The organism is Pseudomonas sp. lyk4-TYG-107, assembly GCF_030209055.1.
Classification (GTDB): domain Bacteria; phylum Pseudomonadota; class Gammaproteobacteria; order Pseudomonadales; family Pseudomonadaceae; genus Aquipseudomonas; species Aquipseudomonas putida_A.
Window position 1 is genome coordinate 1 of record NZ_JARVST010000017.1, and the last position, 56627, is coordinate 56627.

The window sequence follows — 56627 nt, forward strand, 5'->3', positions numbered from 1 at the left end:
GCAAACCGGAGGCGATGCCCCCGGATGGACACCGTAGCGAGGGAACACTGAGCCTCAGCGAAGTGCCGTACGCCGGGGGAAGCCTTTTTGGTTACTTTTTCGGCGTTTGGAAAAAGTGACCCGCCGTAAGGGCGGAACCGTAATCAGCAACCCCCGCAGCAACGGATATGCCCACAAAAGCCAAAAAACAGTCGGCCCGAAGGCCGCTGCGACCAGACAAACAAAAACGGCCTCTATATAAGAGGCCGTTCCCGATACAACTCAAAGACGTTATCGCAAGACAAGCCTTATTTGCGGTCTTCCAGCTTGGTGATATCACGCGACTCGTAGCCAGTGTACAACTGGCGCGGACGGCCAATCTTGTACGGGCTGGAGAGCATTTCTTTCCAGTGCGAGATCCAGCCCACAGTACGCGCCAGAGCGAAGATCACGGTGAACATGCTGGTCGGAATGCCGATCGCCTTGAGGATGATCCCCGAGTAGAAGTCGACGTTCGGATACAGCGAGCGCTCGATGAAGTACGGGTCGGTCAGCGCGATCTCTTCCAGGCGCATGGCCAGTTCGAGTTGCGGATCGTTGTTGATGCCCAGTTCCTTCAGTACTTCGTCGCAGGTCTGCTTCATGACAGTCGCGCGCGGATCGCGGTTCTTGTAAACGCGGTGACCGAAGCCCATCAGTTTGAACGGATCGTTCTTGTCCTTGGCCTTGGCGATGAACTTGTCGATGTTGGACACATCGCCAATCTCGTCAAGCATGGTCAGAACGGCTTCGTTCGCACCGCCGTGGGCAGGGCCCCACAGTGCGGCGATACCGGCGGCGATACAGGCGAACGGGTTGGCACCCGAAGAGCCCGCCAGACGCACGGTGGAGGTCGATGCGTTCTGCTCGTGGTCGGCGTGGAGGATGAAGATCCGGTCCATGGCCTTGGCGAGTACCGGGCTGATCGGTTTGATCTCGCACGGGGTGTTGAACATCATGTGCAGGAAGTTTTCCGCGTACGTCAGGTCGTTGCGCGGGTACATCATGGGTTGGCCCATGGAGTACTTGTAAACCATCGCTGCCAGGGTTGGCATCTTGGCAACCAGACGGATCGCGGAGATTTCGCGATGCTGCGGGTTATTGATGTCCAGGGAATCGTGGTAGAAGGCCGAGAGGGCGCCGACTACGCCGCACATGACGGCCATCGGGTGGGCGTCGCGACGGAAGCCGTTGAAGAAGGTTTTCAGCTGCTCGTGAACCATGGTGTGGTTTTTCACGGTGCTGACGAACTGGGCCTTCTGTTCTGCAGTCGGCAATTCGCCGTTGAGCAGCAGGTAGCAGGTTTCCAGGTAGTCCGACTTTTCAGCCAGCTGTTCGATCGGGTAGCCGCGGTGCAACAGAATGCCGTTGTCGCCGTCGATATAGGTGATCTTCGATTCGCACGAGGCGGTCGACATGAAACCCGGGTCGAAAGTGAAGCGGCCCGTGGCCGTCAGGCCCCGAACATCGATTACATCGGGACCAACGGTGCCGGTTAAAATGGGCAGCTCGACGGGGGCTGCGCCCTCGATGATCAACTGCGCTTTTTTGTCAGCCATGTGGCCTCCTATTTATGCTTGAACCATCAGACAGACCCCCCACGCAGGGCCCGCACCACTATAGTGAGATAAATTCGAATGTCAATTTGCCTAAAGTCTTGCTCCAGAAGGCTTTAAGCGCACTTTTTCCTCGAAATTGACTGCCATTTACGCCTTTTATGCGACTTGTGCAATCAGCTATTGGGGGTAGGTGATTGCGTTGTCATTAGTAGCCTAACTGTCTATACTCGGCCACCGACCGCCAAGGGCTTTTGGGCTTGCTTTCATTGGGGGTCGCATCCCTGGGTGGTGGTTACCTGACCAGTGCACTCCCCAACAACTTTGCCCTGATTGTTAGGGGCTCTTCAGTGTGAAAAAAAAGCCGTGAAAAGCCAACGACCTGTAAACCTAGACCTAAGGACCATCAAACTCCCAGTCACTGCTTACACGTCCATTCTTCACCGTATCTCCGGTGTCATCCTCTTCGTGTGCCTTGCCATCATGCTTTACGCATTGGACAAGTCGCTGAGCTCCGAGGAAGGCTTCGGTCAGGTGAAAGCGTGTCTGACCAGTCCGCTAGCCAAGCTAGTGATTTGGGGCATCCTGTCCGCTCTGCTGTATCACCTGGTTGCCGGTGTGCGCCATTTGATCATGGACATGGGCATCGGTGAGACGCTGGAAGGCGGCAAGCTGGGCTCGAAAATCGTTATCGCCGTTTCCGTGGTGGTAATCGTTCTGGCAGGAGTCTGGATATGGTAACTAACGTCACGAACCTCTCGCGTTCGGGCCTCTATGACTGGATGGCGCAACGTGTGTCGGCGGTCGTTCTCGCGGCTTACTTCATTTTTCTGATCGGATACGTCGTGGCCCACCCAGGCCTCGAGTACGCCCAGTGGCATGAACTGTTCGCCCACAACGGGATGCGTATTTTCAGCCTCCTGGCCCTTGTTGCTCTCGGCGCTCACGCCTGGGTCGGCATGTGGACCATCGCGACTGACTACCTGACGCCAATGGCGTTCGGCAAGTCCGCGACGGCTATACGTTTCCTTTTCCAGGCAGTATGCGGCGTTGCGATGTTCGCTTACTTCGTCTGGGGTGTGCAGATTCTCTGGGGTATCTGAGTCATGGCTAACATTCCAACGATTTCTTTCGACGCCATCATTATTGGTGGTGGCGGTGCCGGCATGCGCGCTGCGCTGCAGCTGGCGCAGGGCGGTCACAAGACTGCGGTGATCACCAAGGTTTTCCCGACCCGTTCGCACACTGTATCCGCCCAGGGCGGCATCACCTGCGCGATCGCGTCCGCTGACCCGAACGATGACTGGCGCTGGCACATGTACGATACCGTCAAGGGTTCCGACTACATCGGTGACCAGGACGCTATCGAATACATGTGTCAGGAAGGCCCGGCGGCCGTTTTCGAGCTGGACCACATGGGTCTGCCGTTCTCGCGTACCGAGCAAGGCCGTATCTACCAGCGTCCGTTCGGTGGTCAGTCCAAGGACTACGGTAAAGGTGGTCAGGCTGCCCGTACCTGCGCAGCGTCCGACCGTACCGGTCACGCGCTGCTGCACACCCTTTATCAGGGCAACCTGAAAGCCGGCACCACGTTCCTGAACGAGTACTATGCTGTCGACCTGGTGAAAAACCAGGAAGGCGAGTTCGTCGGCGTGATCGCGATCTGCATCGAAACCGGCGAAACTTCGTACATTCGCGCCAAGGCCACCGTACTGGCTACTGGCGGTGCTGGCCGTATCTACGCCTCCACCACCAACGCCCTGATCAACACCGGTGACGGCGTTGGCATGGCGCTGCGTGCTGGCGTGCCGGTACAAGACATCGAAATGTGGCAGTTCCACCCGACCGGCATCGCCGGCGCCGGTGTACTGGTGACCGAAGGTTGCCGTGGTGAAGGTGGTTACCTGATCAACAAGCACGGCGAGCGTTTCATGGAGCGTTATGCTCCGAACGCGAAGGACCTGGCTGGTCGTGACGTGGTTGCCCGCTCGATGGTTAAAGAAATCATCGCCGGCAACGGTTGCGGTCCGAATGGCGACCACGTAATGCTCAAACTCGACCACTTGGGCGAGGAAGTGCTGCACAGCCGTCTGCCAGGTATCTGCGAACTGTCGAAGACTTTCGCACACGTTGACCCGGTGGTTGCTCCGGTTCCGGTTGTTCCGACCTGCCACTACATGATGGGCGGCGTTGCCACCAACATTCATGGTCAGGCGATCACCCAGAACGCCGAAGGCGTGGATCAGATCATTCCTGGTCTGTTCGCCGTAGGTGAAGTGGCTTGCGTATCGGTACACGGTGCCAACCGTCTGGGCGGCAACTCGCTGCTCGACCTGGTGGTATTCGGCCGCGCTGCCGGCCTGCACCTGGAAAAGGCGCTGACCGACGGCATCGAATACGACGACGCTACCGAAGCCGACATCGAAGCTGCCCTGTCGCGTCTGAACGCGCTGAACGGCCGTACCGATGGCGAAGACGTGGCTACCCTGCGTCGCGAGCTGCAAAGCTGCATGCAGAACTACTTCGGTGTATTCCGCACTGGCGAATACATGCAGAAGGGTATCGCTCAGCTGGCCGATCTGCGCAAGCGCATCGCCAACGTGAAGATCAACGATAAGTCGCAAGCGTTCAACACCGCGCGTATCGAAGCTCTGGAACTGCAAAACCTGCTGGAAGTGGCTGAAGCTACCGCCATCGCGGCCGAAGTACGTAAAGAGTCCCGCGGCGCTCACGCCCGTGAAGACTTCGAAGACCGTGACGACGAAAACTGGCTGTGCCACACCCTGTACTTCCCGGGTGAGAAGCGCGTCGCCAAGCGTGCCGTAAACTTCTCGCCGAAGACTGTTCCGACTTTCGAACCTAAAGTCCGGACTTATTAAGGGTGATCGCCATGTTGCAAGTCAGTGTTTATCGCTACAACCCTGATCAGGACGCTGCGCCGTTCATGCAGGAATTCCAGGTCGATACCGGTGGTAAAGACCTGATGGTGCTGGACGTGCTGGCCCTGATCAAAGAGCAGGACGAGGGTTTCTCCTATCGTCGCTCTTGCCGTGAAGGCGTCTGCGGCTCCGACGGCATGAACATCAACGGCAAGAACGGCCTGGCGTGCATCACGCCGCTGTCCGCTGTTGTAAAAGGCAACAAGTTGATCGTTCGTCCGCTGCCAGGTTTGCCGGTCATCCGTGACCTGGTTGTCGATATGAGCATCTTCTACAAGCAATACGAGAAGGTTAAGCCTTACCTGCAGAACGACACGCCGGCTCCGGCCATCGAGCGTCTGCAGTCCCCTGAAGAGCGTGAAAAGCTCGACGGTCTGTACGAGTGCATCCTGTGCGCCTGCTGCTCGACCTCGTGCCCGTCCTTCTGGTGGAACCCGGACAAGTTCCTGGGTCCAGCTGCCCTGCTGCAAGCGTACCGCTTCCTGGCAGACAGCCGTGACACCAAGACGTCCGAGCGTCTGGCTTCGCTCGATGACCCGTTCAGCGTCTTCCGCTGCCGGGGCATCATGAACTGCGTCAACGTATGTCCGAAAGGCCTGAACCCGACTAAGGCCATCGGTCACATCCGTAACATGCTGCTTTCGAGCGGCGTGTGATTCAGCTGCTGTAACCGTAGAACCGCTGTAACGAAGAGGCTGTGGCGCGGGCTTCAACCCGCGTCATGGCTATAACCAGAGCAGTAGCCACAAGCTGCAGCTCTTATTTTGAAGAAATGAGACAAGCAGGGGCATCCGGGCTGGTACCCGGACTATCAGCGTGATCCTAAGTGGCTTGTTTTGGTCGCTGCATTCGGACTTCTGCAAGTTTGCTCGGTATTGACGCCGATGGTGTTCCCCTAACCGAGGGTGACCAAGCATGCAAGAAAGCGTGATGCAGCGCATGTGGAACAGCGCCTACCTTTCAGGTGGAAACGCTGCCTATGTGGAAGAGCTTTATGAGCTCTACCTGCACGACCCTAACGCTGTGCCAGAAGAGTGGCGCACCTACTTTCAGAAGCTGCCTGCCGACGGCAGCTCTGCCACTGATGTTTCGCACTCCACAATTCGCGATCATTTCGTGCTGCTGGCAAAGAACCAGCGCCGCGCCCAACCGGTTTCCGCCGGGAGCGTGAGCAGTGAGCACGAGAAGAAGCAAGTTGAAGTGCTGCGATTGATCCAGGCCTACCGTATGCGTGGCCACCAGGCAGCCCAGCTTGACCCGCTGGGGCTGTGGCAGCGTCCTGCACCTGCAGACCTGTCGATCAATCATTACGGCTTGACCAATGCCGATCTTGATACGACCTTCCGTGCCGGCGACCTGTTCATCGGCAAAGAGGAAGCGAGCCTACGCGAAATTCACGAAGCGTTGCAGCAGACATATTGCCGCACCATCGGCGCTGAATTTACGCACATCACCGATTCCGAGCAGCGCCAGTGGTTCCAGCAGCGTCTGGAAAGCGTGCGTGGTCGTCCGACGTACTCCGCCGACATCAAGAGCCACCTGCTTGAGCGCGTGACTGCCGGTGAAGGCCTGGAAAAATACCTGGGCACCAAATACCCGGGCACCAAGCGTTTCGGTCTGGAAGGCGGCGAAAGCCTGATCCCGATGCTCGACGAGCTGATCCAGCGTTCCGGTTCCTACGGCACCAAGGAAGTCGTCATCGGCATGGCCCACCGTGGCCGTCTGAACGTGCTGGTCAACACCTTCGGCAAGAACCCGCGCGAGCTGTTCGACGAGTTCGAAGGCAAGAAGAAGGTCGAGCTGGGTTCCGGTGACGTCAAATACCACCAGGGCTTCTCGTCCAACGTGATGACCACCGGCGGTGAAGTTCACCTGGCCATGGCGTTCAACCCGTCCCACCTGGAAATCGTTTCCCCGGTGGTAGAAGGTTCGGTTCGCGCCCGTCAGGATCGTCGTAACGACCCGACCGGTGAGAAGGTGCTGCCGATCTCCATCCACGGTGACGCTGCATTCGCAGGTCAGGGCGTGGTCATGGAAACCTTCCAGATGTCGCAGACCCGCGGTTTCAAGACCGGCGGTACCGTGCACATCGTGATCAACAACCAGGTGGGTTTCACCATCAGCAACCCGTTGGACTCGCGTTCCACCGAGTACGCCACCGACGTTGCGAAGATGATCCAGGCGCCGATCCTCCATGTGAATGGTGATGATCCGGAAGCCGTGCTGTTCGTGACCCAGCTGGCCATCGATTACCGCATGCAGTTCAAGCGTGACGTGGTGATCGACCTGGTCTGCTACCGTCGTCGCGGCCACAACGAGGCCGACGAGCCAAGCGGCACCCAGCCGCTGATGTATCAGCAGATCACCAAGCAGCGCACCACCCGTGAGCTGTACGCTGATCGCCTGACTCAGGCCGGTGTACTGGACGCTGAACGTGTTCAGGCCAAGGTCGACGAGTACCGCAACGCGCTGGACAACGGTCTGCACGTAGTGAAATCGCTGGTCAAAGAGCCGAACAAAGAGCTGTTCGTGGACTGGCGTCCGTATCTGGGCCACGCCTGGACTGCGCGTCACGACACGCGTTTCGACCTAAAGACCCTGCAGGAACTGTCCGCCAAGCTGCTGGAAATTCCGGAAGGCTTCGTGGTTCAGCGTCAGGTCGCGAAGATCTACGAAGACCGTCAGAAGATGCAAGCCGGCGGCCTTCCGATCAACTGGGGTTACGCCGAAACCATGGCGTACGCGACCCTGGCGTTCGAAGGTCACCCGATCCGCATGACCGGTCAGGACATCGGCCGCGGTACGTTCTCGCACCGTCACGCTGTGCTGCACAATCAGAAAGACGCGGGCACCTACATTCCGCTGCAGAACCTGTACGACGGTCAGCCACGCTTTGACCTGTACGACTCGTTCCTCTCGGAAGAAGCGGTACTGGCCTTCGAATACGGCTACTCGACCACCACGCCAAACGCGCTGGTGATCTGGGAAGCCCAGTTCGGCGACTTCGCCAACGGTGCACAGGTTGTTATCGACCAGTTCATCACCAGCGGCGAACACAAGTGGGGCCGTCTCTGCGGTCTGACCATGCTGTTGCCACACGGCTACGAAGGTCAGGGTCCTGAGCACAGCTCGGCTCGTCTTGAGCGTTACCTGCAGCTGTGCGCCGAGCACAACATTCAGGTGTGCATGCCGACCACCCCGGCCCAGATCTACCACTTGCTGCGTCGTCAGGTGATTCGCCCGCTGCGCAAACCTTTGGTAGTGCTGACGCCTAAGTCGCTGCTGCGCCACAAGCTGGCCGTCTCGACCCTGGAAGATCTGGCTGAAGGTTCGTTCCAGACCGTGATCCCGGAAATCGATGCCCTGGACCCGAAAAAGGTCGAGCGCGTTGTTCTGTGTAGCGGCAAGGTCTACTACGACCTGCTGGAAAAACGTCGTGCCGAAGGCCGTGACGATATCGCCATCGTGCGTATCGAGCAGCTGTATCCATTCCCTGAGGACGACTTGAAAGAAGTCCTGGCGCCTTACACCAACGTCAAGCATGCCGTGTGGTGTCAGGAAGAGCCGATGAACCAGGGCGCCTGGTACTGCAGCCAGCACCACCTGCGTCGCAGCATCGGTAACCTCGACAAGTCTCTCGTACTCGAGTACGCGGGCCGCGAGGCTTCTGCTGCCCCAGCATGTGGTTACGCATCGATGCACGCCGAGCAGCAGGAAAAACTGCTGCAAGACGCGTTTACCGTTTAACGCCTTCGCGCACCTGAAACCGAATTTAAGGAACCACAGATAATGGCTATCGAGATCAAAGCCCCCACTTTCCCGGAATCGGTTGCCGATGGCACCGTTGCCACCTGGCACAAACAACCGGGCGACGCCGTCAAGCGTGACGAACTGATCGTCGACATCGAAACCGACAAAGTCGTACTGGAAGTGCTGGCTACCGCCGACGGCGTGCTGGGCGCAATCGTCAAGAACGAAGGCGACACCGTTCTGTCCGACGAAGTCCTGGGCTCCATCGTTGAAGGCGGCGCTGCTGCCGCTGCTCCAGCCGCCGCGGCTGCTCCGGCCGCTGCTGCCGCTGCCCCGGCTGCTGCCGAAGGCGAAGACGATCCTGTTGCTGCTCCGGCTGCGCGCAAGCTGGCTGAAGAAAACGGCATCAACATCGCTTCCGTTGCCGGTACCGGCAAAGGCGGTCGTGTGACCAAGGAAGACGTGGTCGCTGCTGTAGCCGCGAAGAAAGCCGCTCCGGCTGCGGCTCCTGCAAAAGCCGCTGCTCCAGCCGCTGCTGCTCCGGTATTCGCTGCCGGTGACCGCGTTGAGAAGCGCGTACCGATGACCCGTCTGCGTGCCAAGGTTGCCGAGCGTCTGGTTGAAGCCCAGTCGAACATGGCAATGCTGACCACTTTCAACGAAGTCGACATGACCGAAGTCATGGCGCTGCGTTCGAAGTACAAGGACCTGTTCGAGAAGTCCCACAACGGCGTACGCCTGGGCTTCATGTCGTTCTTCGTCAAGGCTGCCACCGAAGCGCTGAAACGCTTCCCGGCGGTCAACGCTTCGATCGACGGTGCGGACATCGTTTACCACGGCTACGCCGACATCGGTGTTGCGGTTTCCAGCGACCGTGGTCTGGTCGTTCCGGTTCTGCGTAACGCCGAGCTGATGAGCCTGGCTGAAATCGAAGGCGGCATCGCCACGTTCGGCAAGAAAGCCCGTGACGGCAAACTGTCGATGGAAGAGATGACCGGCGGTACCTTCACCATCACCAACGGTGGTACCTTCGGTTCGATGATGTCGACCCCGATCGTCAACCCGCCGCAGGCAGCGATTCTGGGCATGCACAACATCATCCAGCGTCCTATGGCCATCAACGGTCAGGTCGTGATCCGTCCGATGATGTACCTGGCACTGTCCTACGATCACCGTCTGATCGATGGCAAAGAAGCTGTAACCTTCCTGGTGACCATCAAGAACCTGCTGGAAGATCCGGCTCGTCTGTTGCTGGATATCTGATAGAAGCAGCCATGCGCTGCGGGCCGTACCGTCGGCAACGGCGGTACGGCCCGCAGCGCGCGGCTTGAAGCTTTTCGCTAAAGAGGATTTTTTGAATGTCGCAGAAATTTGACGTAGTAGTGATCGGTGCCGGCCCTGGCGGCTATGTAGCTGCCATCAAGGCCGCGCAGCTGGGTCTCACCACTGCCTGCATCGAGAAGTACACCGACGCTGAAGGCAAACAGGCCCTCGGCGGTACTTGCCTGAACGTCGGCTGCATTCCGTCCAAGGCGCTGCTGGACAGCTCCTGGAAGTACAAGGAAGCCAAAGAGAGCTTCAACGTTCACGGTATCTCGACCGGCGAAGTCAAAATGGACGTCGCTGCGATGGTTGGCCGCAAGGCTGGCATCGTCAAGAACCTGACCGGCGGCGTTGCCACTCTGTTCAAGGCCAACGGCGTTACTTCGATCCAGGGCCACGGCAAGCTGCTGGCTGGCAAGAAAGTCGAAGTCACCAAGCCGGACGGTTCGGTTGAAGTCATCGAAGCCGAAAACGTCATCCTGGCTCCAGGTTCGCGTCCGATCGACATTCCGCCGGCTCCGGTCGATCAGAAAGTCATCGTCGATTCGACTGGTGCTCTGGAATTCCAATCCGTACCTAAGCGTCTGGGCGTGATCGGCGCTGGCGTGATCGGTCTGGAACTGGGTTCGGTGTGGTCGCGTCTGGGTTCCGAAGTGGTTGTCCTCGAAGCACTGGACACCTTCCTGATGGCAGCGGACACCGCTGTTTCCAAGGAAGCGCTGAAAACCCTGACCAAGCAAGGTCTGGACATCAAGCTGGGTGCTCGCGTAACCGGTTCGAAAGTGAACGGCGACGAAGTCGTTGTTAACTACACCGATGCCAACGGCGAACAGTCCATCACTTTCGACAAGCTGATCGTAGCCGTTGGTCGCCGTCCGGTGACCACTGATCTGCTGGCTGCCGACAGCGGCGTGACCCTGGACGAGCGCGGTTTCGTGCACGTTGACGATCACTGCGCCACCACCGTACCGGGCGTTTACGCCATCGGTGACGTGGTTCGCGGCATGATGCTGGCGCACAAGGCTTCGGAAGAGGGCATCATGGTTGTCGAGCGCATCAAGGGCCACAAGGCTCAGATGAACTATGACCTGATCCCTTCGGTTATTTATACTCACCCGGAAATCGCGTGGGTTGGCAAAACCGAGCAGGCCTTGAAAGCCGAAGGCGTTGAAGTTAACGTCGGCACCTTCCCGTTCGCCGCTTCCGGCCGTGCCATGGCCGCCAACGATACCGGTGGTTTCGTCAAGGTCATCGCTGATGCCAAGACCGACCGCGTATTGGGCGTGCACGTGATTGGCCCGAGCGCTGCAGAACTGGTTCAGCAGGGCGCGATCGGTATGGAATTCGGCACCAGCGCTGAAGACCTGGGCATGATGGTTTTCTCCCATCCGACCCTGTCTGAAGCCTTGCACGAAGCTGCTCTGGCTGTGAATGGCGGCGCCATCCACATTGCCAACCGCAAGAAGCGTTAAGACACACAATAAGAAACCACGGCGGTAACGGCCCGTCGTGAGCCTTGCGAGCAAGTCTCACCGCGGAATGTCCGCTGGACGCAGTCTTGCGTAGCTGCACCGGGTATCCGGAAAGGCTACGCAAGCAGCAGTCACAGGTGGCGCGGCACTCATCAAGAGCGCAGCGCCGAATGCGCAGTACCTAACGAAGACGGTAAAAAGCATGAATCTTCACGAGTATCAGGGTAAGCAGCTGTTCGCTGAATACGGCCTGCCAGTTTCCACTGGTTACGCAGTAGACACCCCGGAAGCAGCAGCAGAAGCTTGCGACAAAATCGGCGGCAGCGAGTGGGTTGTCAAAGCCCAGGTCCACGCCGGTGGTCGCGGTAAAGCGGGCGGCGTCAAGCTGGTTCGCAACAAAGAAGACGCCAAGGCCTTCGCACAGCAGTGGCTGGGCAAGCGTCTGGTGACTTACCAGACTGACGCCAATGGTCAGCCAGTCACCAAGATCCTGGTTGAATCGTGCACTGATATCGCTAAAGAGCTGTACCTGGGCGCTGTCGTTGACCGTTCGAGCCGTCGCATCGTGTTCATGGCTTCCACCGAAGGTGGCGTGGACATCGAGAAAATCGCTCACGACACTCCAGAAAAAATTCTCAAAGCCACTATCGATCCACTGGTTGGCGCTCAGCCATTCCAGGGTCGCGAGCTGGCGTTCCAACTGGGTCTGGAAGGCAAGCAAGTTGCCCAGTTCGCCAAGATCTTCGTTGGTCTGGCCAAACTGTTCCAGGATCACGATCTGGCCCTGCTGGAAGTGAACCCGCTGGTGATCAAGGCTGACGGCGATCTGCACTGCCTGGACGCCAAGATCAACATCGACGCCAACGCCATGTACCGTCAGCCTAAGCTGAAGACTTTCCACGATCCGTCGCAAGACGATCCGCGCGAAGCGCACGCTGCCAAGTTCGAACTGAACTACGTAGCCCTGGAAGGCAACATCGGCTGCATGGTCAACGGTGCCGGCCTGGCCATGGGTACCATGGACATCGTCAACCTGCACGGCGGCAAGCCAGCCAACTTCCTCGACGTAGGTGGTGGTGCTACCAAAGAGCGCGTGACCGAAGCCTTCAAGATCATCCTGTCCGACACCAATGTCGCTGCAGTACTGGTCAACATCTTCGGCGGCATCGTTCGCTGCGACATGATTGCCGAAGGCATCATCGGCGCCGTGAAAGAAGTCGGCGTGAAAATCCCGGTTGTTGTTCGCCTTGAAGGCAACAACGCTGAGCTGGGCGCTAAAGTACTGGCAGAAAGCGGTTTGAACATCATCGCTGCTACCAGCCTGACCGACGCTGCTCAACAAGTTGTCAAAGCTGCGGAGGGCAAATAATGAGCGTCCTGATCAATAAAGACACCAAAGTTATCTGCCAGGGTATTACCGGCTCGCAAGGTAGTTTCCACACCCAGCAAGCCATCGAATACGGCACCAAGATGGTTGGTGGTGTAACTCCGGGCAAAGGCGGCACCGAGCACCTGGGTCTGCCAGTGTTCAATACCGTCAAAGACGCAGTTGCTGCCACTGGCGCTACCGCCAGCGTGATCTACGTTCCGGCTCCTTTCTGCAAGGACTCGATCCTGGAAGCAGCGTTCGGCGGCATCAAGCTGATCGTCTGCATCACCGAAGGCATTCCTACCCTGGACATGCTGGACGCGAAAGTTAAGTGCGACGAGCTGGGTGTTACCCTGATCGGCCCTAACTGCCCAGGCGTGATCACCCCAGGCGAATGCAAGATCGGCATCATGCCAGGTCACATTCACTTGCCAGGCAAGGTCGGTATCGTTTCGCGTTCCGGCACCCTGACCTACGAAGCTGTGAAGCAGACTACTGACGCCGGTTTCGGTCAGTCGACTTGCGTCGGCATCGGTGGTGACCCGATCCCGGGTTCGAACTTCATCGACATCCTGAAGCTGTTCCAGGAAGACCCGAAGACCGAAGCGATCGTGATGATCGGCGAGATCGGCGGTTCGGCTGAAGAAGAAGCGGCTGCCTACATCAAGGCACACGTGACCAAGCCGGTTGTTTCCTACATCGCTGGTGTGACTGCTCCTCCGGGCAAGCGCATGGGCCATGCTGGCGCAATCATCTCTGGCGGCAAAGGCACTGCAGACGAGAAATTCGCTGCGCTGCAAGACGCAGGCGTAAAAACCGTGCGTTCGCTGGCAGACATCGGCAAGGCCCTGGCCGAGCTGACCGGTTGGGCGGTCAAGTAAGCCTCGTGCTTGACTGACGCTTCACCAGACAAAGGCCACCTTCGGGTGGCCTTTGTTGTTTCTGAAGATCAAAAGATCGCAGCCTTCGGCAGCTCCTACAGATGATCCTGTGTAGGAGCTGCCGAAGGCTGCGATCTTTTGATCTTTGCTTTTTTTATGAAATTTAAATGCGTAAACGCGACACAGACACGTCGTGTATCGGATAGTTCGCCCTCAAACAGTGCGTTTGTCAGACAAATTCGTTAGGCTAGCAGCCATTTTTGCGTCTGCCGCCCACAAGGCATGCAACGCGCTAAACGGGTCAGTCTTATACGGACTGACAGCATTTCCCTAACCCCACAGGGAAATCCCCCTCTAAATTCCGATTCAGTAGTGTGGTATTTCCTTAATGAAAGTTTTGAAAGGTCAGGACATCCTGGCACTGGGCTTTATGACATTTGCCCTGTTCGTCGGGGCCGGCAACATCATTTTCCCGCCTATCGTCGGCCTGCAGTCCGGACCTAATGTCTGGATGGCGGCGCTGGGCTTTCTGATCACGGCCGTCGGTCTGCCGGTGGTCACCGTCGTCGCCCTGGCCAAGGTCGGTGGTGCGATGGATGCGCTGAGCAGCCCGATCGGCAAGATCGCCGGTGGTGTGCTCGCCGCGGCATGCTACCTGGCGGTCGGCCCGCTGTTCGCCACCCCGCGGACCGCGACCGTGTCGTTCGAAGTGGGTCTGGCGCCGCTGACCGGCGAAAGCCCTCTGGCGCTGTTCCTCTACAGCTCGGTGTACTTCCTGCTGGTGTTCTTCATCTCGCTGTATCCGGGCCGTCTGCTCGATACCGTTGGGCGTTTCCTCGCGCCGCTGAAAATCATCGCCCTGGCGGTACTCGGCATCGCCGCGTTCGCCCTGCCGGCCGGGGATATCGGTCAGGCCACGCCGGAATACGTCGCGGCACCGTTCTCCCAGGGCTTCATCAATGGTTACCTGACCATGGATGCCCTCGGCGCGCTGGTGTTCGGCATCGTCATCGTCAACGCGATCCGCTCCCGTGGCGTCGAGTCGCCTGCGCTGATCACCCGTTACGCGATCATTGCCGGCCTCATCGCCGGTGTCGGTCTGGCGCTGGTGTACATCAGCCTGTTCCGCCTCGGCTCCGGCAGCCACGAAGTCGCGGTCGGTGCCACCAACGGTGCGGCGGTGCTGCATGCTTACGTGCAACACACCTTCGGTTCGCTGGGCAGCGGTTTCCTCGCGGTGCTGATCTCGCTGGCGTGCCTGGTGACGGCGGTCGGTCTGACCTGCGCCTGCGCTGAATACTTCAGCCGCGTGCTGCCACTGTCCTACAAGACCCTGGTGATCATCCTGGCCGCGTTCTCGCTGCTGGTGTCCAACCTGGGCCTGACCAAGCTGATCGCGTTCTCGATCCCGGTGCTGACGGCGATCTACCCGCCGTGCATCGTTCTGGTGGCTCTGAGCTTCTGCAAGGACTTCTGGCATGAACACGGGCGGATCCTCGGCCCGGTCATGCTGGTATCTTTCCTGTTCGGCACCATCGACGCGCTCAAGGGCGCCGGTCTGGCTGACTGGATGCCGTCGCAGCTGTCGCACCTGCCGCTGAGCGAGCAGGGTCTGGCGTGGCTGGTGCCATGCGTGATGACCCTGGTGGTCGCCGTGGTCTGTGATCGCCTGCTGGGCAAGCGCAGCGAAGCTGTTGCCTGACGTTGTCTGACCCGCCACAAACGGGTCTTCAGCGCTTAAACAGAAATGCCCCGTATCAATCGATACGGGGCATTTTTTATGGGCGTCTGGCAGTGTCTTTTTCCGCGAGCTAACGTCGAAGCACTGCCGAGGTCTTAATGTGGGAGCGAGCAGGCTCGCTCCCACAGGTAGCATCCATACTCCACAGGGAATTGCATGTCGTTCATCCAAGCCAATCTGATCCACCTGCTGGCTGCGCTCTGGTTTGTCATCTGCTGGGGCGGCTACACCCGTTATGCGTCGTGGAAGGCCCGCGACACCGCGTGTCTGGCCAGCGTGCTGCACCTGTATCGCGAAGACTGGATGCGCCGCATGCTGCTGCGTGACAACCGTATCGCCGACGCCAGCGTGATCGGCAATCTTGAGCGCAACGCCTCGTTCTTCGCCTCCAGCACCCTGATCATCCTCGCCGGCATTCTCACCGTGCTCGGTGCATCCGAGCGCGCCGTGTCGTTGCTGGCGGATATCCCGATGGTGCAGCAGGCATCGCAGGGCATGTCGGAGATCAAGTTGCTGTGTCTGGCGCTGGTGTTCGTCTATGCGTTCTTCACGTTCAGCTGGTGCATGCGTCAGTACAACTTTGCTGCGGTGCTGGTCGGTTCCGCGCCGATGATCGGTGAGCGTCAGGTCTCGGAGCAGGAGCGCAAGGCGTTCGCACTGCGGGCGGCGCGAGTGATTTCGATGGCGGCGAACCAGTTCAACTTCGGTCTGCGTTCTTATTACTTCGGCATGAGCATGCTGGCGTGGTTTGTCAGCCCGTGGCTGTTCATGTTGATGAGTGCCGGGGTGGTCATCGTGTTGTACCGCCGCGAGTTTCATTCCGACGTGCTGGATGTGATGGTCTATACCCCTACAGAGGCACCATTGCCCGAAACCAATAAAGAGGCTGCTTGATGAGTATTCCGTTCTGGTGTGTGTTTATCAGTGCATTGTTGATCTACATCGCGCGCATGCCGGTGGGTAAAGCCATGAAAGAGCAGGGCGGTTACAACAATCACCTGCCGCGCCAACAACAGGCGCAACTCACTGGCTATGGCGCGCGGGCGCTGGCGGCGCACCAGAACTGCATCGAAGCGTTCATCCTGTTCGCCGTGGGTGTGCTGATGGCGCACACCACGCAAACCCAAGGCTGGTTGATCGATGCGCTGGCGATCATCTTTGTGATCGCGCGAATTCTTTACGTGTGGTTATACCTGGCGGATAAGCCATCCCTGCGCAGCCTGGTGTGGCTGGTCGGCCTGATCTGCAGTTTGTTGCTGATGATTAGTCCGACTTTTAGAACCGTATTGCTCTAAGAAAGCTTCTAAGCCAAGACTGACAAAAAATCACAGGCAAAAGAAAACCCGCACTTGGCGGGTTTCCTTTTTTCTGCATTAAGTCGCAATTATTGCTTCTTGGCAGCTTCTTCCTGAGCAGCTTGATTCGATTCAGCCTGAGCTTTGGCGGCTTCGGCGTTTTCTTTTGCTGCGTCGTTCACTTTATCCTGAGCTTTGTTCATGTCTTGCTGAGCTTGCTCAGCATGTTGGTTTGCATCTTGAGCTTTGTCCTCGGATTTTTTATCGCAGGCAGCGAGACCGAGGGAAGCGGTCAACATCAAGGCAATAGCTAAAGTCTTACGCATGGGGTGTTTCTCCTTATGGAAAATAACTACTGGCCTTAAGAGCGCAGCGCCAAAGGTTAAGTTCCTCATTTCGTTCAGATATATAAGTTTGTTTTTTAGTGGAACTTTTGCGGCATTTCCTACTACTGGCAAAAGGCTCTAACGAGAGTAATTATCAAATGGCTGAAAACCCCGTTTTTGAGCGCGCGACACGATTTCTTTCGGCCCTGCGCCATTGTCAGGTGCTCGGTTTGACGGTACACAGCGCCAGCAGCGAAGGGCTGACGGTGAGGTTGCCGTACAACGCGCAAATCGTCGGCAATCCACAGACCGGGGTCATCCACGGCGGCGCCATTACCTCGCTGATGGACACCGCGTGCGGCATGTCCACGTTGTGCGTGCTGGCGGAGTTCGAAGTCTGCCCGACCCTGGACCTGCGTATCGACTACATGCACGCCGCCGAGCCGAACAAGGACGTCTATGGCTTTGCCCAGTGTTACCGGGTCACCACCGATGTGATCTTCGCTCGCGGCTTTGCTTATCAGGATGACCCGAATCAGCCGATCGCCCATGTCGTCGGCACTTTCATGCGCATGGGCAAAAACCTGAAAGGCACCCAGGGATTTGGCGGCAAGGTCAAAGGAGAGAATCGATGAGCGATGACTGGAAGCAACAGCTGCTGCAGGCTCACGCTCAGGGCGATTACGCGCCGTTGTTGCGGATAATTCCTTACGCCGGGCTGATCGGCGTCGAATGTTCCCGGGTCGGCGATGAATTGCTGTTCAAGCTCCCGGCGAACAAGGACAACATTGGTAACCCTTTATTGCCGGCGATCCATGGCGGGGTGATTGCCGGGTTCATGGAGCTGGCGGCCGCGTTACATTTGCTGATCTTCACCGGTTCGCCCGGGGTGCCGAAGATCATCGACTTTTCTCTGGATTATCTGCGCGCCGGGCAGTTTCGCGACACTTGGGCCAAATGTCAGGTCTGTCGCCAGGGGCGGCGCGTGGCCAACGTCGCCATCACGGCCTGGCAAAGCACCGAGAGCGAACCGATTGCCACCGCACGTGCACATTTCAAAATTGATGAGCCCTTGAAATCCTGAACGCTGCCCCCAACTCAGTGAACAACCCGCCGCCGACCCTCAAGGTCGCGGCCACTGCCATCTGATTGGAGTTTGATGACCATGAGTGTGGAAACTCAAAAGGAAACCCTGGGCTTCCAGACCGAGGTAAAGCAGCTGCTGCACCTCATGATCCATTCGCTGTATTCCAACAAGGAAATCTTCCTTCGCGAATTGATCTCGAACGCCTCTGACGCTGTCGACAAGCTGCGCTTCGAAGCCCTGGCCAAGCCTGAGTTGCTCGAAGGTGGCGCTGAACTGAAAATCCGTGTGAGCTTCGACAAGGACGCCAAGACCGTCACCCTCGAAGACAACGGTATCGGCATGAACCGTGACGATGTGATCACCCACCTGGGGACCATCGCCAAGTCGGGCACCGCCGATTTCATGAAGAATCTCTCGGGCGATCAGAAGAAAGATTCGCACCTGATCGGCCAATTCGGTGTCGGCTTCTATTCGGCGTTCATCGTTGCCGACCAGGTTGATGTGTATTCCCGTCGCGCCGGCACCCCTGCCAGCGAAGGCGTGCACTGGTCGTCGAAAGGCGAGGGCGAGTTCGAAGTCGCCACCATCGACAAGCCAGAGCGCGGCACCCGCATCGTCCTGCACCTGAAATCCGCTGAAGACGAGTTCGCCGACGGCTGGCGTCTGCGCAACATCATCAAGAAATACTCCGACCACATCGCGCTGCCGATCGAGCTGCCGAAAGAAGTCACTGCCGCTGAAGGCGAAGAGAAGCCTGCCGTTGAGTGGGAAACCGTCAACCGCGCCAGCGCCCTGTGGACCCGTCCGCGCACTGAAGTGAAGGACGAGGAATACCAGGAGTTCTACAAGCACATCGCTCACGACTTCGAAAACCCGCTGGCCTGGAGCCACAACAAGGTCGAAGGCAAGCTCGAGTACAGCTCGCTGCTGTACGTGCCGGCCCGTGCGCCGTTCGACCTGTACCAGCGTGAAGCGCCGAAAGGCCTGAAGCTGTACGTGCAGCGCGTGTTCGTGATGGATCAGGCCGAGTCGTTCCTGCCGCTGTACCTGCGCTTCATCAAGGGCGTGGTCGATTCCAACGACCTGTCGCTGAACGTGTCGCGGGAAATCCTGCAGAAAGATCCGATCATCGACTCGATGAAGTCGGCGCTGACCAAGCGCGTGCTGGACATGCTGGAAAAACTGGCGAAGAACGAGCCTGAGCAATACAAGGGCTTCTGGAAAAACTTCGGTCAGGTCATGAAAGAAGGCCCGGCAGAAGATTTCGCCAACAAGGAAAAAATTGCCGGTCTGCTGCGTTTCGCATCGACCCAAGGCGACGACGGCGAGCAAGTTGTCGGTCTGGCTGACTACCTGGCGCGCGCCAAGGAAGGTCAGGACAAGATCTACTACCTCACCGGCGAAACCTACGCGCAGGTCAAGAACAGCCCGCACCTGGAAGTCTTCCGCAAGAAAGGCATCGAAGTGCTGCTGCTGACCGACCGCATCGACGAGTGGCTGATGAGCTACCTCAGCGAATTCGACGGCAAGACCTTTGTCGACGTGGCACGCGGTGATCTTGATCTGGGTAACCTGGACTCGGACGAGGACAAGAAAGCTGCAGAAGAAGTCGCCAAGTCCAAAGAAGGTCTGGTCGAGCGCCTGAAAACCGCGCTGGGCGACTCCGTTGCCGAGGTTCGCGTCTCTCACCGTCTGACCGATTCGCCAGCCATTCTGGCCATCGGCGAACAGGACCTGGGCCTGCAAATGCGCCAGATCCTCGAAGCCAGCGGGCAGAAAGTGCCGGAGTCGAAGCCGATTTTCGAATTCAACCCGAGCCACCCGCTGATCGAGAAACTCGACGGCGAGCAGAACGAAGGGCGTTTTGGCGACCTGTCGCACATCCTCTTCGATCAGGCCGCCCTGGCGGCTGGCGAAAGCTTGAAAGACCCGGCCGCGTACGTGACCCGTCTGAACAAGCTGCTGGTTGAACTGTCAGCTTGATCACGTTGTAGAAAAACCCGCTTCGGCGGGTTTTTTCATTCTGGTGTTTAACTAATCAGGAGTCAGAAATGAGCCAAGTTACTGTACGTTCCGTGGTCTATCAGCTGGATGGCCAGCCCTATGAAGGTCGTCTGGCGTTCGACACCGAGCACAAGGGCGCGCGCCCGGGCCTGCTGATGGCGCCGAACTGGATGGGCGTCAGCGCCGGGGCGGAAGAAATCGCCAAATCGGTCGCGGCCAAGGGCTACGTGGTGTTGATTGCTGACGTGTATGGCCAGGCAGTACGTCCGCAGAACGCTGACGAGGCCGGCGCGGCGATGATGCCGCTGAAGAACGACCGCGCACTGCTGCGCAAGCGTATGCAGGCGGCGTTCGAACAATTGCAGAAGCAGGGCGAGGCAGCGGTCGATACCTCGAAGCTGGCGGTGTTCGGGTTCTGCTTTGGTGGTTGCTGTGCGCTGGATCTGGCGCGTACCGGTGCGCCGGTGAAGGCGGCGGTGTCGTTCCACGGCACGCTCGACTCGCCGAACCCGGCGGATGCCAAGAACATCAAGGGTTCAGTGTTGGTGTTGCACGGTGCTTCCGATCCATTGGTGCCGAAAGAGCAATTGCCGGCGTTCGAAGAAGAAATGAACGCGGCGAAGGTCGATTGGCAGTTGCTCAGCTATGGCGGTGCGGTGCATTCGTTCACCGATCCGCATGCCAATGTCCCGGGCAAGATGATGTACGACGCGAAGACTGCCAAGCGTGCGTTCAAGTCGATGCATGATTTGCTGGATGAAGTGTTCAAAGACTGATTGTGCAGTCAGGTATTGACTCGGTCGGTGCCTGATCTGGCTTCATCGCTGGCAAGCCAGCTCCCACAGTGTTCGATTCGTTTTCTGGATATTTGTCCGGCACTAAACCTGTGGGAGCTGGCTTGCCAGCGATGGCTGACTAACAGGCGACACAGAGCTAAGGCAGTTCAATCCGCTCGACTTCCCCCGGCACCGTCGGCCAATCCCCGGCCGCCCACTTACGCCGCGCCTCATCGATCGCTGCCGGATCGCTCGCGACAAAATTCCAGTTGATCCGCCGTGGCCCGTCCAGCGCAGCGCCGCCAAACACCACTGCGTGCACATCGCTTTCGGCAAACAGGCTCATCTGTTCCCCGGCCGGCAACACCGCCAGCGCATGGGGTTCGAGGGGCTCGCCATTCAACTGCGCATCGCCACTCAGCACATAAATCGCGCGCTCTGCGTGCTCGGTCGGGATCAGCAAAGTAGTCGCGGTCTGCATCTTTACTTCGGCGTACAGCGTAGGAGAAAGCACCGGCACCGGTGATTCCAGGCAAAAGCCTGACCCGGCAATCATCCGAATCTGCACGCCAAGGTTATCGCTGACCGGTAAGGTTGCCGCCGGGTGATGGCTGTAATGTCCCGGCCCTTGCTCGTGATCCTTGGGCGAGGCCAGCCAGATCTGCAAACCGTGCATCGTGAAGCTTTGCGCCCACAACGGCTCGGGCGTGCGCTCGACATGGGCAATCGCACTGCCGGCGGTCATCCAGCTGACATCGCCAGCACTGACCACCTGATCGGAGCCGAGGCTGTCCTTGTGCTGGATCTGTCCTTCGAACAGGTAGGTCAGAGTCGAGAGACCAATGTGCGGATGCTGTCGGATGTTCATGCCTTTGCCCGTCGGATAAACCGTTTCGAGCATGTGGTCGAAAAACACGAAAGGCCCGATGCTGCGGCATTTGGCTGACGGCAGCGGGCGCAGGATCGGCTGGCCTTCGACGTCTTCGGCGCGCGGGCGGATGATCAGTGGTTGCGTATCCATGGTGCATTCCAGGCTGAGCGGGTGATGCCAGAAGCATAACCCGCCGCTGGCAAGAGGGTGATTACTGGCTGTCGAAGCCTTGTGGGGCGTGGGTTTCGATGCTGACGTCGGTGGTGGTCATCAGTTTGTGGATCGGGCAGCGATCGGCGACGCGCAGCAGTTCTTCACGCTGGGCATCGGTGAGGACGCCCTTGAGGGTAAGCGTCACGTGCAGGGCGTATTTGCCTTTTTGCTCTTCGCTGTTGTCGCGTTTGACCTCGACACCCACGCCGGTCAGCGGGATGTCTTTCTTCTTCGCGTACATCTTCAGGGTCAGTGCCTTGCAGGCACCGAGCGCGGCGTCGAAGTAGTCGTGTGGCTCGGGGGCCGAGCCTTCGCCGCCGGCAGACTTCGGCACGTCGGCAAACAATTCGTGGTCATCGATCTGTACGGTGTGACGAAAACCTTCGGCGGAGACGGTATTGACGGTAACAGTCATGGCAACCTCACTGGCAGTAGGAAAAAGTCGTTCGATCAAAAAAGGACCTTGCAGTTATAGAGCATTCCTACAGAGCCGCGTTCCACTTTCCTGCAGGATGAACCCTTGTCATCGGCTCAGGGTCTAGGCTATGCCTACCTGCCGGAGATTACTTGTGTCCTTGTTTCGTTTGAGTCTTGCCTGCCTGCTGGCATTCGCCGGTAGCGCCAGCGCCCGCGATTACACCTACAGCGATGCGCACTTGCACTACGTGGATTTTTTCCAGGAAACCGCCGGCATGGCGAAATTGCTCACGGCCATGCAGGACAATTCCATCGACCATGTGATGATTTCCGGTATTCCCGTGGCGAAGAAATGGCATGAGGACGAACCCAAGCGTCCGCGTTATTACGCCGGCGATGATGCCGATGCCTACTGGTACAGCGCCACGGACGTGATCGTTGCCGATGCCGTGCAAAAGCTGACTCCGGAGCAGCGTCAGCACTTTCATCCGTTCCTGTCGGGCTTCAACCCCAATGACAAGAACTCCGCCGCGCACATCCAGCGCATGCTCGATCTGTATCCGGGGCTGTGGCAGGGCATTGGTGAAGTGTTCACCCGCCATGATGACTTGACGGCGTTGACCGCCGGCGACACGCCACGGGCCAATAACGAGGCGATGAAGCGGATTTATCACCTGGCTGCCGAAAACGATCTGCCAGTGATGCTGCATTCCAACATCACTTCCAAGCGTGAGAAAAATCCGCTGTACCTGAAGGAAGTCGAAGAACCCCTGCGTAATCACCCGCACACCCGGTTCATCTGGGCGCACGCCGGCACCAGCGCGGAAATTCATCGGCACCAGACGCAACTGGATTTTCTCCTGCCCACGGTGAGTCGGATGCTTGAGGCTTATCCGAATCTGTACATCGATCTGTCGTGGAGCATGCTGACACCGTACCTGCTGGACGAGCAGGGCAAGCCGCGCGCCGAATGGCTGGCCTTGGTCGAGAAATACCCTGATCGGTTCATGATCGGCTCGGATGTTGTAGGCCGTTTCACCAAGCTCGGTCAGGAAATGCGCAGCTTCACGCCGTTCCTTGATGCCTTGCCTGAAGAAGTTGCGCATAAGGTCGCCCGGGATAACTTCCTGGCGATATTGCCGCGAACAGCGGCAAAGTCCGGGAAACCGCGCTGAATCGTTAATGCCGAGGGTTCGAAGTATCAAGGCCTTTTGATATCACCTTTTCGTCTTACGCAAATTTTCGCCGGGCCGATACCTTCTAAAGCAACCAGCTGCAGGGTTGATGCAGCGCTTTTGGAAGGAACCAGAGTCATGAGCATCCGTAGTCTCAATATCGCGCCGCGAGCCGGCCTGGGTTTTGGTGTGTTGGCGCTGATGGTGTTTGCCCTGGGAGCGTTCGCCCTGCTGCAAATGGCGAACATGCGCGCCCAGTCTGATGAGGTCGACAACAACTGGCTGCCGAGCGTGATGGCGGTCGGCGAGATGAGTCAGGACATGTTGCGCCTGCGTGCGCTGACCATGCGCCTGCTGCTCAATCGTGACCCGCAGGCGCTGGCGCAGAATGTCGCCAAGCTCAATGATCTGCGCGGTGTCTTGAGCGAAGCCCAACAACGCTATGACGTGTTGATCGTGCTGCCCGAAGAGCGCAAGTTGTTCGACCGCTTCAAGGTTGCCGAGCACAAGTACCTGGAGTTTCAGGCGCAGGTCATGCAATTGTCCGCGCAGAATCGGGTGGAGGAGGCGGCGGCGATTCTCAACGGTGAAATGAGCCCGTTGGCCGACGACATGGCGGCCACCCTGAAGGAGTTGGTCGAGCTGAACAAGCACAACGCCAATCTTGCCACTGAAGCCGCGCGCCTGGTTTTCATCAATTCGCGGGTGTGGGTCGGGGTGATGATCGGCATTACCGCATTGATCACCATCGGTCTGGCGTTGTTGCTGACCCGCAGCATCGTCCTGCCGCTGGCGCAATCACTCGGCGTGGCGGAAGTGGTGGCTGGTGGAGATCTGACTGGCGATATCAGTATCTCCGGCAAAGACGAACCGGCGCGGCTGCTGCAGGCGCTGAAAAGCATGCAGCACAACCTGCGCGACACCATCCGGCAGATTTCCGAGTCGTCCAGCCAGTTGGCGTCAGCCTCGGAGGAACTGAGTTGCGTCACCGAGGACGCCACGCGCGGGCTGCACCAGCAAAGCCTGGAGATCGAGCAGGCCGCCACGGCGGTCAATCAGATGACCGCTGCCGTGGAAGAGGTCGCGAGCAACGCCGTGGCGACTTCCGAGGCGTCGCGCGAGTCTGACCGGATTGCCCAGCATGGGCGCGAGCAGGTCAACCAGACGGTGACTTCGATCCAGTCCCTGGCTGACGACGTCACGTCCAATGCAACGCAGGTCGAGGATCTGGCGCAGAAGGTTCACGGCATCAGCAAAGTGCTCGACGTGATCCGCTCGATTGCCGAGCAGACCAATCTGCTGGCACTGAACGCAGCGATTGAGGCGGCGCGGGCCGGGGATGCCGGGCGTGGCTTCGCGGTGGTGGCCGATGAGGTGCGGGCGCTGGCCCATCGCACCCAGCAATCGACCCAGGAAATCGAGCAGATGATCGGTGGCATCCAGCAGGGCACCGATTCGGCGGTCAGTTCGATGCAACAGAGCAGCGTCCGCGCCAATTCGACTCTGGAACTGGCCAAGGCTGCGGGTTTGGCGCTGGAGGAAATTGCCTCGGCGTTCACCTTGATCAACGAGCGCAACCTGGTGATCGCCAGCGCCTCGGAAGAGCAGGCAGCGGTGGCGCGGGAGGTGGACCGCAACCTGATGAACATCCGCGATCTGGCGATGCAGACTTCGGCGGGGGCAAATCAGACCAGTGCGGCAAGCCAGGAGTTGTCGCGGCTGGCGGTGGATTTGAACAATATGGTGGCCAAATTTTCGGTCTGAGCTGACCCTTGACGATTGCACTCACCCCCTGTGGGAGCGGGCTTGCTCGCGAAGGTGTTGTATCAGATACATCTTCGTTAGCTGGCAGGCCGCCTTCGCGAGCAAGCCCGCTCCCACAGTATTTGTGTGTCGCCTGGGAATCGCAGGCACAAAAAAGCCCCGCATCTGCGGGGCTTTTCGTTGTAGCGGCAGATCAGCTGCCTTTAACGGTTTTGCCGTTGACCGTGCCGTCCTGGAGCATGATGTTGTACTCCTTGCCGTCGGTTTCAACCTGTTGCAGGCGGACCAGCAGGTAATCCCAATCCTTGGCGAACCACAGCACAGTGATGCGCTTGCTTTGTGTCGGGTCACGCACGCGCTCGACCTTGATTGCATCGATCTTGCCGGCCTTGGTGTCGACTTTCTCGGCACCCAATACACGGAAGTCATAGGTGTCGACTTCACCGTCGTCGACCACCTGATAGCTCATGGTCTTTTTGCCGGAGGCGACGTCGTGCTGCAGCGCCAGTTGATAGGTCGACTTGTCGACCATGCCACGGTTCAGCGGGATCTTCACCGCGTCGCCCCGGTCAGTGCCGGTGACCATCTTGCTGTTCCAGTCGAAGTCCAGATCAGCCTTTTTTGCTTTGCCCAGACCACCACGTTCGAAGTGGTAGGACTGTGGCAGCAGGGTGTCCTTGTCCAGGGTCAGCGTGCTTTCTTCGGTCAGGCTGGCGATCATCATCGACGCTTTGAAGCTGAGTTTCCAGACGCCGTTGGCTTCCTTGGTCAGGCTGCGTTCGGCGGTGCCGCTCATGGGCAACTGTTTCCAGTCGGCGGTGTAGCTGGCGGAGAACGGTTGAAGGTCTGCCGCCTGCGCGAAAGGCAGGGCGAGCAGAGCGCAAGCGAAGAGCAGGGCGCGACGCATAAAATCTCCTAGTGTCGAATCAAGTGGCCGCTGGCCGCGAGTAACTGGCCATCCAGTAAAGCACCTTGCTCACCGAGTGCCAGTCGGCCTTCGGCAAACCAGCGTACAGCCATCGGATAGATCAGGTGTTCCTGGACATGCACTCGCTGCGCAAGTGTCTGCGGCGTGTCGTGCAACTCTACCGGTATTACTGCCTGTACGACCAGTGGTCCACCATCGAGTTCCTCGGTGACGAAGTGCACGGAGCAGCCGTGCTCCGCATCGCCGGCCTCGAGCGCGCGCTGATGAGTGTGTAACCCTTTGTATTTGGGCAGCAGCGACGGGTGGATATTGAGCAGACGACCCTGATAGTGGCGCACGAAATCAGCGCTGAGAATACGCATGAAGCCGGCCAGTACCACGAGTTTTGGTTTGAATTCGTCGATCAGTTCGATCAGGGCAGCATCGAAGGCCTCGCGACCTTCGAAAGCCTTGTGATCCAGCGAGCGGGTGGCGATACCCGCGTCACTGGCGCGTTGCAGGCCATAGGCGTCGGCGCGGTTGGAAATCACCGCAGCGATGCGGACCGGGCTGTCGCCGGTCCGCGTGCTGTCGATCAGAGCCTGCAAGTTACTGCCGGTGCCGGACAACAGCACCACGACATCACAGGTTGCGGACATTAATGAGCCTTAAGGTTCTGCAGATCAACCTGGGCAGCGCCTTCGGCAGCGGCAGCGATCTGGCCGATGACCCAAGGCTGTTCGCCGGCGTCACGCAGGGTGTTCAGGGCCACTTCAACGTGCTCCTGAGCCACGCAGATCACCATGCCGACGCCGCAGTTCAGTACGCGGTGCATTTCGGTCTCGTCGACGTTGCCTTTCTCTTGCAGCCAGTCGAAGACCGCCGGGCGAGTCCAGCTGGCCACGTCAACCACGGCCTGAGCGCCTTTTGGCAGAACGCGCGGAATGTTGTCCAGCAGGCCGCCACCGGTGATGTGGGCCATGGCTTTGACCGCACCGGTGTCTTTGATCAGCTTGAGCAGCGGCTTCACGTAGATGCGGGTTGGGGCCATCAGCAGTTCGGTCAGCGGCTTGCCGTCGAGCTGAACGGTTTCAATGTCGGCACCGGATACTTCGATGATCTTGCGGATCAGCGAGTAGCCGTTGGAGTGCGGGCCGGACGATGGCAGGGCGATCAGTGCGTCACCGGTGGCGACTTTCGAGCCGTCGATGATTTCGGCTTTCTCCACGACGCCGACGCAGAAGCCGGCCAGATCGTAGTCTTCGCCTTCGTACATGCCAGGCATTTCAGCGGTTTCGCCGCCGACCAGGGAGCAGCCAGCCAGTTCGCAGCCTGCACCGATACCGGTGACCACGGTGGCAGCTACGTCGACGTTCAGCTTGCCGGTGGCGTAGTAGTCGAGGAAGAACAGCGGTTCTGCGCCGCACACCACCAGATCGTTGACGCACATGGCGACCAGGTCCTGGCCGATGCTGTCGTGCTTGTTCAGGTTCAGCGCCAGGCGCAGCTTGGTGCCGACGCCATCAGTACCGGAAACCAGCACCGGCTGTTTGTAACCGGCCGGGATCTCGCAGAGGGCGCCGAAACCGCCCAGGCCGCCCATGACTTCCGGGCGCGCAGTGCGCTTGGCGACGCTCTTGATGCGTTCGACCAATGCTTCACCGGCGTCGATGTCTACACCGGCGTCCTTGTAGCTCAGGGAGGGTTGCTTGCTCATGATCCAGGCCTTTAGGGGAGGGGATTCAGGGGTAACGACCGAGTTCAGCGGGAACATCGAAATCGAGAGGGCGATGGCCTTACGCGAATTTCGGGGTGCCCGGCTGTTGCCGGTCTGCGAAGGCGCGCGATTTTATCAGGCTTGAGGGGCAGCGGCCATCCTCGCGCCGACGGGCAGGGGCATAATCGACTGAAATTTTTTGCAATTGTGCCGGGCGGCTGCCTGTATAAGGTGTGCCGATTAACCGTCTATCGTTATCACTGTGCAAAAACTTACCGCTAGCGTGTGAATGTTTTGCGATGGCAGATTGTCACAGCCTTGCTTAACCGGTTCACGCGGCCTGTTCCAGCCGCTCCTGTCGACGGGAATTTTCCATGCGTTTTTGTAAATTGTTGGTTGTGGGTTGTTTGTCGTTGGTCAGCCTGGCGAGTCATGCCGAAAACCTCAAGGGTCTCTATCAAGTGCGCCAGCCGGTCAGCAGTCAGGCGCCGGAAGAGCGTGATCGCGCCACGCAGGCGGCGCTCGATACGCTGGTGTTGCGCCTGACCGGTGACCCCAAGGCTCCGCAGAATCCGGGGCTGGCAGCGATTCGCAAGGATCCGCAGCAGATCATCAGTCAGTTCGGTTTCGATGCCGGGCCGCCGGAGGTGCTCAAGGTCGATTTCGATCCGGCCACCACCGAGCAGGCGCTGCGCCGGGCCGGGCTGTCATTGTGGGGGGCGAGTCGGCCGTCGATTCTGAGCTGGTGGCTGAACGATTCGACTGAAGGTTCGAGCCTGGTCGGCGACGGTCAGGCAGCGGCTGCTCCATTGCGTTCTGCGGCTCAGCATCGTGGCTTGCCGCTGCGTCTGCCGCTAGCGGATCTGAGTGAGCAACTGGTGGCCACCGCGCCAGTGCTGGATGGCAGCGATCCCGCGCCATTGCGCGGCGCTTCGGAGCGTTACGGCGCGGATGCGTTGCTGGCGGTGCATGCGCACGAAGAGGGCGGGCTGTGGCAGGCCAAGTGGCATCTGTGGCTGGGCGATCAGAAAGAGGCCGGCAGTGTGCAGGGCTCCGATCAGTTTGCCGTGGCCGATGCGGTGATGCTGGCGGTGGCCGAGCGTCTGGCGCCGCGATTTGTCGCCAAGCCTGGTGCTTCGGGCCAACAGACCCTGGAAGTGCAGGGTATGAGTCTTGAGCATTACGCCACACTGCTGCGGTTACTCGAACCGTTTGGTGTGCGTCTGCAAAGTGTCGATGGTGATCGCATCGTGTATCGGGTCAACGGCAGTGCCGATCAGTTGCGCGCGCAGTTGTCGTTGGCGAAGTTGCAGGAGTTGCCGGCCGAAGCACCGACGCCAGTGGCAGCGCCGCAGCCAGCGGTGGCAGGTGCAGCGCCTGTTGCGGCTCCAGCGCCTGCACCGGTAGCACCTTCGTTGCGGTTTCGCTGGTAAGTCTTTCCTTATATAGAAGCAGTGGGAGTGGTAAATGGCCGATACGCGGCGTTGGTTCTGGCTCGGTGGGGTAGTCCTGCTTTGCGCGTTTGTGTGGTTGCTGCATCCGATCCTCACGCCGTTTCTGGTGGCGTTGCTGCTGGCGTATCTGTTCGATCCGCTGGTGGATCGGTTGGAGAAACTCGGTTTGTCGCGAACCTGGGGTGTGATCGCGGTGTTCGCCTTGTTCACTCTGATCGTCACCACGTTGCTGTTGGTGCTGGTGCCCATGCTTGCCAAGCAGTTGGTGCGTTTGTATGAGTTGGCGCCGCAAATGCTTGACTGGCTGCAGCACACGGCGCTGCCGTGGGCGCAATCGAAGCTGGGCCTGTCTGACGGCTTCTGGAAGTTCGACAAGGTCAAGGCGGCGATCAGCGAACACATGGGGCAGACCACTGACATCGTCGGTGTGGTGCTGAGTCAGGCGACGGCCTCGAGTCTGGCGCTGATCGGCTGGCTGGCGAATCTGGTGCTGATCCCAGTGGTGAGTTTTTATCTGCTGCGCGACTGGGACGTGATGATGGCCAAGATCCGCAGCCTGTTGCCGCGTGATCGTGAAGAAACCATCGTCTCGCTCGCCGGTGAGTGCCACGAAGTGCTCGGCGCGTTCGTGCGCGGACAGTTGCTGGTCATGCTGGCGCTGGGCGTGATCTACGCAGCGGGTCTGATGATTGTTGGTCTGGAATTGGGGCTGTTGATCGGCCTGATCGCAGGCCTCGCGGCAATCGTGCCGTACATGGGTTTTGTGATCGGTATTGGCGCGGCGCTGATTGCCGGGCTGTTCCAGTTCGGTGGCGACCTGTACCCGATGATCGGCATCGTTGCGGTGTTCATGGTCGGGCAGGCGCTGGAAGGCATGGTGCTGACGCCGCTGCTGGTCGGCGACCGGATCGGCCTGCATCCGGTGGCGGTGATCTTCGCAATCCTGGCCGGCGGCGAGCTGTTCGGCTTTACCGGAGTGCTGCTGGCATTGCCGGTGGCGGCGGTGATCATGGTGCTGGTGCGTCACGTGCACGATTTGTACAAGGACTCGGATATTTACAGCGGGGCAGATGAGCCCGAGTTGTAATCCGATCACGGGCGGCCCGGCATTGTGCCGGGTTGGCCCGGGTTTTGCGGCGGGTTCGTTCGATACCGCGTCAGAGAAACTGTCATAAAACCAGCGTGTTAACGCAAACCTTTGATTTTGCTTGGGGTCTGTCGCATTGTGCGCTCAGCTTCACGGGTATAAACTTCGCAAACTTTACACAGAGGCCACTAACGGTTCCTTGAGAACTGTTCAGTCAGCATGAAACCGATTCAGCTGCCCCTAGGTGTGCGTCTGCGTGACGACGCCACCTTCATCAACTACTACCCAGGCGCCAATGCCGCTGCACTCGGCTATGTCGAGCGCCTATGCGAAGCCGACGCCGGCTGGACCGAAAGCCTCATCTACCTGTGGGGCAAGCATGGGGTAGGGCGTACGCATCTGTTGCAGGCGGCGTGTCTGCGTTTCGAGCAGATGGGTGAACCGGCGGTGTATCTGCCGCTGGCCGAGCTGATGGATCGTGGTATCGAAATCCTCGACAACCTTGAGCAGTACGAACTGGTCTGCCTGGATGACTTGCAGGTGATTGCCGGCAAGCCGGACTGGGAAGAGGCGATGTTTCATCTGTTCAACCGCCTGCGTGACAGCGGTCGACGTTTGCTGATTGCCGCTTCAACCTCGCCGCGCGAGCTGCCGGTGAAACTGGCTGACCTCAAATCGCGCCTGACCCTGGCGCTGATCTTCCAGATGCGGCCGCTCTCCGATGAAGACAAATTGCGTGCCCTGCAATTGCGCGCGTCGCGTCGCGGTCTGCATCTGACCGATGAAGTCGGACACTTTATTCTGACTCGCGGCACCCGCAGCATGAGTGCATTGTTCGACCTGCTCGAACAGCTGGATCAGGCCTCGTTGCAGGCGCAACGCAAGCTGACGATTCCGTTCCTGAAAGAGACCCTCGGTTGGTAGTCAGCCCTTGAAATACGAGGCTTTCAGCACGTTTCGACATATTTCAGGCGCCAGAAAATCCGCGTTTCCGCAACGTATGCAGACCGCGTATCGAGTCAAATGGGCTTAAGCGCTTAGATGTAAACGAGAAACCGGGAAGTCACAAAAAGATCGATTGAATTTGCAAATGAGGCCGATAGCGGGCATAGTCTCGGCTTCTTTACAACTTCAGCCACGGTCGTGCCCATGCTAAATCGCTTCGCACCCCTCGTGCCTCTCGCACTCGTCACCCTGTTGTTCGGTTGCGCTGCTCATTCTCCAGTTCAAGAGCAGCCTCAGCAGGTTAAAAATTCTGCCACTGCCCAGTCTTCTGTTATTTACCAGGAAGAGCTGGACACCGAAAAAGAACTCTCGGACTTCAACAAGAAGCCGTACGAGCTTCCGGTTCTGGCCGACAGTATCCTTGAACGCGGCATGTCCCTGATCGGTACCCGTTACCGTTTCGGCGGCACCTCTGAAGCCGGCTTCGACTGCAGCGGTTTCATCGGTTATCTGTTCCGCGAAGAAGCCGGCATGAATCTGCCGCGCTCCACCCGTGAAATGATCAACGTGGATGCGCCTCTGGTCTCGCGCGGCAACCTTGAGCCGGGCGATCTGCTGTTCTTCGCTACCAATGGTCGTCGCGGTCGTGTAAGCCACGCCGGGATCTACTTGGGTGACAATCAGTTCATCCACTCCAGCAGTCGTCGCAGCGGCGGTGTTCGCATCGACAGCCTGGGTGACAGCTACTGGAGCAAGACCTTCATCGAAGCCAAGCGCGCCCTCGCGATGGCTCCGACCGTGGTCACCGCTCGCAAGTAATTCCCCCGTTGTCGCCACGTCCGTGGCGACAAAAACGGTGCCCGGCAAGGGAGTAGACCTAGACTTTACAAGGTGAAGTTAAAGTCTTACTTGAAGTTTGCCGCGTAGCCGCTAGAATCCTGTATCTATATTGATGGCAAACCGCCTGCGTGCTGCGCAGGCGGTTTTGTTTCTGTCCATTCGGCAGAGAAAGCCGCAGCCAGATCAGGATGTTCTGCTTATGACGATGTCGGCCCGCCTCACAGTGATTTTCTTCGCAGCGCTGCTCAGCGCCTGCGCCAGCCGCACTCCGCCGCCTGCGCCCGTGGTACGCGCCCCGGTGGTGTTCGGGCCTTCCCAGGCTTTTTCGCCGGCTGCTGAAGACGTGCTGTTTCGCGCGCTGGGCCTGGTTGGCACGCCTTATCGCTGGGGCGGCAACACACCGGATTCCGGGTTTGATTGCAGTGGCCTGATCGGTTTCGTCTACCGCGATGCCGCCGGTATCTCCTTGCCGCGCTCCACCCGCGAGATGATCGTGATGCAGGCGCCGAATGTCGGCAAAGAGGGTTTGCAGACCGGCGACCTGATCTTCTTTGCCACCAACGGCGGCTCGCAGGTCAGCCATGCGGGAATCTACGTCGGCGAAGGGCGCTTCGTGCACGCGCCAGCCACCGGCGGCACGGTGAAGCTGGACAGTCTGTCGAAGGCGTACTGGCAGAAGGCGTACCTGAGTGCCAAGCGGGTGTTGCAGCCGGAGCATCTGGCGCATAACCCGTAGTAAAAATCGCAGCCATTCCAATGTGGGAGCGAGCCTGCTCGCGAAAGCGCTGTATCAGTCAACCCAATGGAGGCTGACACTACGCATTCGCGAGCAGGTTCGCTCCCACAGTTGTTTCAGGTCAGGCAAAAGTTACTTGGCAGACGAAACCCGCCAAACCTTGTTCCCCACATCATCCGCCACCAGCAAACCACCTTGCTGGTCGATCACCACGCCTACCGGGCGACCCAAAGCGTTCTCGTCCTTGTCGAGGAAACCGGTCAGCACATCCACCGGTGCTCCGTTCGGCTTGCCAGCGGCGAACGGTACGAAAATCACTTTATAGCCACTGTGCGGTTTGCGGTTCCATGAGCCGTGCTGGCCAATGAAGGCGCCTTCCTTGAACTGCGCCGGCAGGCTGTTGCCTTCGGCGAAGGTCAGGCCCAGCGAGGCAGTGTGCGGGCCGACGGCGTAGTCCGGGGCGATAGCTTTGGCCACCAGATCCAGATTTTGCGGCTTCACCCGCACATCCACGTGCTGACCGTAATAGCTGAAGGGCCAGCCATAGAAGCCACCGTCCTTGACCGAGGTGATGTAGTCCGGCACCAAGTCGCTGCCGATCTCGTCACGCTCATTGACCGCTGTCCACAGCGCACCCGTGGTCGTTTCCCACGCGAGGCCGTTGGGGTTGCGGATGCCCGAGGCGAAGATCCGGTGGTTGCCGGTGGCGCGATCAACTTCCCAGATCGCCGCGCGACCTTCTTCTTTATCCAGACCATTCTCGCCGACGTTGCTGTTCGAGCCGACAGTGACGTACAGCTTGCTGCCGTCCTTGCTGGCGATGACATTTTTGGTCCAGTGATGGTTCAGCGTGCCGCCCGGCAGATCGGTGACTTTGATCGGCTGGGTCTTGATCTCGGTCGCGCCGGATTCGTAGTGGAAGCGCAGCAGGCGATCGGTGTCAGCGACGTACAAATCGTTACCGACCAGGGTCATGCCAAACGGCGAATTGAGATTTTGCAGAAACACCGTGCGGGTCTCGGCCACGCCGTCGTGGTCGGCGTCGCGCAACAGGGTGATGCGGTTCGGGCTCGGCACACCAGCGCCGGCCTTGCCCATGACTTTCTTCATCACCCAGCCACGAATGCCGCTGCTGTCGTCAGGCTTGGGCGGAGCGTTGGTTTCCGCCACCAGCACGTCACCGTTGGGCAGCACGTAGAGCCAGCGCGGATGATCGAGGCCTTCGGCGAATGCTGCGACTTGCGTACCGGCTACGGCGGTCGGTTTACCGCCTGCAGGCCAGCCGACCGCCGGGGCGATGTTCACCGTCGGGATCAGGGTTTTGTTTGGTTCAGGCAGCTTCGGTGACGGACCGGTGCCGTCAGAAACTTGCAGGCTGGAGGATTCACCGCAGGCGGCGAGCCCTCCGGCGAGGGCGATGACGAGAGCGAGTTGGGTTTTGCGCATTACTGATCTTCCCTATGAATGCATGCCTAATCATAGAGGAGTGCGCGCACCCGATGGTTCAACCGCTCAACCACGGGCCTCTTTGAACAGCACGGCGATGCCCGGGTGATAGTTGCCCGCTTCGCTGCGCAACTTGCGGTAGGCATAGGGGAAATACCAGGCTACTGCGCAGCAGTGTTCCTTTTGCAGGTCGTCGACCATGTCCTGCAACTCTTCGGGGCTGGCGCTGTGTTGGGCTTTTTGCGGGGCGACGAACAGGCAGCCGAGCTTGAGGTCGCTGGCGAAGCTGATGCGTTTGGCGTCGCTGGTGATGTCCAGCAGGGCCTGGGTCAGATTGAGGTTGTTGACCCGTGGCCAGCGCTGGGTGGCCTGAAGGTAGGCGCGGTCTTCGGCGCCGGCGATGAACAGATCGGCGCGGGCATTGCGCTCGCCATCCTCGTTCTGCTTTCGGGTCGAGGTATCACAAAGGGTCACCAGCTCGGCCATCCAGGCTGCCGCGGAGAGCAAGCCGAGATTGGCTTTCTCGTCATGCCAGTAAGGGGTGTCGTTGTCGCCGCGAATGGCGTTGTAGCGGTCGATACAGTCAAACCAGCGTTCCAGCATCGGGCGCAGGAATTCCAGGCGCGGGTTGCTGATGATCATGCCTTGCATCGTCATCATCCTTATTGTTGTGATGTGCTTTTCAATCAAAAGCATGGCTCTTTGATATCACTTGTCTCAGTGTGGCACAAGATTGGCGTCAGATAATTGATCGACGGCAGTTATTCGCCCGACGGCCCCCTCTTTAATTGACGCTCCACCCCCAACCCTCTAACCTTCGCGGCTTGTTTCAGGTGCTCTGTGACGCATGTCGACAGAGTGAAACAGGGAAGCCGGTGAGGGTTGTCTTCAGGCGAAGCACGATCACGATCCCGGCGCTGCCCCCGCAACGGTAAATGAGTGAAAACTGCGCCTTGAGCCACTGTGTCGACAGACGCGGGAAGGCGCGCAGTCAGGCGATGCGCCGCTCATGAGCCCGGAGACCGGCCTGATCCATCCAGCGGCATCACGGTGGGCGATGCCAGGCTTTTTGCCGTCTATTCTTGTGCCTGCCCGCCGTTATCCAGCCTCAACGGAGAGCTCCCCCATGACCGATTCCCCCGAGCGCGACGAACGCCATCTGGCGCGTATGCAGCGCAAAAAAGCCGTGATCGACGAACGCATCGCCAATTCCCCTGACGAGTGCGGCCTGGTGCTGGTGCTGACCGGCAATGGCAAAGGCAAAAGCAGCTCGGCGTTCGGCATGCTCGCCCGCGCCATGGGCCATGGCATGCAGTGCGGCGTGGTGCAGTTCATCAAAGGTCGCAACAGCACGGGCGAAGAACTGTTCTTCCGCCGCTTCCCCGAGCAAGTGCGCTTTCACGTGATGGGCGAGGGCTTCACCTGGGAAACCCAGGATCGCCAGCGTGACATCGCCGCCGCCGAAGCCGCGTGGGAAGTGTCCCGCGAGCTGCTGCGCGATCCGTCGATTGGCCTGGTGGTGCTGGACGAACTGAACATCGCCCTCAAGCACGGCTACCTCGATCTGGATCGAGTGCTCAGCGACCTGCAGGCGCGTCCGCCGATGCAACACGTGATCGTCACCGGTCGTGCGGCCAAGCCGGAAATGATCGAGATGGGCGATACCGTTACCGAAATGGGCATGCTCAAACACGCCTTCCAGGCTGGCATCAAAGCGCAGAAAGGCGTCGAACTTTGAATCAACCACGTCACTGCCCGGCGGTACTGATCGCCGCGCCGGCCTCCGGTCAGGGCAAGACCACCGTCACTGCCGCGCTCGCTCGCTTGCATCGCAACCAGGGGCGCAAGGTGCGCGTGTTCAAGTGCGGCCCGGATTTCCTCGACCCGATGATTCTCGAGCGCGCCAGCGGTGCGCCGGTGTATCAACTGGACATGTGGATGGTCGGCGAGCAGGAAAGCCGCCGCCTGTTGTGGGAAGCCGCCGCCGAAGCCGATCTGATCCTGATCGAAGGCGTGATGGGCCTGTTCGACGGCACGCCGTCCAGCGCCGATCTGGCGCGGCATTTCGGCGTGCCGGTACTCGGCGTGATCGACGGCACCGCCATGGCCCAGACCTTCGGCGCATTGGCGTTGGGGCTGGCGCGTTACCAGCCGGACCTGCCGTTTGCCGGCGTGCTGGCCAACCGTGTCGGCACCTTGCGTCATGCGCAATTGCTCGAAGGCAGCCTCACCGAAGGTTTGCGCTGGTACGGCGCATTGTCCCGCGAGACCGGGATCGAGTTGCCGAGCCGCCATCTCGGTCTGGTGCAGGCCAGTGAACTGAATGATCTGGATCTGCGTCTCGACGCGGCGGCTGAAGCACTGGCCAGCAGTTGCGAGGTAGCGCTGCCACCGGCCGTGGAATTCGCCGCGCCTGAAATGATCAGCGCTGAACCGCTGCTCGACGGCGTGCGCATTGCTGTCGCTCGCGATGAGGCCTTTGCCTTCACCTACGGCGCCAGTCTCGACCTGTTACGGGCGATGGGCGCCGAGTTGAGTTTCTTCTCGCCGATCCGCGATACCCAACTGCCCGAGGCCGACAGTCTGTATCTGCCCGGCGGTTATCCGGAATTGCACCATGTCGCGCTATCGCAAAACGTGGCAATGCTTGATGCAATCCGTGCGCACCACGCCGCCGGCAAACCACTGCTCGCCGAGTGCGGCGGCATGCTCTATCTGCTCGACGCGTTGACCGACGTTGACGGCACCCGCGCCGAACTGGTGGGGCTGCTGCGCGGTAAGGCGGTGATGCAAAAACGTCTGGCGGCACTGGCACTGCAAGCGGTGGATCTGCCGGAGGGCTCGCTGCGTGGGCACACCTATCACCATTCCCTGACCAGCACCGAACTGACGCCGATTGCCCGGGGCATCAGCCCGAATGGCGGGCGCGGGGCCGAGGCGGTATATCGGGAAGGGCGGATGACGGCGTCGTACGTGCATTTCTACTTTCCGTCGAATCCGAAGGCGATTGCCGCATTGTTTGCGCCAGAATGTCAGGCCGCCTTCGCGAGCAGGCTCGCTCCCACAGGGGATCGCGTTTCTTGAGCAAGCACCCCGTCCAATGTGGGAGCGAGCCTGCTCGCGAAGAGTCCATGACCGACAACACATTCTCCGAAGCCGAGCGCCAAGCCGTCTACCGAGCCATCGCCGAACGCCGCGACATGCGCCACTTCACCGGCGGCACGGTCGAACCGGAGCTGCTGCGCCGTCTACTCGAAGCCGCGCATCAGGCGCCCAGCGTCGGTCTGATGCAGCCATGGCGTTTCATCCGCATCAGCGATCGCGCCTTGCGCGGGCAGATCCAGAACCTTGTCGAAGAAGAACGCATCCGCACCGCCGAAGCCCTCGGCGAGCGCAGTGACGAGTTCATGAAGCTCAAGGTCGAAGGCATCAACGACTGCGCCGAAGTCCTGGTCGCGGCGCTGATGGACGATCGCGAAAAACATATTTTCGGCCGTCGTACGCTGCCGGAAATGGACATGGCCTCGCTGTCCTGCGCGATTCAGAATCTGTGGCTGGCGTCCCGAGCCGAGGGGCTGGGCATGGGCTGGGTGTCGCTGTTCGAACCGCAGGCACTGGCCGATCTGCTGCAGTTGCCGGCCGGGGCCAAGCCGTTGGCGGTGTTGTGTCTGGGGCCGGTCAAGGAATTCTATCCGGCGCCGATGCTGGTACTCGAAGGGTGGGCGCAGGCGCGGCCGCTCAATGAGTTGCTGTACGAAAATTATTGGGGAGTGAGTCAATGAGTGTGGCGTTGTTGAGTGTCGCCGCGGTCGCGCTGGATGCGCTGCTGGGTGAACCGAAACGCTGGCATCCGCTGGTGGCGTTCGGCAATTTTGCCGGGCGCATCGAGCGCCGTTTCAATGCGGGCGGGCGCGGCTGGCGCAGTCACGGGGTCACCGCGTGGGTGATCGCCGTACTGCCGCTGACCTTGCTCGCCACCGCGTTTTCCTGGGCACCGTACGTGGGCTGGATCGTCGAGATTCTGGCGCTGTATTGCGCCCTCGGCATGCGCAGCCTCGGTGAGCATGTCGCGCCGGTAGCCGCCGCCTTGCGCGCCGATGATCTGGAAGAGGCGCGCAAACGCGTCGGCTATCTGGTCAGCCGCCAGACCAGCGAACTGGACAGCACCGCCGTTGCGCGCGCGGCCACTGAGTCGGTACTGGAGAACGGCAGTGACGCGGTGTTCGCCGCGCTGTTCTGGTTTGTCGTGGCCGGCGCGCCGGGCGTGGTGCTCTATCGCCTGAGCAATACGCTCGACGCTATGTGGGGCTATCGCAACGAACGCTTCGAACGCTTCGGCTGGTGCGCGGCAAAAATCGACGACGTGCTCAACTACATTCCGGCCCGGCTGGTGGCGCTGACCTACGCGCTGCTGGGCAACACTCGGCTCGCCTGGAAATGCTGGCGCAGCCAGGGCCCGCAATGGGACAGCCCGAATGCCGGTCCGGTGATGGCGGCCGGTGCCGGTGCATTGAATGTCGAACTGGGCGGCCCGGCGATCTATCACGGAGAACTGCATGAGCGTCCGCAACTGGGTGAAGGTCCGCCGGCGGATGCCGATTCGATTGATCGCGGCTGGCAATTGGTCCAGCGCGGGGTATGGTTATGGCTGCTGATTCTCTGCGTGGGAGCTGAATTCTATGCTTGAGCACGGTGGCCGGCTGCGCAAGGCTGCACTCGATTACGGGATTGCCGAGGCTGACTGGCTCGACTTGTCCAGCGGCCTCGCGCCGTGGCCGTTTACGGTGCCGGAAATTCCGTTGCGCGCCTGGGCACGCTTGCCGGAAACCGACGACGGCCTGGAGCAGGCCGCGTGCGATTATTACGGTGCCTCGCAGGTGCTGCCGGTGGCCGGTTCGCAAATGGCGATCCAGTTGCTGCCGCGTTTGCGTCGCGCCGGCAAGGTCGGCGTATTGTCGCCGTGTTATGCCGAGCACGCCGAAGCCTGGCGCCGCAGCGGTTACATCGTGCGCGAAGTGCTGGAGCAGGAAGTCGAATTCTTCCTCGACAGCCTCGACGTGCTGGTGGTGGTCAATCCGAACAACCCCACCGGCCTGAGCCTGACCCCGGCGCGACTGCTCGACTGGCACGCTCGGCTGGCCCAGCGTGGCGGCTGGCTGGTGGTCGATGAAGCGTTCATGGATAACACACCGCAGCTGAGTCTGGCGCCGCATACCCACCAGATCGGTTTGATTGTGCTGCGTTCCTTCGGCAAGTTTTTCGGTCTGGCCGGGGTGCGTCTGGGCTTTGTGCTGGCCGAGCGCAAGTTGCTCAGATTGCTCGCGGAACAGGTCGGACCCTGGGCGGTCAGCGGGCCGACGCGGGTGCTCGGTCAGGCCTGTCTGCAAGACACCGAAGCGCACACCCGGCAACGCATTCACAGCGATGAAGCCAGTGAGCGCCTCGCGTTGTTGCTGGAGCGCTATGGCTTCAAACCTCAGGGCGGTTGCGCGTTGTTTCAGTGGCTGATCACCGAGCACGCGCCTGCGCTGCACGAGTTCATGGCCCGACGCGGCATCCTCCTGCGCATCTTCACCCACAACAGCAGCCTGCGTTTCGGCCTGCCTGCCAACGCCGCTGAAGAAGCGCGTCTCGAACAAGCGCTGCAAGCTTTCGCCAAGGAAACCCAATGACAACCTTGATGGTTCAGGGCACCACGTCCGACGCCGGTAAAAGCACGCTGGTGACGGCGCTGTGCCGCTGGGCGACCCGTCAGGGCGTGGCGGTGGTGCCGTTCAAACCGCAGAACATGGCGCTCAACAGCGCGGTGACCGCCGACGGCGGCGAGATCGGCCGGGCGCAAGCGGTGCAGGCGCAAGCCGCGCATCTCGAACCGCACACCGACATGAACCCGGTGTTGCTCAAGCCCAACAGCGACACCGGCGCGCAGGTAATCATCCATGGCCGCGCGGTCACCAGCATGAGCGCGGTGGCGTATCACGACTACAAAGCCATCGCCATGCAAGCGGTGCTCGCGTCGCACGAGCGGCTCAGCGCGGCGTATCCGCTGGTGATGGTCGAAGGCGCTGGCTCGCCGGCCGAGATCAATCTGCGTGCCGGGGACATCGCCAACATGGGCTTTGCCGAAGCGGTGGATTGCCCGGTGCTGCTGATCGCCGACATCAATCGCGGCGGCGTTTTCGCGCATCTGGTCGGCACGCTGGAGTTGCTGTCGCCGAGCGAACAGGCGCGGGTCAAAGGTTTCATCATCAATCGTTTTCGCGGTGACATCGCCTTGCTCCAACCGGGCCTCGACTGGCTGGAACAGCGCACCGGCAAACCGGTGGTCGGCGTGCTGCCGTACGTGATGGACCTGCATCTGGAGGCCGAGGACGGCATCGACCAGCGCCAGACCGACAAGGCTGAGCAAGTGCTGAAAGTGGTGGTGCCGGTGCTGCCGCGCATCAGCAACCACACGGACTTCGATCCGCTGCGTTTGCATCCGCAGGTCGATCTGCAATTCATCGGCCCGGGGCAGGCGATTCCTGCTGCCGACCTGATCATCCTGCCCGGCTCGAAAAGCGTGCGCAGCGATCTGGCGTATCTGCGCGCCAACGGCTGGGACGCGGCGATTAATCGGCACTTGCGCTATGGCGGCAAGTTGCTGGGGATCTGCGGCGGTCTGCAAATGCTCGGCGAGCAAGTGCACGATCCGCTGGGCCTCGAAGGCGCACCGGGTTCCAGTGCCGGCCTGGGTTTGCTGGCGTTCGAAACCACGCTGGAAGCCGAGAAGCAGTTGCGCAATGTCCGTGGGCATCTGGCGCTGGAAAACGCTGAGGTCAGTGGTTATGAAATCCATGCCGGCGTGACGGTAGGGCCGGCGCTGGAGAACGCGGCGGTGCATCTGGATGACGGTCGTTGCGACGGCGCGCAGAGTCTGGACGGGCAGGTGTTCGGCACTTATCTGCATGGCTTGTTCGAATCACCGCAAGCCAGTGCCGCGTTGCTGCGCTGGGCCGGGTTGAGCGAAGTGCAGGAGGTGGATTACCACGGCTTGCGCGAGCGCGATATCGAGCGGCTGGCGGATCTGGTGGAGCAGCATCTGGATACTGAATTGTTGCGTCAGCTCTGCGGGATTTGAGGTGGATTCATCGCGAGCAGGCTCACTCCTACAGGGGAATGCGATCTCCTGTAGGAGTGAGCCTGCTCGCGATGACTGAAGTCGGTACACCGCTAATTTGAAGGAATGAACCATGCTCCAACTGATCCTCGGCGGCGCCCGCTCCGGCAAAAGTCGCCTGGCGGAAAAACTCGCCAGCGACAGCCAACTGGCGGTCACTTACATCGCCACCAGCCAGCCGCTGGACGGTGAGATGAACGAACGCGTCGCCCATCACCGCGCCCGGCGTCCGGCCGAATGGGCGCTGATCGAAGAGCCGCTGGAACTGGCCCGCGTCCTGCGCGAGAACGCCAGTGCCGAGCGTTGCCTGCTGGTCGACTGCCTGACCCTGTGGCTGACCAACCTGCTGATGCTCGATGACGCCGCGCGTCTCGCCGCCGAGCGCGACGCCCTGCTGGACTGCCTGGCGTCATTGCCGGGAGAAATCATTTTTGTCAGCAACGAGACCGGAATGGGTGTCGTGCCGCTGGGCGAATTGACTCGCCGCTACGTCGATGAAGCCGGTTGGCTGCATCAAGCTCTGGCCGAGCGTTGTCAGCGAGTCGTCCTGACGGTCGCCGGCCTGCCCCTGACCCTGAAAGGAACTGCGTTATGACTCAAGCGTGGTGGTTGAACCCGTGCCAATCCGTGAATGCCGAGATCGTTGAACAGGCGGCGGCGCGCCAACAGCAACTGACCAAACCGGCCGGCTCCCTCGGTCGTCTCGAAAGCGTGGCGGTGCAACTGGCCGGGTTGCAGGGGCAGATCAAGCCGACGCTGGAGCAGGTGTGGATCGCGATTTTTGCCGGTGATCACGGGGTGGTCGCGGAAGGCGTTTCCGCGTTCCCGCAGGAAGTCACCGGGCAGATGTTGCTCAACTTCGTCAGCGGCGGTGCGGCAATCAGCGTGCTGGCGCGGCAGCTCGATGCGCGTCTGGAAGTGGTCGATCTGGGCACCGTGACACCGACGTTGAATCTGCCGGGTGTGCGTCATCTGAACATCGGCCCGGGCACAGCGAATTTCGCCAAAGGCGCGGCGATGACCCGGGCGCAGGGCGAACTCGCCTTGCAGGCCGGTCGCGACAGCGTGCTGCGGGCCAAAGCCGCTGGCGCTCAGTTGTTCATCGTCGGCGAAATGGGCATCGGCAACACCACCGCCGCCAGTGCGCTGGCCTGTGCTTTGCTCGACTGTCCGGTGGTGCACCTGACCGGTCCCGGTACCGGGTTGAATGCCGAAGGCGTCAGCCATAAAGCGCAAGTGATTGAGCGCGCACTGGCGTTGCACGCGGCGCAACGTGGCGATGCGCTGCAAACCCTGTTCAACCTCGGCGGTTTTGAAATCGCCGCACTGGTCGGCGCGTATCTGGCGTGTGCGCAGGAAGGCGTCGCGGTGCTGGTCGACGGCTTTATCTGCACGGTCGCTGCGCTGGTGGCGGTGCGGCTGAATCCGGCCTGCCGCGAGTGGCTGCTGTTCGGCCACCGTGGCGCCGAGCCGGGCCATCGCCACGTGCTGGAAACCCTCAACGCTGAACCGCTGCTGGAGCTTGGCTTGCGTCTGGGCGAGGGCAGTGGGGCGGCGTTGGCTGTGCCGCTGTTGCGTCTGGCCTGCGACCTGCACGGGCAGATGGCGACGTTCGCCGAAGCCGCGGTGGCGGATCGTCCGGCATGACGTTGCGTCTGGACCTGCTGCGCCACGGTGAGACTGAACTGGGCGGCGGTTTGCGCGGCAGTCTCGATGATGCGCTCACCGAAAAAGGTTGGGCGCAGATGCGTGCCGCCGTGGTCGCGGGCGGGCCGTGGGACCGGCTGATCAGTTCGCCGCTGCAGCGTTGCGAGCGGTTCGCTGCAGAGTTGGGCGAGCAACTGAATCTGCCGGTGCAGTTGGAAACGGATCTGCAGGAACTGCACTTCGGTGTCTGGGAGGGCCAGAGCGCAGCGGCGTTGATGGAGACTGATGCCGAAGCGCTGGGGCTGTTCTGGGCCGATCCGTATTCGTTCACGCCGCCGCAGGGTGAGCCGGTCAGGGATTTTGCCGATCGGGTGCTCGGTGCGGTTGCGCGTTTGCATCAGGCCTATGCCGGTGAACGCGTTTTGTTGATCAGTCATGGCGGCGTGATGCGTCTGTTGCTGGCGCAGGCGCGAGGTTTGCCGCGTGAGCAGTTGCTCAATGTCGAAGTCGCGCATGCTGCGCTGTTCGCGCTCAGCGTCGAAGCCGATGGCGTGCTCAAGGAAGGTCACTGAGATGCTGCCACTGTGGATCGCCCTGCAATTTCTCAGCAGTTTGCCGATTCGTCTGCCGGGTATGCCTGAGCCGCAACAGCTCGGGCGTTCGCTGTTGTTTTATCCGCTGGTGGGGTTCCTGTTCGGGGGGATTCTCTGGGCATTCAACCTGGCGTTGGCCGGCGCGCCGTTGTTGCTGCATGCGGCGCTGTTGCTGACGGTGTGGGTGCTGCTCAGCGGCGCGCTGCACCTCGACGGACTGGCCGACAGCGCCGATGCCTGGCTCGGTGGTTTCGGTGATCGCGAGCGCACGCTGACGATCATGAAGGATCCGCGCAGCGGGCCGATTGCCGTGGTGACGCTGGTGTTGGTGTTGCTGCTGAAGTTCTGCGCGTTGCTGGCGCTGATCGAGCAGGGGGATGCGGTGATGTTGATCATCGTGCCGTTGTTGGGGCGTGCGGCGCTGCTGGGACTGTTTCTGACCACACCGTATGTGCGCGCGGGTGGGTTGGGGCAGGCGTTGGCTGATCATTTGCCGCGTAGAGCTGGTTGGTGGGTGCTCGGGGCGAGTGCGCTGGCGTGTTTGCTGATTGCCGGGGTGAAAGCGATTGTTGCGCTGGTTGTCGCGTTGGTCGGGTTTGTCTGGCTGCGGCGGGTGATGATGCGGCGGCTGGGCGGGACTACGGGCGATACGGCGGGGGCGTTGCTGGAATTGCTGGAGATGGTGGTGTTGGTTGGGGTGGTGTTGGTCTGACATATTGCCAAGACACCGCCGGCCTCTTCGCGAGCAGGCTCGCTCCCACATTTGGAATGCATTCCCCTGTGGGAGCGAGCCTGCTCGCGAAAGCGGCCTGTCAGGCGCTACAAATGTAGTGGTAAAACTCATGTGTAACTTGATTTAACACAGTCGCGGGTATATACACGCATCATGCTTCCTTCTCAGTGTTTGTGCACCAACCTGCGTCGCGCCGCTCGTGGCGTCAGCAGGCATTACGACGGCGCTCTCGACGGCTTCGGGATCAACGTTGCCCAGTATTCTTTGCTGTGCAACCTGCAGCGTCTGGATCAACCGAGCATCTCGGAACTGGCCGAAGCCATGGGTCTGGATCGCAGCACCCTGGGGCGCAACCTGCGGGTGCTCGAAGGCGAGGGCCTGGTGGCGCTGGCCGAGGGCGAGGACATGCGTAACCGCATCGTCCGTCTCACCGAAACCGGTGCACAACGCCTCGCGGCGGCGCTGCCGGCCTGGGAAGCGGCGCAACAGCGATTGATCGATCGCCTGGGCGCCGAGAAGCGTGAAACCTTGCTGCGACTGTTGGATGAACTGGCCTGAGGGCCGGTTTTTCCGGATTTAAGCGGGTATATACCCGCGAACGGAGAATAACAATGACATCGATGTGGCGTACGTGCGGTTGGGTGTTGCTGGGAAGTGCGCTGATTCTGGCGTTGTCATTGGGCGTGCGGCACGGCTTCGGTCTGTTCCTGTCGCCGATGAGTGCGCAGTTCGGCTGGGGGCGCGAAGTGTTTGCCTTCGCGATCGCCTTGCAGAACCTGATCTGGGGTCTGGCGCAGCCGTTCACTGGCGCGCTGGCTGACCGTTTCGGGGCGGCGAAAGTGGTGCTGGTCGGCGGCGTGCTTTATGCCGCGGGCCTGGTGTGCATGGGGCTGTCCGATTCGGCACTGACCCTGTCGCTGAGTGCCGGTCTGTTGATCGGTATCGGTCTGTCCGGTACGTCGTTCTCGGTGATTCTCGGCGTGGTCGGTCGTGCGGTGCCGCCGGAAAAACGCAGCATGGGCATGGGCATCGCCAGTGCCGCCGGCTCATTTGGCCAGTTTGCGATGTTGCCGGGCACGCTGGGGTTGATCGGCTGGCTCGGCTGGTCGGCGGCGCTGTTGGTACTCGGTTTGCTGGTGGCGATGATTGTGCCGTTGGTGAGCATGCTCAAGGACAAGCCGCTGCCGGTACTCGGTCATGAGCAGAGCTTGTCCGAAGCGCTGCGCGAAGCCTGTTCGCACTCAGGGTTTTGGCTGTTGGCTTTCGGCTTTTTCGTCTGCGGCTTTCAGGTGGTGTTCATCGGTGTGCATCTGCCGGCCTATCTGGTTGATCAGCATCTGCCGGCCACGGTTGGGACCACGGTGCTGGCGCTGATCGGGCTGTTCAATATCTTCGGCACTTACACCGCCGGCTGGCTCGGCGGGCGCATGTCCAAGCCGCGTCTGCTGACCGCTTTGTACCTGCTGCGCGCGGTGGTGATCGTGCTGTTCCTGTGGCTGCCGGTGACGACGACCTCGGCGTACCTGTTCGGCATGGCCATGGGCTTCCTCTGGCTGTCGACGGTGCCATTGACCAACGGCACGGTGGCGACCTTGTTTGGCGTGCGTAACCTGTCCATGCTCGGCGGTATCGTGTTCCTCTTTCATCAGCTCGGTTCGTTCCTGGGCGGCTGGCTGGGTGGGGTGGTGTATGACCGTACCGGGAGTTATGACTTGATCTGGCAAGTGGCGATTCTTTTGAGCCTGCTGGCGGCCGCGCTGAACTGGCCGGTACGCGAGCGTCCTGTGGCACGTCTGCAGCCGGCTGTCGGCGCCGTATGAAACGCTCCTGGCCTCAAATCGCCTTCACCGCACTCGGCGCGCTGTTGCTGGCGCTGGTGTGGTGGGGCTGGCATCAGGGCGGCCTGGCGTTAATGCAGTTGGGCCTGGGCGCTTGCTTGTAGGCTTGGATGGCGAGTAACGTCGGGAGTCTGATGACTGCTCAAAGGATGCCCCGACATGCTCATGCGCTGGTGTGCTGTACCCGCGTTGCTGATGGCGTTGACCGGACTGGCCCAGGCCGCTGACTGTCCGGAGGCGCTGCAAGGTTCGTTGCCCAAGTTGCGCGCCAAGGAATCCGTCGATCTGTGCCAGCGCTACGCCGGCAAGCCGCTGGTGGTGGTCAATACCGCCAGTTTCTGCGGCTTCGCCCCGCAGTTCGAGGGCCTCGAAGCGCTCAATCAGCATTACAAGGCGCAAGGCCTGGAAATGCTCGGCGTGCCGTCCAATGACTTCAAGCAGGAGTCCAAGGACAGCGCCGAAACCGCCAAGGTCTGCTACGCCAACTACGGCGTGACGTTCACCATGACCGAACCGCAGAAGGTCCGTGGCGACGATGCTACTCACCTGTTCAAGGTGCTGGCCGAACAGAGCAGTGCGCCGAAGTGGAATTTCTACAAGTACGTGATTGATCGTCAGGGCAAGGTGATCGCGAATTTCTCCAGTCTGACCAAACCCGATGATCCGGAGTTTATTGCGGCGGTTGAAAAGGCTATCGCCTCAAAACCTCTCAATTGATAACACACGCTTTTTGTGGGAGCGGGCTTGCTCGCGAGGGCTGCGGATCATTCAGCACTTGTTCTGGATGTCAGACCGCATTCGCGAGCAAGCCCGCTCCCACATTTGATCTGGGGTGTTTGAACAGGTATTAAAAAGCCCCGCTTTCTGTAAAGAGAGCGGGGCTTTTCTGTGGGCGAGGGGTTAGCCTCGCCGTGCAGCATCAGAAGCGGTAAGTTGCGCCAACACCGAAACCGTTTGCCGAGTTTTCATACTTGGCATCGTAGGTCTGGCCACGATCGTTCTGGTTGTGGATCTTGACCGACTCTTCCTTCAGGTACGAGTAAGCGACGTCGATGGTCAGGTCTTCGGTCGGGCTCCAGCCGGCACCGATGCTGAAGATCGTGCGGTCGCCGGTCGGGATGCGTGGCGAACGGTCGACGTTGTTGGTCGGCGACTGGTCGAAGGTCAGACCGGTACGCAGTACCCATTCCTTGTTCAACTGATACGAAGTACCCACGGCGTAAGCCCAGGAGTCGTGCCAGTTCTGCTCTTCGGTAATCTCGCCGAACTGACCGGCCAGCAGCGGCTGTACGCCCGAGTTTTCAACGGTGATCTTCTTCAACTGGCTCCAGCGGGTCCAGGTCGAACCGGCGTAAACGTTCCAGCGATCGTTGATCGCCTGAGTAACCGAGAAGTCCACGGATTCAGGGGTGGTGATCTTCAGCGAAGCGTCGTACTTCTGCTGGGCGCTTAGGCCGACGGCGCCCAATACGCCGTAGTTGACCTTGGTGTTGCCTTCGAGCTTGTAATCGACTTTCGAGTGGTAGGTCAGACCCAGACGAGTGGTGTCGGTGGCCTGTACCAGCACGCCGATGTTGTAGCCCAGCGCGGTGTCGTCACCCTTGATCTTGACCTTGCCGTCCGGCGCAGCCTGAGTGATCGACAGGTTGGATTCCAGCGTGCCGTCGATGCGGTTGATGGTCGGACCGAAACCGATCGACACCACGTCGTTGAACTTGTAGCTGACAGTTGGCTGGAAAGTGATGACTTGTACTTCGGACTTGCTGCCGAAGTAACGGCCGCCAAAGCCTTTTTCGTAGTCGGTAATCAGACCGAACGGCACGTACACGCCGAGGCCGAATGCCCAATGCTCGTCGATCGGTTTGACGTAGAAGCCCATAGGTACAGAGGTGAAGGGCACCATGTCGCCTTTGTTGCTGCCGCCGTTAGGGCTGGAGCTGGCGTCGCTGATATCGGTCTTGGCATCGAGGAATGCAACACCGCCGGTGACTTGTTCGCGCGTGAGGCGCGACATGCCGGCAGGGTTGCCATAAACAGTGCTTGCGTCGTCGGCAGAAGAGGATCGCCCAGCGTAACCAGTGCCCATCCCGCTGATGCTGTGTTCGTTGATGGCAAAGCCAGCTGCGAAGATCTGGGTGGATGCCATGGTAACGGCGAGGCTAAGGGTGGTTTTGAGCATGACTTTTTTCATTATTAGAACTCCTGGTGATCACCGGGGCGAAAATTACCAACATTTTCGTCCCAGCGCTATAGTCCGTATGGCTTGAGTTAGAGCGGTTTTGTAGGACAATCCGACCAGATTCGCGACCTGTTGAGCGATCTTCTGAAACTCGCCAGTCAACACGCGACCTGATTCACCGGTGAAACACAGGTTTGCCAGGCGCAGGTGAAGTCGCGCAGACGACCTTGCGGCTGGAAGGTCTGACGCCAGATTCGCGCCATGCCCAGCAGATCGTCCGGGGCGGGGAGGGGGGTGTGTTGTTCTTCTACCAGCAGCCAGGCGATGGCGGTGGCGTAACGCAGGTTGACGGTCAATTCCAGGTGCGGGCCGCTCAAAAAGGCATGTTGGCTGGCGAGGCCGCGAACCAGGCTCGCACGCTCCGGATCGAGTGCCAGATAGTGATCCCAAAGGGCCTGGTGGCGGTGCTCGGCAATCCGGTAGAGGCCGTGGCCACGGCGGTCATGCAGGGCGGAACCGAGGGCGGACTGGCTGGCGGCAATGCCCAGTAGCAGGGATTCGGCAGTTGCGCAGTGGCGTCCCAGATAGATCAGTGTGGGACGGATCACATAGCGGCACAGTTCGCTGGCAGCGATACCCATAAAACCCTCGGATCTTGTAATTGGCCGGCGATACCTGAAAGGGCCTTGGCAGCAGTGGATCGACTCAGGCTCGCCGAAAGCGGATCAAGCCGCTTGAGTTGAAGTGTAGTGTCATATTCGCGACGTAAAGGCCTGTTTTTAAAATATTTCCGGCAGCGAGCCACAGGCGTTATATCCGAAGGTGCTTAGGCGTGAATGGCTAAAAGCGAAATATCGGGCAATAAAAAACCCCGCATTTTGTGCGGGGCTTTTGCTTTTGCAGCCTTTTCGGCTCTCAGGCAATCAATGCCTGACGCGTACGATCAATAATGGCCTGCAGCGGTTCGGCGCTGGAGTACTGATCTGGGTACAGACGCTCGCTGTGGCGAGCGATCCCGTGTTCATTGACCACGGTGAAGCTGAAGCAGCCTTTGCGAGCGGCCATGATCAGGCAGTTCATTGGGGCAAAAGCGTTGGTTAGGGTGCGAATGGCATCCTGAGTCTGGATTTGAGTAGACATAGTTATTAGGTGTTCCTACAAATGACACGGATAAGAACCGTGCAACGTTAAAACGTTCCAGTAATGTCGACCACCATTGGTCGAACAAAGAACCCGACTGGAACAAAGCAGCCAGTTTGAAGCGCTATTAAGTTGGCGCGCTTGGGCTGGCAGGTAGGTACTTAGGAGGACAGGCAACACATCGAGGGCAAAGGTTCTGGGCCCGGGGTGAAGATCCTGATCAATTTGCAGGCTGGTTCGGTCAGAGTAAGTGGTCTTCGCAACACCCTTTGCATTCATTCAAAGGCAGTGTCGGCGCAAGATTTACCTGGAAACCATCGAGGGGTCGTTCCCGCTTTTTTCGGTGAAGGGCTTCTGGGAAGAAGGTTGACCGTGGGGATGTGTTCGACCGGAATTGACTTTCAGCTTGGTACTAACGCCGCGGATAGTAACGGAACGTCCTGGGCAATGCAAACCCGGCGGCAAAAAAAGATTTCGGTCGGTGGCGCGGATCACCGGGGACAGGGCTGGCCCGTTCGCGAGCAGGCTCGCTCCCACAGGAGAACGGGGCCGATTGTAGGAGCGAGCCTGCTCGCGAAGAAACCATCCGTCGCCACAAAAGCGTGCAGCCATGTCCATCGTCAGCCCGCTTATCCCCAGTCCGAGGCGCCAAAAGGGCCAAAAAAGCGCATCGATATAACCGGGTAACAGGTACTTGTGCACATTAGTTGCGCAGACGGTAACCTTGCTGTCATATCAATCCTGACCCCGATGGCTGCCTGTATCAAAAGTTTAAGTCAATGAAAAATATCGTCTTTTTTTGTTGGTGAAAAAATCGTCAGTTTGACTGCGAGCCCCATTCCACAAGGCTTTGCGGAGGTTCGGGAGCGGTTGTCCACTGAGTTATCCACAGCTTCTGTGGATTGTCCCTAGCGCTTGCTCTAGGACGGGCGTGCCGGGTTTTTTTCGACTTTACCTGTACGAAAAAGAGAGTAGAGTGGCGCGCCTTCCGATCTGTCCCACAGTGTTTTATGAAGTTTCGCTCAGTATCAGACTCTGTTACCTCCGAACACCCTCGTGTTACCCCTCCCAAGCGATTTTCCGTGCGTGTGGCCGAATGGCTGCTCGACAGCCCGCGCCTGGGCGATAGCCGTAATGCCAAGCATCTGGCGGGGCGTCTGCTCAAGCAACCGGCGCGCGAAGGCGTGGTCGCCGCGCAAAGTCGTCTCGGCCAATTGATGTGCCGCGAGTGCGGCAATGCCCGTGATCGGCGCATCGGGCAGGATCTGCTGCGCCAGGCCGCCCGCGCCGGCGACCGGCGTGCACAACGGGAACTCGGACTGCTCGAAGACTGAGCTGTCCAACGCCCCACGGCTTGGTTAACCTTCAGGCTTTATCGAATCGGCAGGAGTGGCTATGGCTATGGACTTGACCAGCGTGTTGCTGGGTCTGGCGGGCGCGGGATTGCCGCTGCTGGCGCTGGCCTGGCAACTGCAACGGCGGGCCAGTGATCGGCAAGCCGAGGTCGCCTTGTTCGAAGAGCGCCTGGCCATGGCGCAACTGGCGCAGGACGGGCTCAACGCCCAACTTGAAGCCAGCCGCGATGAAATCGTCGACCTCGGCCAAGCCAATGCCGCCAAACAGGCGGAGCTGGCGGCCCTGCGCCGCGAAGTCGAGCTGCTGCAGATCGAGCGTGATGATGCCCGTGACGCTTCCCACGCCTGGAACATCGAGCGTGCCAACAAGGAAGCCGAATTGCGGCGTCTCGACGCCCAGGCCGCGTCGCTCAACGCCGAACTGCGCGAGCAACAGGAAAGCCATCAACAACGCCTCAACGACCTGCAAGGCTCGCGCGATGAGCTGCGCGCGCAATTCGCCGAGCTGGCAGGGAAGATCTTCGATGAACGTGAACAGCGTTTTGCCGAGACCAGTCAACAGCGCCTCGGGCAGTTGCTCGATCCGCTGAAAGAACGCATCCAATCCTTCGAAAAACGCGTGGAAGAAAGCTATCAGGCCGAAGCCCGCGAACGCTTCTCGCTGGCCAAGGAGCTGGAGCGTCTGCAAGCGCTGAATCTGCGCCTGAGCGACGAAGCGACCAACCTGACCCGCGCCCTCAAAGGCCAGAAGACCCAAGGCAACTGGGGTGAACTGATTCTTGAGCGGGTGCTGGAACACGCGGGTCTGGAGAAGGGCCGCGAGTACCAGACCCAAGTCAATCTCAAGGGGCCGGACGGCGAGCGCTTCCAGCCGGATGTGATCATTTACCTGCCGGGCGACAAGCAGGTGGTGGTCGACTCCAAGGTCAGCCTCACTGCCTATCAGCAGTACGTTGCCGCCGAAGATGACACCCTCGGCCAGATCGCGATCAAGCAGCACGTGCTGTCTCTGCGCAGCCACGTCAAGGGCCTCGCCGGCAAGGATTACAAGCGTCTGGAAGGCCTGCACAGCCTCGATTTCGTCTTGCTGTTCGTGCCGATCGAAGCGGCGTTTTCGGCCGCATTGCAGGCCGAGCCGGCGTTGTTCCAGGAAGCGTTCGACCGCAACATCGTGATCGTCAGTCCGACCACGTTGCTGGCGACGTTACGGGTGATCGACAGCCTGTGGAAGCAGGAGCGGCAGAGCCAGAACGCGCGGGAAATCGCCGAGCGTGCCGGCTGGCTGTACGACAAATTCGTGCTGTTCATTCAGGATCTGGACGAAGTCGGCAATCGCCTGCAACAGCTGGACAAGGCCTACAGCTCGGCGCGCAACAAACTCACGGAAGGGCGCGGCAACCTGGTCAGCCGCAGTGAGCAGCTCAAATTGCTCGGCGCGCGGGCCAGCAAGAGTTTGCCGGCGGATCTGCTGGAGCGGGCGATGACCGATGTCGATGGGCTGGTCGAGCTCCCGGAATAACCCGAAGAGCTTCGCGAGCAGGCTCGCTCCCACAGTGAAATGCATTCCAAAGGTGGGAGCGGGCTTGCTCGCGAAGGCGTCAGTGGTAGCGCTGCAACACTCAAGTCGAACGGTTACAACGGCACATACCGACTCAACAACGCCCGCAACGCCGCCGGTTTCACCGGTTTGGCCAGATAATCCAGCCCTGCCGCATGCACCTGCGCCACCGTCTCCGGGCGGCCATCGGCGCTGATCACCACCCCCGGCACCGGCTCGCCCAACGTGGTGCGTAGCCACGCCATCAGCTCGGTCCCGGTATCGCCGTGGTCCAGGTGATAGTCGACCAGTGCCAGTTGCGGTCGCACACCCTCGTTCAGCAACGCCGCGCATTCTTCGCGATTGCGCGCCGTCCACACCTGACAGCCCCAACGGGTCAGCAGGCTGTTCATGCCAATCAGAATGCTGTCTTCATTGTCGATGCACAGCACCTGCGCGCCGCTGAGCAGCTTGCCGTTCAACTCCACCGCAGTTTTCTGTGGCAGAGATTGCGCCCGGGCCAGCGGCACACTGACACTGAACACGCTGCCGCGCCCCGGCCACGAACGTACGCGCAGGGTATGGCCGAGCACGCGACATAAACCGTCGGCAATCGCCAGGCCCAGCCCAAGACCTTTTTCGGCGCGGGTCTGATGGCTGTCGAGGCGCTTGAACTCCTCGAAAATCACTTGTTGTTTGTCTTCCGGAATTCCCGGCCCGCGATCCCACACTTCCAGGCTCAACTCGCCATCGCGCCGACGTACGCCCAGCAGCACCGGGCCCTTGGCATAGCGGAAAGCGTTGGTCAGGAAGTTCTGCAGAATCCGCCGCAGCAATTTGATGTCGCTGTCGATGCGCAACTGGCTGCCGCGCACGCGGAAAGTCAGGCCTTGTTCCTGGGCCAGCGCCTTGAATTCGGCGCCGAGCGTATCGAACAGCTCATTGAGCGCAAACGGCTTGCGATCCGGGTTGATCTTGCCGTTCTCCAGACGGGAAATATCCAGCAGGTCGCTGATCAGGTCTTCTGCCGAACGCAGCGAACTGTCGAGGTGTTGCACCAGTTTCTGCGCTTCGCTGCTCAAGCCGTCGTCTTGATGAGAGAGGGCGGCAGAGAACAGGCGCGCGGCGTTCAGCGGCTGCATCAGGTCATGGCTGACGGCGGCGAGGAAGCGGGTTTTCGACTGGTTCGCCGCCTCGGCATGGCCCTTGGCTTCGGTCAGTGCGACGTTGAGCTGTGACAGCTCTTGCGTGCGCTCGCTGACCCGTTGCTCCAAGCCTTCGTTGGCCTCGGTCAGCGCCTGCTCGGCTTCGCGGAACGCGGTGATGTCGGTGAAACTCATGACGAAGCCGCCACCGGGCATCGGGTTGCCGATCAGCTCGATCACCCGGCCATTGGGGAACAGGCGTTCGGACGTGTGCGCGCGGCCCTGACGCATCCAGTGCAGACGCCGGGCGACGTGGACTTCTGCCTCACCGGGGCCGCACAAACCGCGTTCGGCGTTGTAGCGAATGATGTCGGCAATCGGTCGGCCGACGCTGATCAAACCGTCGGGGTAGTTGAACAGCTCCAGATAGCGGCGGTTCCACGCCACCAGTTTCAGCGACTGGTCGACCACGCTGATGCCCTGGGTGATGTTCTCGATCGCGCCCTGTAGCAAAGCGCGGTTGAACTGCAGGACTTCCGAGGCTTCGTCAGCGATCCGGACGACGTCCTCCAGCTGCATTTCCCGGCCTTCAATCGCGGCTTTTACCACCGCCCGCGTCGACGAAGCGCCGAGCACACCGGCCAGCAGACGTTCGGTATGGGCGATCCATTCGCCGTCAGCATTCTGGTTCGGGTTGAAGCCCTTGCCCTGGCGGTAAGCGAAACGAATGAAGCTCTGTCGCGCGCGCTCTTCACCGACAAAGCGTGCCGCCAGTTGCAGCAAATCATCAATCTGCACCGCGAGCATCGAGCGCGCACTCGGCCGCGCGCTGATTTCCTGGCCGATGAAGCGCCCGGCCTGCCAGTGTTCCGAGACCCGCGTGCGCGACAACACCGAGACCCATGCAAACAGCGTGAAGTTGCCCGCCAGCGACAGCACCACGCCTTGGGTCAGCGGGGTGATCGGCAGGTTCAGCGGGTTACTGTGCAGCCACGCCAGGCCCGGGAAAGTGCTCAGCGACCAGCCGAGGCTGTGCGCGGCAATCGGCAGGACCAGCGTGTAGAACCAGAGAAAAGTACCGGCGGCCAGACCGGCGAACACCCCGCGGCGGTTGGCCTGTTTCCAGTACAGCGCGCCGAGCATCGCCGGGGCCAGTTGGGTGACGGCGGCGAAGGCGATCTGGCCGATGGTTGCGAGGCTTGCGGTGGAGCCGAGCAAGCGGTAACTGACGTAGGCCAGCAACAGAATCAGCACGATGCTCACCCGGCGCACCGAGAGCATCCACTGGCGGAACACTTCGAACGGGCGCTCGGCGTTGTTACGGCGCAGCAACCACGGCAAGAGCATGTCGTTGGAAACCATGGTCGACAGTGCCACGCTGGCCACAATCACCATGCCGGTGGCCGCCGACGCGCCGCCGATGAACGCCAGCAACGCCAGGGCCGGATGGGCTTGGGCCAGCGGCAGGCTGATCACGAACGAATCGGGCAACACGTGGCTCGGCAACATCATCTGCCCGGCGAGGGCGATCGGCACCACGAACAGCGCGGCCAGCGCCAGATACGCCGGGAACACCCACTTGGCCAGACGCAGGTCCTGCGGGTCGATGTTCTCCACCACCGTGACGTGAAACTGCCGTGGCAGGCAGATGATCGCCATCATCGCCACCCCGGTCTGCACCACCATCGATGGCCAGTTAATCGTTTCCTTCCAGTATTCCTCGAGGCGTGGCGCGAGCATCGCCTGATTGAACAGGTCGTCAAAACCGTCGTACAGCCCGTAGGTCACGAACGCGCCAACGGCAAGAAAGGCGAACAGCTTGACCAGCGATTCAAACGCAATCGCCAGCACCATGCCGCGGTGGTGCTCGGTGGCATCGAGGTTGCGCGTACCGAAGACGATGGTGAACAGCGCCAGTACCAGCGACACGATCAGCGCGGTGTCCTGGGCGCGGGTGCCCATGGCGTCGGCCCCGGCGCCGATCAGCAGGTTCACGCCAAGGACGATGCCTTTGAGTTGCAGAGCGATATAGGGCAGGACGCCGACCAGACAGATCAGCGCCACCACCACCGCCAGCGATTGCGATTTGCCGTAGCGCGCGGCGATGAAGTCGGCAATCGAGGTGATGTTCTCCTGCTTGCTGATCATCACCATTTTCTGCAGGACCCACGGCGCGCCCAGCAGCAACAGGATCGGTCCGAGGTAGATCGGCAGGAATGACCACAGCTGTTCCGCCGCCTGACCAACCGCGCCAAAGAACGTCCAACTGGTGCAATAAACCGCCAGCGACAGGCTGTACACCCACGCGCGCATCCGCGGCGGCAACGGTGTGCTGCGACGGTCGCCGTAGAAGGCGATGGCGAACATGATGGCCATATAGGCCAGGGCGACGGCGGCGATCAGCCCGGTGGACAGCGACATGCAACACTCCCGACAAAAGACTCCCCGGCAGTCCTGCCCGGGCGGACAGTCTCGCATGAGTATGGCGGTTAGTCAGTGTCGACCAAGGTCGTGGCGTGGCGGGGTGTCGCAGGTTTGAAACCGGGTGGTTCTGGGGTGACCGGTCAGGCTCCATCGCTGGCAAGCCAGCTCCCACAAGGATCTTCAGTGGGCACAGATTTTGTGAACATCACAGTCCCTGTGGGAGCTGGCTTGCCAGCGATAGCGTCAGTCCTGTCGCAGTGCGATATCGATCAACCGATGCAGCTCATCCACCTCCAGCGCCGCCGCCGAAAACAGAATCCGGAACACCACCGGCGCCACCACCAGATTGATCAGATGATCAACGCTCGGCGCCGGCTCGTCAGGGTGACGCTCGATGATGGTCTGCAACTGCGCGCCAAGAATCGTCACGCAGTACCCCGGCGTGGCGCTGGCCTGCACGTCGCGCATCATGTTGCGCCCCGGCTCCGAACTCATTTCGTCCAGATATTGCTCGGCCCAGGCGCGGATATCACCGCGCAGGTCACCGGTCACCGCCGGTTCGCTGTCAGGGCGCATGCGGGCGAGGGCGACGTCGGCGAGCAACGCCGCCAGATCACCCCAGCGCCGATAGATCGTCGACGGCGTGACCCCGGCGCGCGCCGCGATTTGCGGGACGGTCACGGTGCTGCGCTCCTGTTCTTGCAGAAGCGCGCGAACTGCCGAATGAATCGACTCTTGCACCCGGGCACTGCGGCCACCGGGGCGTAA

Annotated in this window: 53 protein-coding genes and 1 riboswitch (1 of these 54 running past the window's edge); of the genes, 39 read left to right on the forward strand and 14 right to left on the reverse strand. The window is 60.3% G+C overall.

Annotated elements, in window-relative coordinates; genetic code table 11:
- Window positions 1–287: 287 nt before the first annotated feature.
- On the reverse strand, window positions 288–1577 hold the full coding sequence (gene gltA / locus QRN61_RS14375; RefSeq protein ID WP_003222994.1) for a citrate synthase: 1290 nt from the start codon (window positions 1575–1577) through the stop codon (window positions 288–290).
- 363 nt (window positions 1578–1940) lie between these two features.
- Here gltA and sdhC point away from each other — a divergent pair, with 363 nt between their 5' ends.
- The 12 genes from sdhC to QRN61_RS14435 all read left to right on the forward strand — a co-directional run bounded on the left by sdhC (window position 1941) and on the right by QRN61_RS14435 (window position 16344).
- On the forward strand, window positions 1941–2315 hold the full coding sequence (gene sdhC / locus QRN61_RS14380; RefSeq protein ID WP_016773673.1) for a succinate dehydrogenase, cytochrome b556 subunit: 375 nt from the start codon (window positions 1941–1943) through the stop codon (window positions 2313–2315).
- Window positions 2309–2677 carry a succinate dehydrogenase, hydrophobic membrane anchor protein gene (gene sdhD / locus QRN61_RS14385; RefSeq protein ID WP_003222999.1) on the forward strand — a complete coding sequence of 123 codons (369 nt, stop codon included), beginning with the start codon at window positions 2309–2311 and terminating at the stop codon, window positions 2675–2677. The genes sdhC and sdhD overlap by 7 nt, the downstream gene beginning before the upstream one ends.
- 3 nt (window positions 2678–2680) lie before the next feature.
- Window positions 2681–4453 carry a succinate dehydrogenase flavoprotein subunit gene (gene sdhA, locus QRN61_RS14390; RefSeq protein ID WP_007962857.1) on the forward strand — a complete coding sequence of 591 codons (1773 nt, stop codon included), beginning with the start codon at window positions 2681–2683 and terminating at the stop codon, window positions 4451–4453.
- An 11-nt stretch (window positions 4454–4464) separates the two neighbouring features.
- A complete protein-coding gene (locus tag QRN61_RS14395) occupies window positions 4465–5169 on the forward strand; it encodes a succinate dehydrogenase iron-sulfur subunit (protein WP_003223007.1) in 705 nt (234 codons plus the stop codon).
- Between the two features lie 259 nt (window positions 5170–5428).
- The gene (locus QRN61_RS14400; RefSeq protein WP_027614036.1) at window positions 5429–8260 is read left to right on the forward strand and encodes a 2-oxoglutarate dehydrogenase E1 component; all 2832 of its coding nucleotides are present in this window, start codon (window positions 5429–5431) and stop codon (window positions 8258–8260) included.
- Between the two features lie 42 nt (window positions 8261–8302).
- Entirely contained in the window at window positions 8303–9526 is a 1224-nt protein-coding gene (gene odhB, locus QRN61_RS14405) for a 2-oxoglutarate dehydrogenase complex dihydrolipoyllysine-residue succinyltransferase (protein ID WP_041074387.1), read from the forward strand.
- A gap of 95 nt (window positions 9527–9621) precedes the next feature.
- Complete coding sequence (gene lpdA / locus QRN61_RS14410; RefSeq protein ID WP_007962860.1) at window positions 9622–11058, forward strand: dihydrolipoyl dehydrogenase; 1437 nt, start codon at window positions 9622–9624, stop codon at window positions 11056–11058.
- Window positions 11059–11260: 202 nt separating this feature from the next.
- A complete protein-coding gene (gene sucC / locus QRN61_RS14415; RefSeq protein ID WP_003223015.1) occupies window positions 11261–12427 on the forward strand; it encodes an ADP-forming succinate--CoA ligase subunit beta in 1167 nt (388 codons plus the stop codon).
- Window positions 12427–13308 (forward strand): succinate--CoA ligase subunit alpha, encoded by an 882-nt coding sequence (gene sucD / locus QRN61_RS14420; RefSeq protein WP_003223019.1) that lies wholly within the window; start codon window positions 12427–12429, stop codon window positions 13306–13308. Before sucC ends, sucD begins: the two co-directional genes overlap by 1 nt.
- 388 nt (window positions 13309–13696) lie before the next feature.
- Window positions 13697–15010, forward strand: coding sequence for a branched-chain amino acid transport system II carrier protein (gene brnQ, locus QRN61_RS14425; protein WP_285374064.1), 1314 nt, complete (start codon window positions 13697–13699; stop codon window positions 15008–15010).
- A gap of 195 nt (window positions 15011–15205) precedes the next feature.
- A complete protein-coding gene (locus QRN61_RS14430) occupies window positions 15206–15943 on the forward strand; it encodes a DUF599 domain-containing protein (protein WP_027614039.1) in 738 nt (245 codons plus the stop codon).
- Complete coding sequence (locus tag QRN61_RS14435) at window positions 15943–16344, forward strand: MAPEG family protein (RefSeq protein ID WP_007962864.1); 402 nt, start codon at window positions 15943–15945, stop codon at window positions 16342–16344. The genes QRN61_RS14430 and QRN61_RS14435 overlap by 1 nt, the downstream gene beginning before the upstream one ends.
- Window positions 16345–16433: 89 nt before the next feature.
- Here QRN61_RS14435 and QRN61_RS14440 read toward each other — a convergent pair whose 3' ends face one another.
- The gene (locus QRN61_RS14440; RefSeq protein ID WP_007962865.1) at window positions 16434–16670 is read right to left on the reverse strand and encodes a hypothetical protein; all 237 of its coding nucleotides are present in this window, start codon (window positions 16668–16670) and stop codon (window positions 16434–16436) included.
- 158 nt (window positions 16671–16828) lie between these two features.
- Here QRN61_RS14440 and QRN61_RS14445 point away from each other — a divergent pair, with 158 nt between their 5' ends.
- The 4 genes from QRN61_RS14445 (at window position 16829) to QRN61_RS14460 (ending at window position 20537) form a co-directional block, all read left to right on the forward strand.
- Window positions 16829–17305, forward strand: a complete 477-nt coding sequence (locus tag QRN61_RS14445) for a PaaI family thioesterase (protein ID WP_027614041.1) — start codon at window positions 16829–16831, stop codon at window positions 17303–17305.
- Complete coding sequence (locus QRN61_RS14450) at window positions 17302–17754, forward strand: PaaI family thioesterase (protein ID WP_027614042.1); 453 nt, start codon at window positions 17302–17304, stop codon at window positions 17752–17754. The genes QRN61_RS14445 and QRN61_RS14450 overlap by 4 nt, the downstream gene beginning before the upstream one ends.
- Before the next feature lie 81 nt (window positions 17755–17835).
- Complete coding sequence (gene htpG, locus QRN61_RS14455) at window positions 17836–19740, forward strand: molecular chaperone HtpG (protein ID WP_285374065.1); 1905 nt, start codon at window positions 17836–17838, stop codon at window positions 19738–19740.
- A 68-nt stretch (window positions 19741–19808) separates the two neighbouring features.
- The gene (locus QRN61_RS14460) at window positions 19809–20537 is read left to right on the forward strand and encodes a dienelactone hydrolase family protein (RefSeq protein ID WP_285374066.1); all 729 of its coding nucleotides are present in this window, start codon (window positions 19809–19811) and stop codon (window positions 20535–20537) included.
- 157 nt (window positions 20538–20694) lie between these two features.
- On the opposite strand, the gene QRN61_RS14465 is transcribed toward QRN61_RS14460, so the two are convergent.
- On the reverse strand, window positions 20695–21558 hold the full coding sequence (locus tag QRN61_RS14465; protein ID WP_285374067.1) for a pirin family protein: 864 nt from the start codon (window positions 21556–21558) through the stop codon (window positions 20695–20697).
- 61 nt (window positions 21559–21619) lie between these two features.
- Window positions 21620–22036, reverse strand: coding sequence for an OsmC family protein (locus QRN61_RS14470; RefSeq protein ID WP_027614046.1), 417 nt, complete (start codon window positions 22034–22036; stop codon window positions 21620–21622).
- 130 nt (window positions 22037–22166) lie between these two features.
- On the opposite strand from QRN61_RS14470, the gene QRN61_RS14475 reads away from it, so the two are divergent.
- Both QRN61_RS14475 and QRN61_RS14480 read left to right on the forward strand, forming a co-directional pair.
- On the forward strand, window positions 22167–23213 hold the full coding sequence (locus tag QRN61_RS14475; RefSeq protein WP_414887893.1) for an amidohydrolase family protein: 1047 nt from the start codon (window positions 22167–22169) through the stop codon (window positions 23211–23213).
- Window positions 23214–23351: 138 nt separating this feature from the next.
- Window positions 23352–24977 carry a methyl-accepting chemotaxis protein gene (locus QRN61_RS14480; RefSeq protein ID WP_285374069.1) on the forward strand — a complete coding sequence of 542 codons (1626 nt, stop codon included), beginning with the start codon at window positions 23352–23354 and terminating at the stop codon, window positions 24975–24977.
- 193 nt (window positions 24978–25170) lie between these two features.
- Here the strand turns inward: QRN61_RS14480 and QRN61_RS14485 are convergent, their stop codons facing one another.
- Genes QRN61_RS14485 through purM form a run of 3 tightly spaced genes read right to left on the reverse strand, consistent with a single transcriptional unit; the run spans window position 25171 to window position 27601 of the window.
- Window positions 25171–25884: a DUF3108 domain-containing protein gene (locus QRN61_RS14485; RefSeq protein WP_027614049.1), complete on the reverse strand. Its 714-nt coding sequence runs from the start codon at window positions 25882–25884 to the stop codon at window positions 25171–25173.
- 8 nt (window positions 25885–25892) lie between these two features.
- On the reverse strand, window positions 25893–26543 hold the full coding sequence (gene purN / locus QRN61_RS14490) for a phosphoribosylglycinamide formyltransferase (RefSeq protein ID WP_047600250.1): 651 nt from the start codon (window positions 26541–26543) through the stop codon (window positions 25893–25895).
- Window positions 26543–27601 carry a phosphoribosylformylglycinamidine cyclo-ligase gene (gene purM, locus QRN61_RS14495; RefSeq protein ID WP_027614051.1) on the reverse strand — a complete coding sequence of 353 codons (1059 nt, stop codon included), beginning with the start codon at window positions 27599–27601 and terminating at the stop codon, window positions 26543–26545. The genes purN and purM overlap by 1 nt, the downstream gene beginning before the upstream one ends.
- A 374-nt stretch (window positions 27602–27975) precedes the next feature.
- Between purM and QRN61_RS14500 the strand changes: the two genes are divergently transcribed.
- The 5 genes from QRN61_RS14500 to QRN61_RS14520 all read left to right on the forward strand — a co-directional run bounded on the left by QRN61_RS14500 (window position 27976) and on the right by QRN61_RS14520 (window position 32663).
- Window positions 27976–29034, forward strand: coding sequence for a DUF2066 domain-containing protein (locus QRN61_RS14500; protein WP_285374070.1), 1059 nt, complete (start codon window positions 27976–27978; stop codon window positions 29032–29034).
- Between the two features lie 34 nt (window positions 29035–29068).
- Entirely contained in the window at window positions 29069–30142 is a 1074-nt protein-coding gene (locus tag QRN61_RS14505; protein ID WP_027614053.1) for an AI-2E family transporter, read from the forward strand.
- A 219-nt stretch (window positions 30143–30361) separates the two neighbouring features.
- Window positions 30362–31066, forward strand: coding sequence for a DnaA regulatory inactivator Hda (gene hda, locus QRN61_RS14510; protein ID WP_025111852.1), 705 nt, complete (start codon window positions 30362–30364; stop codon window positions 31064–31066).
- Between the two features lie 225 nt (window positions 31067–31291).
- Window positions 31292–31906, forward strand: a complete 615-nt coding sequence (locus QRN61_RS14515; RefSeq protein WP_007962885.1) for a C40 family peptidase — start codon at window positions 31292–31294, stop codon at window positions 31904–31906.
- Between the two features lie 220 nt (window positions 31907–32126).
- Window positions 32127–32663 carry a C40 family peptidase gene (locus QRN61_RS14520; protein ID WP_027614054.1) on the forward strand — a complete coding sequence of 179 codons (537 nt, stop codon included), beginning with the start codon at window positions 32127–32129 and terminating at the stop codon, window positions 32661–32663.
- A gap of 132 nt (window positions 32664–32795) precedes the next feature.
- Here the strand turns inward: QRN61_RS14520 and QRN61_RS14525 are convergent, their stop codons facing one another.
- Complete coding sequence (locus QRN61_RS14525) at window positions 32796–34109, reverse strand: PQQ-dependent sugar dehydrogenase (protein WP_285374071.1); 1314 nt, start codon at window positions 34107–34109, stop codon at window positions 32796–32798.
- Between the two features lie 66 nt (window positions 34110–34175).
- Window positions 34176–34760, reverse strand: coding sequence for a hypothetical protein (locus tag QRN61_RS14530; protein WP_027614056.1), 585 nt, complete (start codon window positions 34758–34760; stop codon window positions 34176–34178).
- 163 nt (window positions 34761–34923) lie between these two features.
- Window positions 34924–35154: riboswitch (cobalamin riboswitch) on the forward strand.
- Window positions 35155–35235: 81 nt separating this feature from the next.
- On the opposite strand from QRN61_RS14530, the gene cobO reads away from it, so the two are divergent.
- From cobO to QRN61_RS14600, 14 genes are all read left to right on the forward strand, one after another.
- Window positions 35236–35847: a cob(I)yrinic acid a,c-diamide adenosyltransferase gene (gene cobO, locus QRN61_RS14535; protein ID WP_027614057.1), complete on the forward strand. Its 612-nt coding sequence runs from the start codon at window positions 35236–35238 to the stop codon at window positions 35845–35847.
- Window positions 35844–37193 carry a cobyrinic acid a,c-diamide synthase CobB gene (locus QRN61_RS14540; RefSeq protein ID WP_285374072.1) on the forward strand — a complete coding sequence of 450 codons (1350 nt, stop codon included), beginning with the start codon at window positions 35844–35846 and terminating at the stop codon, window positions 37191–37193. Before cobO ends, QRN61_RS14540 begins: the two co-directional genes overlap by 4 nt.
- Before the next feature lie 47 nt (window positions 37194–37240).
- The gene (bluB, locus tag QRN61_RS14545) at window positions 37241–37891 is read left to right on the forward strand and encodes a 5,6-dimethylbenzimidazole synthase (RefSeq protein WP_027614059.1); all 651 of its coding nucleotides are present in this window, start codon (window positions 37241–37243) and stop codon (window positions 37889–37891) included.
- Window positions 37888–38796, forward strand: a complete 909-nt coding sequence (cbiB, locus tag QRN61_RS14550; RefSeq protein ID WP_047600242.1) for an adenosylcobinamide-phosphate synthase CbiB — start codon at window positions 37888–37890, stop codon at window positions 38794–38796. Before bluB ends, cbiB begins: the two co-directional genes overlap by 4 nt.
- Window positions 38789–39781: a threonine-phosphate decarboxylase CobD gene (cobD, locus tag QRN61_RS14555; RefSeq protein WP_285374073.1), complete on the forward strand. Its 993-nt coding sequence runs from the start codon at window positions 38789–38791 to the stop codon at window positions 39779–39781. Before cbiB ends, cobD begins: the two co-directional genes overlap by 8 nt.
- Complete coding sequence (locus QRN61_RS14560) at window positions 39778–41229, forward strand: cobyric acid synthase (protein WP_285374074.1); 1452 nt, start codon at window positions 39778–39780, stop codon at window positions 41227–41229. Before cobD ends, QRN61_RS14560 begins: the two co-directional genes overlap by 4 nt.
- Before the next feature lie 112 nt (window positions 41230–41341).
- On the forward strand, window positions 41342–41863 hold the full coding sequence (cobU, locus tag QRN61_RS14565) for a bifunctional adenosylcobinamide kinase/adenosylcobinamide-phosphate guanylyltransferase (protein WP_285374075.1): 522 nt from the start codon (window positions 41342–41344) through the stop codon (window positions 41861–41863).
- Window positions 41860–42915 carry a nicotinate-nucleotide--dimethylbenzimidazole phosphoribosyltransferase gene (gene cobT, locus QRN61_RS14570; protein WP_285374076.1) on the forward strand — a complete coding sequence of 352 codons (1056 nt, stop codon included), beginning with the start codon at window positions 41860–41862 and terminating at the stop codon, window positions 42913–42915. Before cobU ends, cobT begins: the two co-directional genes overlap by 4 nt.
- The gene (cobC, locus tag QRN61_RS14575; protein WP_115990378.1) at window positions 42912–43487 is read left to right on the forward strand and encodes an alpha-ribazole phosphatase family protein; all 576 of its coding nucleotides are present in this window, start codon (window positions 42912–42914) and stop codon (window positions 43485–43487) included. The genes cobT and cobC overlap by 4 nt, the downstream gene beginning before the upstream one ends.
- Before the next feature lies 1 nt (window position 43488).
- The gene (locus QRN61_RS14580; RefSeq protein ID WP_285374077.1) at window positions 43489–44220 is read left to right on the forward strand and encodes an adenosylcobinamide-GDP ribazoletransferase; all 732 of its coding nucleotides are present in this window, start codon (window positions 43489–43491) and stop codon (window positions 44218–44220) included.
- Between the two features lie 174 nt (window positions 44221–44394).
- Window positions 44395–44799, forward strand: a complete 405-nt coding sequence (locus QRN61_RS14585; RefSeq protein WP_007950413.1) for a MarR family winged helix-turn-helix transcriptional regulator — start codon at window positions 44395–44397, stop codon at window positions 44797–44799.
- A 53-nt stretch (window positions 44800–44852) separates the two neighbouring features.
- Window positions 44853–46061: an MFS transporter gene (locus QRN61_RS14590; protein ID WP_096797412.1), complete on the forward strand. Its 1209-nt coding sequence runs from the start codon at window positions 44853–44855 to the stop codon at window positions 46059–46061.
- Window positions 46058–46183: a hypothetical protein gene (locus QRN61_RS14595; RefSeq protein WP_256214479.1), complete on the forward strand. Its 126-nt coding sequence runs from the start codon at window positions 46058–46060 to the stop codon at window positions 46181–46183. The genes QRN61_RS14590 and QRN61_RS14595 overlap by 4 nt, the downstream gene beginning before the upstream one ends.
- Before the next feature lie 55 nt (window positions 46184–46238).
- Window positions 46239–46796: a glutathione peroxidase gene (locus tag QRN61_RS14600; RefSeq protein ID WP_096797413.1), complete on the forward strand. Its 558-nt coding sequence runs from the start codon at window positions 46239–46241 to the stop codon at window positions 46794–46796.
- Between the two features lie 202 nt (window positions 46797–46998).
- Here the strand turns inward: QRN61_RS14600 and QRN61_RS14605 are convergent, their stop codons facing one another.
- From QRN61_RS14605 to QRN61_RS14615, 3 genes are all read right to left on the reverse strand, one after another.
- Complete coding sequence (locus QRN61_RS14605) at window positions 46999–48270, reverse strand: OmpP1/FadL family transporter (protein ID WP_027614069.1); 1272 nt, start codon at window positions 48268–48270, stop codon at window positions 46999–47001.
- A gap of 146 nt (window positions 48271–48416) precedes the next feature.
- Window positions 48417–48899: a hypothetical protein gene (locus tag QRN61_RS14610; protein WP_285374078.1), complete on the reverse strand. Its 483-nt coding sequence runs from the start codon at window positions 48897–48899 to the stop codon at window positions 48417–48419.
- Between the two features lie 274 nt (window positions 48900–49173).
- Window positions 49174–49398, reverse strand: a complete 225-nt coding sequence (locus QRN61_RS14615) for a hypothetical protein (RefSeq protein WP_007962908.1) — start codon at window positions 49396–49398, stop codon at window positions 49174–49176.
- A gap of 1010 nt (window positions 49399–50408) precedes the next feature.
- On the opposite strand from QRN61_RS14615, the gene QRN61_RS14620 reads away from it, so the two are divergent.
- The gene (locus tag QRN61_RS14620; protein ID WP_081730279.1) at window positions 50409–50732 is read left to right on the forward strand and encodes an SEL1-like repeat protein; all 324 of its coding nucleotides are present in this window, start codon (window positions 50409–50411) and stop codon (window positions 50730–50732) included.
- Between the two features lie 175 nt (window positions 50733–50907).
- On the forward strand, window positions 50908–52272 hold the full coding sequence (locus QRN61_RS14625) for a DNA recombination protein RmuC (protein WP_285374085.1): 1365 nt from the start codon (window positions 50908–50910) through the stop codon (window positions 52270–52272).
- Window positions 52273–52385: 113 nt separating this feature from the next.
- Here QRN61_RS14625 and QRN61_RS14630 read toward each other — a convergent pair whose 3' ends face one another.
- Together QRN61_RS14630 and QRN61_RS14635 are read right to left on the reverse strand one after the other, a co-directional pair.
- A complete protein-coding gene (locus QRN61_RS14630; protein WP_285374079.1) occupies window positions 52386–55856 on the reverse strand; it encodes a hybrid sensor histidine kinase/response regulator in 3471 nt (1156 codons plus the stop codon).
- A gap of 246 nt (window positions 55857–56102) precedes the next feature.
- A protein-coding gene (locus tag QRN61_RS14635) for a TetR/AcrR family transcriptional regulator (RefSeq protein WP_285374080.1) crosses the window boundary here: on the reverse strand, window positions 56103–56627 show its 3' portion. 18 nt of this gene lie beyond the right edge of the window; the window shows 525 of its 543 coding nt (coding positions 19–543); its start codon lies beyond the right edge, outside the window; it ends in the stop codon at window positions 56103–56105.

Coding starts and splice junctions, on each gene's coding strand:
- sdhD (WP_003222999.1), top strand. CDS start 2,309: ATGGTAACTAACGTCACGAACCTCTCGCGTTCGGGCCTCTATGACTGG.
- lpdA (WP_007962860.1), top strand. CDS start 9,622: ATGTCGCAGAAATTTGACGTAGTAGTGATCGGTGCCGGCCCTGGCGGC.
- QRN61_RS14585 (WP_007950413.1), top strand. CDS start 44,395: ATGCTTCCTTCTCAGTGTTTGTGCACCAACCTGCGTCGCGCCGCTCGT.
- QRN61_RS14530 (WP_027614056.1), bottom strand. CDS start 34,760: ATGCAAGGCATGATCATCAGCAACCCGCGCCTGGAATTCCTGCGCCCG.
- cobT (WP_285374076.1), top strand. CDS start 41,860: ATGACTCAAGCGTGGTGGTTGAACCCGTGCCAATCCGTGAATGCCGAG.
- QRN61_RS14520 (WP_027614054.1), top strand. CDS start 32,127: ATGACGATGTCGGCCCGCCTCACAGTGATTTTCTTCGCAGCGCTGCTC.
- cobC (WP_115990378.1), top strand. CDS start 42,912: ATGACGTTGCGTCTGGACCTGCTGCGCCACGGTGAGACTGAACTGGGC.
- QRN61_RS14515 (WP_007962885.1), top strand. CDS start 31,292: ATGCTAAATCGCTTCGCACCCCTCGTGCCTCTCGCACTCGTCACCCTG.
- sdhA (WP_007962857.1), top strand. CDS start 2,681: ATGGCTAACATTCCAACGATTTCTTTCGACGCCATCATTATTGGTGGT.
- QRN61_RS14440 (WP_007962865.1), bottom strand. CDS start 16,670: ATGCGTAAGACTTTAGCTATTGCCTTGATGTTGACCGCTTCCCTCGGT.
- QRN61_RS14465 (WP_285374067.1), bottom strand. CDS start 21,558: ATGGATACGCAACCACTGATCATCCGCCCGCGCGCCGAAGACGTCGAA.
- bluB (WP_027614059.1), top strand. CDS start 37,241: ATGACCGACAACACATTCTCCGAAGCCGAGCGCCAAGCCGTCTACCGA.
- sucC (WP_003223015.1), top strand. CDS start 11,261: ATGAATCTTCACGAGTATCAGGGTAAGCAGCTGTTCGCTGAATACGGC.
- QRN61_RS14395 (WP_003223007.1), top strand. CDS start 4,465: ATGTTGCAAGTCAGTGTTTATCGCTACAACCCTGATCAGGACGCTGCG.
- QRN61_RS14595 (WP_256214479.1), top strand. CDS start 46,058: ATGAAACGCTCCTGGCCTCAAATCGCCTTCACCGCACTCGGCGCGCTG.
- QRN61_RS14435 (WP_007962864.1), top strand. CDS start 15,943: ATGAGTATTCCGTTCTGGTGTGTGTTTATCAGTGCATTGTTGATCTAC.
- cbiB (WP_047600242.1), top strand. CDS start 37,888: ATGAGTGTGGCGTTGTTGAGTGTCGCCGCGGTCGCGCTGGATGCGCTG.
- QRN61_RS14500 (WP_285374070.1), top strand. CDS start 27,976: ATGCGTTTTTGTAAATTGTTGGTTGTGGGTTGTTTGTCGTTGGTCAGC.
- QRN61_RS14630 (WP_285374079.1), bottom strand. CDS start 55,856: ATGTCGCTGTCCACCGGGCTGATCGCCGCCGTCGCCCTGGCCTATATG.
- QRN61_RS14560 (WP_285374074.1), top strand. CDS start 39,778: ATGACAACCTTGATGGTTCAGGGCACCACGTCCGACGCCGGTAAAAGC.
- cobU (WP_285374075.1), top strand. CDS start 41,342: ATGCTCCAACTGATCCTCGGCGGCGCCCGCTCCGGCAAAAGTCGCCTG.
- QRN61_RS14485 (WP_027614049.1), bottom strand. CDS start 25,884: ATGCGTCGCGCCCTGCTCTTCGCTTGCGCTCTGCTCGCCCTGCCTTTC.
- QRN61_RS14450 (WP_027614042.1), top strand. CDS start 17,302: ATGAGCGATGACTGGAAGCAACAGCTGCTGCAGGCTCACGCTCAGGGC.
- QRN61_RS14580 (WP_285374077.1), top strand. CDS start 43,489: ATGCTGCCACTGTGGATCGCCCTGCAATTTCTCAGCAGTTTGCCGATT.
- QRN61_RS14460 (WP_285374066.1), top strand. CDS start 19,809: ATGAGCCAAGTTACTGTACGTTCCGTGGTCTATCAGCTGGATGGCCAG.
- QRN61_RS14480 (WP_285374069.1), top strand. CDS start 23,352: ATGAGCATCCGTAGTCTCAATATCGCGCCGCGAGCCGGCCTGGGTTTT.
- QRN61_RS14615 (WP_007962908.1), bottom strand. CDS start 49,398: ATGTCTACTCAAATCCAGACTCAGGATGCCATTCGCACCCTAACCAAC.
- QRN61_RS14445 (WP_027614041.1), top strand. CDS start 16,829: ATGGCTGAAAACCCCGTTTTTGAGCGCGCGACACGATTTCTTTCGGCC.
- cobD (WP_285374073.1), top strand. CDS start 38,789: ATGCTTGAGCACGGTGGCCGGCTGCGCAAGGCTGCACTCGATTACGGG.
- QRN61_RS14475 (WP_414887893.1), top strand. CDS start 22,167: ATGCCTACCTGCCGGAGATTACTTGTGTCCTTGTTTCGTTTGAGTCTT.
- QRN61_RS14400 (WP_027614036.1), top strand. CDS start 5,429: ATGCAAGAAAGCGTGATGCAGCGCATGTGGAACAGCGCCTACCTTTCA.
- QRN61_RS14600 (WP_096797413.1), top strand. CDS start 46,239: ATGCTCATGCGCTGGTGTGCTGTACCCGCGTTGCTGATGGCGTTGACC.
- gltA (WP_003222994.1), bottom strand. CDS start 1,577: ATGGCTGACAAAAAAGCGCAGTTGATCATCGAGGGCGCAGCCCCCGTC.
- sucD (WP_003223019.1), top strand. CDS start 12,427: ATGAGCGTCCTGATCAATAAAGACACCAAAGTTATCTGCCAGGGTATT.
- htpG (WP_285374065.1), top strand. CDS start 17,836: ATGAGTGTGGAAACTCAAAAGGAAACCCTGGGCTTCCAGACCGAGGTA.
- QRN61_RS14590 (WP_096797412.1), top strand. CDS start 44,853: ATGACATCGATGTGGCGTACGTGCGGTTGGGTGTTGCTGGGAAGTGCG.
- QRN61_RS14430 (WP_027614039.1), top strand. CDS start 15,206: ATGTCGTTCATCCAAGCCAATCTGATCCACCTGCTGGCTGCGCTCTGG.
- cobO (WP_027614057.1), top strand. CDS start 35,236: ATGACCGATTCCCCCGAGCGCGACGAACGCCATCTGGCGCGTATGCAG.
- odhB (WP_041074387.1), top strand. CDS start 8,303: ATGGCTATCGAGATCAAAGCCCCCACTTTCCCGGAATCGGTTGCCGAT.
- QRN61_RS14505 (WP_027614053.1), top strand. CDS start 29,069: ATGGCCGATACGCGGCGTTGGTTCTGGCTCGGTGGGGTAGTCCTGCTT.
- QRN61_RS14605 (WP_027614069.1), bottom strand. CDS start 48,270: ATGAAAAAAGTCATGCTCAAAACCACCCTTAGCCTCGCCGTTACCATG.
- QRN61_RS14470 (WP_027614046.1), bottom strand. CDS start 22,036: ATGACTGTTACCGTCAATACCGTCTCCGCCGAAGGTTTTCGTCACACC.
- QRN61_RS14525 (WP_285374071.1), bottom strand. CDS start 34,109: ATGCGCAAAACCCAACTCGCTCTCGTCATCGCCCTCGCCGGAGGGCTC.
- QRN61_RS14620 (WP_081730279.1), top strand. CDS start 50,409: ATGAAGTTTCGCTCAGTATCAGACTCTGTTACCTCCGAACACCCTCGT.
- brnQ (WP_285374064.1), top strand. CDS start 13,697: ATGAAAGTTTTGAAAGGTCAGGACATCCTGGCACTGGGCTTTATGACA.
- hda (WP_025111852.1), top strand. CDS start 30,362: ATGAAACCGATTCAGCTGCCCCTAGGTGTGCGTCTGCGTGACGACGCC.
- purN (WP_047600250.1), bottom strand. CDS start 26,543: ATGTCCGCAACCTGTGATGTCGTGGTGCTGTTGTCCGGCACCGGCAGT.
- purM (WP_027614051.1), bottom strand. CDS start 27,601: ATGAGCAAGCAACCCTCCCTGAGCTACAAGGACGCCGGTGTAGACATC.
- QRN61_RS14610 (WP_285374078.1), bottom strand. CDS start 48,899: ATGGGTATCGCTGCCAGCGAACTGTGCCGCTATGTGATCCGTCCCACA.